The sequence below is a fragment of the Sorangium sp. So ce726 genome, from assembly GCF_051521405.1.
In the GTDB taxonomy this organism is placed as follows: Bacteria; Myxococcota_A; Polyangia; order Polyangiales; family Polyangiaceae; genus Sorangium.
In genome coordinates this window covers 9672733-9730237 of the sequence record NZ_CP150349.1, presented here as the reverse complement: position 1 = coordinate 9730237, position 57505 = coordinate 9672733, and the positions used below count along the sequence as shown (strand labels likewise).

The window sequence follows — 57505 nt, the reverse complement described above, 5'->3', positions numbered from 1 at the left end:
GCCGAGCGGGACGCGCGCCATGCGGGCGACGAGGGCGGTGGCTGGGCAGCCGACGGTGGGGAGCGCGCCGCGCGCTCGCCCGCGCCGCGCGCAGGGCTCGAGGACCTGCTCCGCCGCATCGACCCGGCGTCGGCCGAGCATCGCGGCGCGCTGATCGCCGCCGTCGGCGCGTTGCTCGAGATCTGCGCCGACGCCGACGACTGGCGCGGCCAGATCGCGCTGCTCGAACCGCGGCTCGCCGCGGCCGAGACGGACGCCGAGCGGGTCGCCATCCTCAAGGCCTCCGCGGCGCTCCTCGAGGAGCGAGGCGACGACCTGGAGGGCGCCTTCGAGCTCGCCTTCCGCGCGTTCCTCCTGTCGCCCGGCGCCGAGCCGCCCGATGGCCTCCTGCGGCTCACGGATCTCGCGGGCCGCTGGCACACGATCGCCGACGCGCTGCCGGAGCTCGAGCGCCGCGGCGACGTCCCTGCCGCCACGCTCCGCGACCTCACGGCCCGCGTGGGCCGCTGGCACCGCGACGCGCGCGCCGACGAGCACGCCGCCGAGCGCGCGTTCGAGCGCGCGCTCCTCCACGACCCGGCGAACCGCGCGATCCTGCTCGATCTCGCGGAGCTCCTGCGGCGACGGCGCGGGCCCTCGCTCGTCCCGACGCTGCTCCGGCTCGCTGCGGCGACCGGGCACGACCTCGCCCTCTACCGCGAGGCCGTCGAGGCGGCGCGCGACGCGGGCGACGCGGCGCGGGCCCGCGAGATCGCGGCGGAGCTCCTCGAGATCGCCGTGCAGCGCCTCGGCGACGAGGAGGGGCAGCCCCCGGGGACCGGCGCGTGGCCGGCCTCGCGCGCCGCCCTCTGGGCGATCGACGCGCTCGTCGGCATGCTCGCGGGCGCGGGTGACAGGCCGCAGATCGTCGCGCTGTGCCGGCGCGGCGCCGCGCTCCCGTTCGCTTCGAGCGAGCGGCGCCGGCTGCTGCGCGTCGCCGCCGAGGCGGCGGAGCCCGGCGAGGCGATCGCCCTCTACGGCGGGCTGTTCGCGGACGATCCGACGGACGAGCCGGTCGGCGAGAGCCTCGCCGCGCTGCTCCGGGCGGCCGGTCGGCGCGAGGAGCTCGTGCGCCTGCGCGAGCTGCAGATCGAGGTCTCTGGCGATCTCGAGCGCCGTGTCGCGCTCCGCTACGACGCCGCGGAGCTCCTCGCGGACGCCACGCGCGCGTCCGAGGCGATCGCGCTGCTCCGCCAGAACCTCGCGGAGAGCCCGGGGCACGGCCCGTCGATCGACAGGCTCGCCTCGCTCCTCGAGGCGGGCGGGCTGCACCGCGAGCTCATGCTGCTCCGCGAGGAGCAGGCGGCCGCGCGCGGGTCGGCGGACGCCGGCAGGGCGGGCGCCGAGCTCTGGCTCCAGGCGGCGTCGCTCGCCGAGCACGAGCTCAACGAGCCCGAGCGCGCGATCGCGAGCTACCGCCGCGCCGCGGACATCGGGTCCGTCGAGGCGCTCGACGCCCTCGCCCGGCTGCTCGTGCGCCGCGGCGAGCACGCGGCCGCCGCCGAGGCGCTCGAGCGGCTCTGCGCCGGCGCAGCGCCCGAGGAGCTGCACCAGGCGGTGCTCCGCCTCGCGGACGCGTACCTCGCCGCCGGCGAGCCCGATCGCGCCCGCGCTGCCCTCGAGCGAGCGCTGCCCCGCGCCGCGCAGCCCGCCCCGCTGCGCGAGCGGCTCGCGTACCTCTACCGCGCGTCGGGCGCGTGGAGCGCCCTGGCCGCGCTCATCGCGGGCGACGCCGCGCGCGCCGACGAGGCGCCGGCCCGGCTCTCGCTCCTCCGCGAGGCCGCGGACCTCTACCTCACGCGCGGCGACTCGCCCGCCGCCGCGATCCCGCTGTTCGACGAGGCCATCGCGCTCGCGCCGGACGACCTCTCGCTGCGCCTCGCGCGGAGCCGCGCCCTCTCCGCCGCCGGCAGGGCCGACGACGCGACCGCGGCCCTGCGCGGGATCATCGCCGACTTCGGCACCCGCCGCCCCAAGGAGCGCGCGCTCGTCCATTACGAGCTCGCCCGCGTCGCGCTCGCAACGGGCGATCGCGCCCGCGCGATGGCGGAGTTCGACCTCGCGCTGCGCGTCGACCCTGCGCACCCCGACGCGCTCCACGGCCTCGCCGGCCTCGCCCTCGAGGACGGCCAGCTCGAGCGCGCGCACCGCGCCTACCGCGCGCTGCTGCTCGTCGCGCGCCGGCCACGCGACGAGGGCGAGGGGCTCGTCGGCGTGCGGCGCAGCACGATGCCGCCGACGCGCTCCAGCGTGGGCCTCCCGTCTTCGACCTCGTTCAGCCGGGCCGAGGTCCTGCTCGCGCTCGGCGAGATCGCGCGCCGGCAGGGGGCGCCCGATCGCGAGGCGGAGTATGTCGAGTCCGCCTTCGAGGCGGCGCGCGAGAGCGACGGCGAGCACGAGAAGCTCCTCGTCGCGCTGCGCGCCCGCGGGCGCCACGACCTGCTCGCGCGCGCCCTCGAGGCGCGGCTCGCTGGCCCTGCCCAGGGGTCCGCCGAGGACGCCGCCGCGGCGCTCGGCGAGCTCGCGTCGCTCTACGAAGGCCCGCTCGATCGCCCGGAGCTCGCGCTCTCGGCCCGCCTGCGCGCCCTCGATCTCACGCCGGGCGCCGGCGCCGCGCACGACGCCGCCCTCGAGCTCGCGCGCCGCTCGGGCCAGACGCAGCGGTACCTCGACCTCGTCGAGCGGCTCGTCGCCCGGGCGGCCTCCGAGCCGTACGAGGTCGCGCTCCTGCTCCGCTTCGGCCGCGCCCTCGAGCTCTCGCCGGCCGATCAGGAGCGCGCCGCGGCCGTCTACCGCCGCGCGGAGGCGAAGATCGCGGCCGGCGCGCCGCCCGCGGGCCGCGACGCGGGCGCCGACATCGAGCAGCTGTGGAGCTCGCTCGAGGCCATCTACGCGCGCCTCGGCGACCGCGCCGCGCAGGCGGACGTCCTCCGCAAGCGCATCGGCCTCGCCGACGCGCCGGCCGCCCCCGCGGGCGGCGCGGATCGCGCCTGGCCGCGGTACCGCCTGGCCGCGCTGCTCGCCGCGGACGCCGCGGACGTCGATCACGCGATCTCGCTCCTCGAAGCGGCGCTCGACCTCCACGCCGATCCGGACCGGGCCGAGGCGATCCTGCGCGACGCGCTCCGCACCGATCCGAGGAACCCGCGCGCGATCCGCCTCTTCGAGCGCCTCGCCCGGCAGAGCGGGCGGCCGCGCGCCCTCGTGGACGCGCTGGTGCTCCTCGCCGAGGTCGAGGGCCCCGGGGTCCTCGAGGAGGCCGTCCGCACCGCCCGCGCGCTCGGCGATCGCGAGCTGGCCGAGTCGATCCTGCTGCGCATCGTTGGCTCGGGCGTGCGGTCTTCGTCCGATTCGTCCGATTCGTCCGATCCGTCCGGCTCCGCGTGGGCGCTCGTCGCGCTCGCGGAGCTCCGCGAGGAGGCCGGCGATCTCTCGGCCGCCGCGTCGCTCTGCGAGCGCGCCGCGCGCGCCTCGGCGCCCGAGGAGGAGCGCGCGCTGCTCCTGCACGCCGCGGAGCTCGCCGCCGGCCCGCTCGCCGACCTCGCCCGCGCAGCGCGCCTCTACGAGGAGCTCCGCGCCCGCGAGCCCGCCGAGCGCGAGATCTGGACGCCCCTCGCCGGCGTGTACCGGCGGAGCGGCGACGCCGCGCGCCTCTCCGCGCTGCTCGAGGAGACGGCGCCCCTCGTCGACGATCTCTCCGAGCGCTGCGCGCTGCGCCTCGAGCGCGCGCGCCTCCTCGCGCAGGAGTCGCCGGAGAAGGCGGCGGTCCTGCTCCGCGACATCCTCGACGAGGATCCGACCCAGGTGGAGGCCGCCATCCTCCTCGCCACGATGCTCGAGGAGGCCGGCCGCACCGACGAGCTCGGCGAGCTCTTCGCGCTGCAGCTCGACGCTGCCAAGGATCGCGCGGACGTCGCGTCGATCGCGTCGATCTCGATGCGCCTCGGCGCCCTCCTCGAGCAGCGCGGCGACGATCGCGGCGCGCGCGACGTCTACCTCGGGGCCGCGGACTGGGACGGCGCGAACCGCGACGTGCTCCGCGCGCTCGTGCGCCTCAGCAGGAAGCGCGATAACGCGGACGATCTCATCGACGCGCTCGAGAAGCTCCTGCGCACCGAGCAGGGCGGCGACGCGGCCCAGCTCGCCCTGGAGCTCTCCGAGCTGCACGGCGCGCGCGGCGACGACGCCGCGGCGGAGGCCGCCCTCAAGGCCGGGTACGCCGTCTGCCCCACGAGCGACCGGCTCCGCGAGCAGCTGGCCTCGCGCTACGCGGCCCGCGAGGCCTGGCACGCGCTCGCCGAGCTCCACGTGCTCACGGCGCACGTCGCCGACGGCGACGAAGCGCGCGTCGAGTCGCTCTGCCGCGCCGCCGAGCTCCTCCGCGATCGCGCCGGCGACGCCGCGGCGGCGGCCGAGCTCCTCGAGCGCGCCCTCCGCGTCGCACCCGGGGATCGCGACGTCTTGATCGCGCTCATCGACGCGTGCGGCGCGGTCTCCGACCACGCCCGCGCGGCCCGCGCGCTCACGGCGACGCTCGAGGCGAGCCCGGACGACCCGTGGCTCTACCGCGCGCGGGCCGAGGTCCACGGCGCGCTCGGCCAGGGCGACCGCGCCCTCGCCGATCTCGAGCGCGCCTACGCGCTCGGCGGCGCCGAGTACGCCACCGAGCTCGTCGCCGAGCTCGAGCGGGCGCTCGTGCGCGCGGCGGCGCGGTCCGCCGAGGCCGAGGCCGCGGGCGCGCCCAGCGAGGCCGCGGCGGAGGCCGCGGGCGCCGCCTCGCCGCGCGCGCTCCGGCTGCGCCTCGCCGAGATCCTCGCGCGCTCGGGCGACGTCGAGCGCGCGCGCGCCCACCTCGGCGATCTGCTCCACGCCGACTCCAAGGACCGCGCGGCGCTCAAGGCGCTCGCCGGCCTCGAGGAGTCCGCTGCGCGGTGGGACGCCGCGAGCGCCGTCTACCGCAGGCTCATCGCGCTCGAGGAGGGCGACGCCCTCGTCGCCACGGCGCTCCTCCTGGCCGGCGCCTGCGCGCGCGCGGGTCACCTGGGCGACGCCCGCGGCGGGCTCGAGCGCGCGCTCCGCGCCGCGCCGGGCAATACCGAGATCCGCGACCGCCTTCGCGCGCTCTACGCCGAGATCGGCGCGAACCGCGAGCTCGCCGCCATCACGCTCGAGGACGCCGCCGCGGCGTCCGACGTGGCCGGCCGCTTCACGCTCCTCGTCGCCGCCGGCCGCCTGCTGCTCGACGTCGGCGACGCCGCGCAAGCGGCCGCGGCGCTCCGGGAGGCGCGCTCCCTGCGCCCCGAGGAGAACGAGGTCGCCCTCCTGCTCGTCGACGCGCTGCTCGCCGCAGGCGACTCGAGGGAGGCGCGCGCGGTCACCGCCGAGCTCATCGTGGCTGCCAAGGGGCGTCGCTCGCGGCACCTCGGCGCCGTCTATCACCGCGTCGCGCGGATCGAGGACGCCGAGGGGAATCTGCACGAGTCGCTCACGGCGCTCACGAAGGCGCTCGAGAACGATCCTCAGAACGGCGAGGTCGCCATGGAGCTCGGCGAGAGCGCGCTCGGGCTAGGGGAAGAGGACATCGCCGCGCGCGCTTACCGCGCCGTCACCCTGATGAAGATTTCCCCCGAGCCCGGCGAGGGAGGCACGACGCCCGCCGCGCGGGCGCTCGCCTATTACCACCTCGGGGCGATGGCGCTCGCGGCCGGCGACCGCCGGAAAGCGCGCCTGATGCTCGACAAGTCCGTCTCGGAGGACGGCTCGCTCGAGGCGGCCCGGGCGCTCCTCGACGAGCTGCGCGCCGGCTGAGGGCCTGTCCCGCGCGTCTCCGCGGGTATGCCCAGGTCGCGGCGGCCGCCTCCGCGACCGCCCCAGGCGGCGCGCGCAGGACGTGGAGCGCGCAAAACCACGCGATTCCAGGCGTTTTTTGACTCTCTCCGGCCCGCACCGGCGCCGCGCCGCCGCCCTTCCCAGCGGCTGGTTCTCCCTCTGGCGCACCGCTCCGGCGCGGTCTTTCAGGGGTCCGCGCGATGCCCCGTCTCAGAAATCGCGATTTCTCCCCGCAGTTTTGTCTTTTTTTGTCCTGTGTCGTGTGTAAGGTTCACTGAGGCTGTGCGCGGCGAGGTGTCGCGCGCGAGCTCATGTCCGAGGAGAGTGCCATGGCAAGTAAGAAGACGGCCGGGGGCGGCGCGAAGAAGACGTTGAGCAAGAGCGGCCTGATCCAGGCCATCACCGAAGCTGCCGGTGATGAGCTGAGCCGCAAGCAGGTCAAGAACGTTCTCGAGTCCCTCATCACGATCGGTCATCGCGAGCTGAAGAAGTCGGGCGTGTTCACGCTGCCCGGCTTCGCGAAGTTCCGGGTGGTCAAGCGCCCTGCGACGAAGGCGCGCCAGGGGATCAACCCGTTTACCAAGCAGCCGATGACCTTCGCCGCGAAGCCGGCGAGCAAGTCGGTCCGCGCTCGGCCGATCAAGGCCATCAAGGACGCGCTCCTGTAGGCTTACGGGATCTCCCAGTGGAGCGCAGGGCGGCCACGGCGACGTGGCCGTTCTTGCTCCATGGCCCCGGCGCGCCACCGCCGGGGCGGCGGAAGGGCGCCCAGCGCGCGCAGCGGGGCGGCCCGCGCGGCGCGCCGGCGATGTGCGCCGCCGCTGGGGGGCTGGGCGGCTCGATGCCGCCGCCGCCCCCGCGGCGAGGTCAGCTCACTTCTTGCGGCTGTAGGCTTGCGCCGCGACCGGCCCCGAGCCGGTGCGCGCCTTGACAACCAGCTTGGCCGTCGCCGCGATGGGGAACGGCCATTGGTAGCAGCTCTGCTTGGCTCCGATGGCGGCTGTCGGGCCGGTGTCCGAGTCGACGGCGAGCACCGGTTTCAGGTTGAACGCAGCGAGGCCAGGCTGTCCTCCGGCGTTCAGGTCGAGCTCCAGCTGGATGTCCACCTCGGTGACGGTGGGGAGCGCCTGCGCCAGGAACGTGTAGCAATTGCCCGGCTGGAGCATGAAGGTCTGCCCCGAGGCCGTCTGTCCCTCGGGCACCACGCTGCAGACGGGCGCCCCTTCCGGCTGCATCTTCGGCGCCTCGCCGGCGGCGCGGCCCTGGAACATGGTGGTCATCGCGAGCGACTGGACTCCATCGCAGGGCGCCACCGTGGGCGCCGCGACCGGGGGCAGGCCGGCGTCCGGGGGCGGCACGGACGCTGTCGGCTGTGGGGGCGGCAGCGTCCCCGCGTCCGGGGCGTCGTCCGCGAACTCCGACTCCTTGCTGCTGCCGCCGCAGCCCAGCGCTGCCACCGACAGAGCCAGGAGCACTGCTGAACCCAACGACCTACCCGTCACCGTCATCTGCGGCCTCCTCGCGCACAGCCCTGCCGCACGCCGCGGCCCCTCGTTGGGACAACTGTGCTCGCGGCGCTCATACACCCGCCAGAGGGCGGGGGCTATGTGCGAGGCGTCTTGCGCGGCTGAGCCGGCGGCGCAAGCCCGCAGGCAGGCCGGCGCGGGCGTTCGACCTCTCGCGCCGCCGTGCCGCTCAGCCGCCGGACTCGCCCACGAACTCGCGCAGGATGCACATGCGCGCAATGAGCAGCGCCTCGGGTCGGATCGCCTGATCGAGGTACGCGGCGGAGTTCGCCTCCACCAGCGACTCGCGCAGCATCCCCTGCTCCAGGAACGTGACCGCGCGTCCGAGGTGCAGCCGCGCCCTGTCGGCCGCGAGCCCCATGCCGGCGCTCGCCAGCATTTCTCGTTCCAGGAACCACTGAGCAAACTCTCCGGGACGATCGAGCTTCGCTCGGGAGCCGTGGTCAGTCATGCCGTAGGCTACCTCACTTTTTGACCCGGGCCAGCCGAGGCTGGCCGCAATAACCCGGGAAATCATGGCAGAAACAGCATCAATCCGTCGGATGGGCGCGATGAAAGCGAGGGCGTGCCACGTCCAAAGCGACATCCGGCGGACGGACCTGGAGCTCGGTTGAGCGGGCTTCGGGGGGCGCGCCGGGGCGCTCCCCGTGAGCGACCCGTTGCGTCGCGAGCCCGTCAGTGAGATTGAACGCGGCGTTCTGCCGGAAATTCGAGGAGGTTCTTTTGCTCCGTACGATTGGCGTCCTGCCTGCCCTGGTCCTCACCGCCGCCCTCGCTGCTGGTTGTCAACAGCGGGAGGCGTCCACGCCGCCGAGCTACGCGAACCAGCCCCCGCCCGGCTACTACCAGCAGCCCGGGTACCAGCAGCCTGGAGTTCAGCAGCCTGGGTATCAGCAGCCGGGGTATCAACAGCCCGGGTACCAGCAGCCCGGGTATCAGCAGCCGCAGCCGGGGTACCAGCCTGCCCCGACGCAGCCTGTCCCGACGCAGCCCGCCCCGACGCAGCCTGCCCCGACGACGACGCAGCCCGCCCCGACGGCGCAGCCTGGCGGCTTTCCCTGGCCGTTCCCGCTCCCTGGCCAGCAGACCACCGGCGGGCAGCAGCCGGCCCCGAGCGGAGGGAGCAGCTCCGGCAGCGCGTCGGCGATCGATCCGAACCTCGCCTCCGCCGCGACGATCCCGCTGAACAACCTCGCTGCGACCGAGGCGCCCGGCATGACGAAGGAGGGAGGGCCGATCGCGGGGCAGTTCAGCGCCGGACAGACCCTCGAGCAGCAGATCCAGCTGATGCCCGGCAAGTGCTACACGATCGTCGGCGTCGGCGCGGGGATCACCGAGCTCGACATCAGCCTCGTCGCGCTGACCCCGATCCCGATGGGCTCATCGGTGCTGGCGCAGGACAACTCCAGCGGCTCGAACGCCGCGCTCGGCGGCCGGGGCAACTGCTACCGCTGGTCGCTCCCCGTCGGCATCAACGCCAAGTACATCGTGAAGGCCACCGCCGGTTCGGGCGTCGCCGCCGCGCAGCTCTACGTGAAGTGACGCTGCCAGGACACTGAGGACGCCAGGAGATCGCTCTCCATGGCGTCCTCGGGTACCGGCCACAAAAGCGCCGAGGACGCCAGGAGATCGCTCTCCATGGCGTCCTCGGTCGCAGCGGCGTGGCTCGCCGCAGCGTGGGCTAGAGCCGGATGCCGGGCGCCGGGAAGCCGCGGCAGAGCTCCGCGACCTCGGCGGCGATGCGCGCGATGCGCGCTTCGTCGTTCACGTTCTGCGCCACCTCATCCATCCATGCCGCGAGGCGCTCCATCTCGGCGACGCCCATCCCGCGCGACGTTACCGCCGGCGTGCCGATGCGGAGCCCCGACGGGTCGAACGGCTTGCGCGGATCGAACGGGATCGAGTTGTAGTTCGCCACGATGCCCGCGCGATCGAGCGCCTGAGCGTACGGCTTGCCCGCGATCCCCTTCGGCGTCATGTCGATCAGCAAGAGGTGGTTGTCGGTCCCGCCGGTGATGAGCCGGAAGCCGCGCGACTCCAGCGCGCGCCCGAGCGCCTGCGCGTTCACCACGATCTGCTTCGCGTAGGCCCGGAACCCTTCCTCCGAGGCCTCCTTCGCCGCGACCGCGATGGCCGCGGTCGTGTGGTTGTGCGGACCGCCCTGGAGGCCGGGGAACACCGCCTTGTCGATCGCGCCCGCGTGCTCCTTCTTGCAAAGGATCATCGCGCCGCGCGGGCCCCGGAAGGTCTTGTGCGTCGTCGACGTCACCACGTCGGCGATGCCCACCGGCGACGGGTGCACCCCCGCGGCCACGAGCCCCGCGATGTGCGCGATGTCCGCCGCCAGGATCGCCCCTACCTCGTCAGCGATCGCCCGGAACGCGGCGAAGTCGAGCGTGCGCGGGTACGCCGTCGTCCCGCACCAGATGAGCTTCGGCCGGTGGGTACGCGCCAGGTCCCGGACCTGATCCAGGTCGATGCGGTGATCGCTCTCGCGAACCCCGTACGGGACGCTCTTGAAGTACTTCCCTGTGATGCTCACCGACCAGCCGTGGGTCAGGTGCCCGCCGGCGGGCAGGCCGAGGCCCATGATCGTGTCGTTCGCCTGCGCGAACGCGAGGTAGACGGCCAGGTTGGCCGGGCTGCCGGAGTAGGGCTGCACGTTCACGTGGTCGGCCCCGAACAGCTTGGCCACCCGCGTCCGCGCGAGCTCCTCGACAACGTCGACCTGCTGCTGACCCTCGTAATACCGCTTGTGCGGGTACCCCTCGGAGTACTTGTTCGTCAGCACCGAGCCCGTCGCCTCGAGCACCGCCCGAGACACGTAGTTCTCGCTCGCGATGAGCCGGAGCGTGTCCGCTTCCCGCCGCTCTTCCAGGCGGATCAGCTCGGCGATCTCCGGATCGACCTCGCCGAGAGGCCGCAGTCCCTGCACTTCGCTCGTCGTGCTCATACCTCGAACTCCCCGCGTGTGAGGATGTCGGTGACGCGCCAGAGGAACGAGTTCGCCAGCACCCCGTCGATGATGCGGTGGTCGTACGACAGCGCGAGGAACATGACCGGATGGATCGCGATCGCGTCCTCCTTGTCCTTCGTGACCACAACGACGCGCTTCTTGATCTCCCCCATCCGGAGGATGCCCACGTTCGGCTGCGAGATGATCGCGCCGCCGAACAGGTTCCCCTTGAGGCCGGGGTTCGAGACCGTGAAGGTCGTGTTCGCGAGATCGTCGGCCGTGATCTTGCCGGACTTCGCGCGCCCGGCCAGCTCGTCGATGCTCCTCGCGATGCCGCGCAGCGACAGCTCGTCCGCGTGCTTGATGCTCGGGACGATGAGGCCGCCGGGCGTGTCCACCGCCACGCCGAGGTTGACGTCGCGCAGCACCACGTACGAGTTCTCGAGCACTCGAGCGTTGAACTCCGGGTGCTCGCGCAGCGCGCGGACGGCCGCGGCGCAGATGAAGGACAGGAACGTGAGCGACACGCCCGCCTTCTTGAACTCGTCCTTGTGGAGGTCGCGCAGCTTCGACGTCTCGTGCAGGTCGACCTCGGCGACCGTCACCACGTGCGGCGACGTCACCTTGGAATAGACCATGTGGTCGGCGGTGATGCGGCGGCGCCGGCTGAAGGGCACCACCTTGTCGCCGGGCTTGGGGGCGTAGGGCGGCACCTTGTACGCGCCGTACCCGACGCCGGGCACCGGCGGCACGAACCCGCCGCTCGCCTGGATGAGCTGCGACAGCTCCACGGCCGCGCTCGCCGGCTGGGCCGCCGCGCTCGGCGGAGGCGCCGGCTCGGCCGGCGCGCCGTGCGCCGCGCGCATCACGTCGTCGCGCGTGATCCGGCCGTGATCGCCTGTCCCGTGCACGTCGCGCAGGTCGACGCCCGACTCGCGCGCGAGCTTCTTCGTCGACGGGCTCGTCAGGGGACGGGCGCTCTCGTCGTGCCCGTTGCTGCCGGGCGCCGGCGCGGCGGGCCGCGCTTCGGACGGCGCCGGCGCCGGCGCCGCGCTCGCGCGCTGGGCCGTCGCCTGGGCCTCGCCCTGCGCCGTCTCGTCGATCTGACAGAGCAGACCTTCCTTGGCGACGACGGTACCCTCGGCCACCGCGATCCGCGAGACACGACCCGCGACGGGCGCCGGGATCTCCGTGTCTGCCTTGTCGGTCGCAACCTCGAGCAGCGGCTGCTCGCGCTTGACGAAATCGCCCTCGCGCACGAGCCACCTCGAGACGGTCCCCTCGAGCACGCTCTCACCGAGCTGCGGCATGCGAACATCGACCATCGCTTCTCGCGCCTCCAACGCGCGCCGCCGTGAGCGCCCGTTTCACCTCTCCGGGCAAGGCGGCAGGGTCGTATACGCCGCCCGCCCTTCGAGAGCAACGACACAGTGTTCGTCCGGTGTGTATCCTTTTTGTGTGGGTCGCGCCGGCGCGACGGCGATCGCGTCAGTTGCGTCGGTCTCGGCCACGGCGAGCCGCCTCCACCGAGGCACGCCTCCACCGAGGCACGCCTCCACCTGGGCGCGCCTCCACCGAGGCCAGGGCGGCTGGAATCGTATGTCGACGCACGTAGACGCTGGCGGGCCCCAGCCGGTACAAGGGCCCCGTGCGTGACGCCGCGCCGGATGCGACCGCAGCCCCCGTCCCCCTGGCCCCCTCGAGCGAGAGCGCGCGCGAGCTCCTCGCCGCCGGGCCGCCGCGCGTCGTGGGGGCGCGGGCGATCCGGGCGGCCTCGCTCGGCGTCATCGCGTTCCTGCTGCTGCAGGTGCTGACCTACGGCTACGGCCGCGATCAGGGCATCTACGCCATGGTCGCGCGCGCGGTGCTCGACGGCGGCATGCCTTACCGCGACGCGTTCGACTTCAAGCCGCCCGGCATCTTCCTCATCTACGCGCTCGCCCGCGCCCTCTTCGGCCCCGCGCAGTGGGGCATCCGCGTCCTCGAGGTCCTCGGCCTCGCCGGCATGTGCCTCGCGATGGCGTCGCTCGCCGCTCGCCTCTTCGGCGATCGACGGATCGGGGTCGTCGCGGCGGCGCTCGCCGTGCTGGTGCACGCCCAGCTCGATTTCTGGCACACGGCGCAGCCCGAGTCGTTCGGCGGCATGCTCACCATCGCCGCGCTGCTCGTGGCCACGCCGCGCGGCCGCGACGGCGCGCCCCGCCCGGCGCCGCGCGGCGCCGCGCTTGTCGTGTCGGGCGCGCTCTTCGGCGCCGCCGGCCTCCTCAAGCCGCCCCTCGCCGGGGGCGGCGTCGTGCTCGCCGTCGCGCTGGCCGCGCCCGCCCTCGCGGAGCTCGCGCGGCGCGGCTCGGAGCGGGCCGCCGTCCAGCGCTGGCTCGACGCCGGTCCGACCGCGCTCCAGGGCGAGCCGGCGCGCCCTGCGCCGCCTGCGTCCGGGCCGGTCCGCTCGACGGCGGCCGCGCTCCTCTGGGCGGCGCTCCGGCCCGCCTTGCTCATCGCGCTGGGCGGCGTGCTCCCCGTGCTCGCCTGCGCCGCCTGGTTCGCCCTGAGGGGCGCGCTCGGCGATCTGCGGGAGGTCCTCTTCGTCTTCACGCCGCACTACACAGCGCTCGGGTGGCGCGGCGCGAGCGTGCTCGGCATGGCGTGGTACGGCGTCTGCGAGTGGCTCGTCCACTACTCCGGCCCGCTCGCGTTCGGCCTCGCTTGCCTGGTCGCGCTGCACCCCGAACGCCGCGAGCGGGCGGGCGTGGCGCTGCTCTCGGGCGTGATCGCCATGCACCTCGTCGGCGTCGTGATGCAGGCGAAGTTCTTCCCCTACCATTACGGCGCGACGTGGCCGCTCACCGCGATGCTCGCCGCGCTCGGTCTCTGGAAGGCGTGGCAGCGGTGCACGCGGTCCGGCGTGAAGGCGGCCGCGGCGGCGCTCCTCGCGGCGCTCGTCGCGACCGCCTTCGCCCGCTCCGCGACCAAGGACGTGGCCGACGACTACATCGAGCGCTGCGCCAAGCGGATCGCGGTGCTCGCCACGGGCGCGAGGGACCAGGCGCGCCTCGATCGCCTCGCGTCGGTCGCCGACGTCAACGCCGGGGCGAACCGGGAGGTCGCCGCGTGGCTGCGCGAGCGCGTCGCGCCGGGGCGCCCCGTGTTCGTGTGGGGCTTCGAGCCGGTGATCTACGACCTCGCCGATCGCCCGCCCGCGACGCGCTACCTCTACAACGTCCCGCAGCGCGCGGCGTGGGCCCGGCAGGAGGCGCGCGACGCGCTGATGCGCGACCTCGCCGCGAGCCCGCCGGCCGCGATCGTGGTCGAGCGCCACGACGTCTTCCCCTCGGTGACCGGCGACGTGATCGACTCGCGCGACACGCTGAACGGGTTCCCTGAGCTCGCGGGGCTCATCGACGAGCGCTACGAGCTCGCCGTGAGCATCGAGGATTTCGAGATCCACCTCGAGCGCTGAGCTCCGGAGCCCAGCGCCGGGCGGCGGCGCGGCGCGCTGCCAGCTGCGCCGCGCCTTCAGGGGCAGGTGAGGGTGTTGGGCCTGCGAGGGGTGGGCGCCGCCGCCCCGAAGCGGCGGCCGTCGCGGCGGCCGTCGGCGCAGCGCTGGATCGACTGCGTCTGCGACAGCGCGGAGGTCGCGCCCTCGCTGACCTGAACGCGCCCCGGAGCGCTGGAGATCAGCGTGTTCAAGAGCTGCGTGTTCTCCTCGGCCGCCGGTCCGTAGACCAGCGCGTCGATGAGGCGCGCCGCCGTGGCCGGCGTGGACGTGGGGAACTCCGCGGGCAGCGCCTGGTACAAGGCGACCGCGTCCGGGCCGTTCTGCAGGGTGTTGGTCGGGAAGACGAGGGCGGGTGCCGGTACGACGCCGCTGTTGCCGACGAGCAGGAGGCCGCCCACGTCCGTCGTCGCGTTGAGCTCGATCGCGCGGTAGGAGCCGCCGGTGGCCCCGTTGTAGAGCACGAGCGTGTAACCGGCGAGGTTCACGTACCGCCAGCCCGTGCTGATCTCGATGAACTCGAGCACGTCACTGCTGTCCGCCGTGTCGGCGTCGACCTCGTTGATCTGGAGCCGGATCACCGTCACCGGGAATGACGTCCACCGCGCCCCCGGCCGGCTCACGACGATGTCCCCCGGGATGGCCGGCGTCGCGTCCGAGAGCGCGGGGATCGTGATCTGCGTGTCGGAGTCGACCGTGAAGGGCTGCGCCGCGAAGCCGACGGTCACCCTCGTCGCCCCGGTGAAGCCGGAGCCGGTGAGCACGAGCGCGCCGCCGACGGCGATGACCGGATAGTCGACGGAGGTCACCAAGGCCGGCGCTCCGCACGCAGGGCAGGAGCGGCCGCCGCAGTCGATGCCGCCCTCGTCGCCGTTGTGCACGCCGTCGCTGCACGAGGCGGCCTGGCAGACGTAGTCGATGCAGACCTCGGTCGGGCAGTCCACGTTGACGAGGCACTGCACGCAGACCCCGGCGGGGTTGCACAGCCCGCCTTCGGCCCGGGAGCACAAGGTGCCGGTCTCGACCGGATCGTTGAGCGGCGAGCCATCGCGGCAGGAGTCGACCGTGCACTCGCTGTGGTCGTCGCGCACGTCGTCGTCGTCGTCGACCTCCGTGACCGCGCCGTCGCCGTTGCAGACGCGCTCGCGGCAGTCGCCGGCCATCTGCACCTTCACGATCGTCCCCGAGGCCACGGGCTCGGTCGTGCATCCACCGTCGGTGCACCTGGCGACCGCGCACTCGCCGTCAGGCGCGGGGCAATCGGCGTCGTCGGTGCACGGGACGACGCCGCCCCCGCCGCTGCCGCCGGAGCCGTCGATGCCGCCCGCTCCGCCGCCGCCGGAGCCGTCGATGCCGCCCGCTCCGCCGCCGCCGCCGGCTCCAGCGTCGCCTCCGTTGCCGCCGTTGCCATCGACTCCGCCGGCGCCACCGTCGCTCCCGCCGTTGCCACCCCCGGAGCCACCATCGCCACCCCCGGAGCCACCATCGCCACCCCCGGAGCCACCGCCGCCGTCGCTGCTCCCGCCGCCGTCATTGCCGCCGGAGCCACCGACGCCACCCCCTCCGCCCGTTCCTCCCTGTCCGCCGCTCCCTCCCGTGTCCTCATTGATGAGGCCGCGATCGGGCATCGTGGCCATCTGGCAGCCCGCGGTGGCCACCAGCGAAATGCTCAACGCGAGCGCGGATCCGTAACGATTCGATCTCGAAGTCATTGACCACCTGTGTGCAGATTGGTCGGGGCGCTCGGGCTCTTGATGCTTCCCGCGCTGCCCCGCGCGCAGGAGCGAGCGGGAGGGCGCATCCTAGACGCACGGGACGCTTGAAGAAAGCGCCGCACCGCCGCTCGCCGGTTCGGATCGCGCTGGCTTGGCAGGCGCCGCGCTGCGTCTGCTGCGCAGCAGCTGTCCTCGCGCGCTCCCTCGTCCGGGCAGGCGGGGAGCAGCCTGCTGGCATGCTCGTTGATGGGTCGACTTGTGGGCTCCGCTGCGAGCGGGGGCGAGCATGGAGCCCCGGTCGCGGCGCGGCGACCGAGGAGCAAAGAGCATGCGGATCGCGATCATTTCTACCCCGTTCATCCGGGTGCCTCCCTCCGGGTACGGCGGGACCGAGCTGTTCTGTCACGAGCTGGCCGAGGGGCTGTCGGCGCGTGGACACGAGGTCACGCTCTTCGCGACGGGAGATTCGGTGGTCACCTGCCGTCGCCGGTCCCTCTACGGGAGCCCGAGCTGGCCTCCGGCACCGGAAGACGAGGTCAACCACGTCGCCTGGGCCTTCTCGGAGATCGCGCGCGAGGACGGGTTCGATGTGATCCACGTGAACAGCCCGATCGCTGTCCCGTTCACCCGCTTCGTCCGTGTCCCGACGGTGCACACCCTGCACCACGCGCCCTGCGGCGAGAGCTCGCGCATCTACGCGCGCCACCCGGAGGTCGCGTACGTGGCGATCAGCGCGCGGCAGCGCGCCCTGGAGATCCCGCTCCCGCGATCGTGCGTCATCCATCACGGCGTCACGCCGGCGCGTTATCCGCCGAGCCTGAGCGACGAGGGCTACCTCGCGCACCTGGGCCGTTACGCCGAGGAGAAGGGGACCCACCTCGCGCTCGACATCGCGAGGGTCGCGGGTCTGCCGATCAAGCTCGCGGGCCGCGCTCACCCCAAGGACCAGATCTATTATCTCCAGGAGATCGCCCCGCGCCTTCGGGAGAGCGGGGTATCGGATCTCGGGGAGATGGGCCACGACCGCAAGGTCGCGCTCCTGCGCGGGGCCCGCGCCATCCTCTGCCCGCTCCAGTGGGAGGAGCCGTTCGGGCTCATCGCCATCGAGGCCATGCTGTGCGGCACTCCGGTGCTCGGCTTTCGCCGCGGCTCCTTCCCCGAGATCGTCGATGAGGGCGTCACCGGCTACCTGGCGCCGCCGGGCGACCTGTCGCGCCTCGCGGCGCTCGCGGCGGGCCTGGCCCGCTTCGATCGCGCCGCCTGCGCGCGCCGCGCGCGCGAGCGCTTCAGCAGCGCCGTGATGGTTGGCAAATACGAAGAGCTCTACAGGACCGTGACCGGCCCGCGACGCGCCGAGGGCTCCCGGGCGGCGTGATCGCCGCGCGGGAGGGCGAGGCGCTCAGTTGACCTGGGGTGGGATGGCCACCTGGCACTCGTTGGCTGGCGTCATCCATTTGATGGCGTTCAGCCAGAAGCGCTCGACCTGATAATCGGGATGATCGACCCACTCGCTGTTGTAGGTGATCCACTCGTCGCCCCAGACCAGGACCCGGCCATCGCCGACCTCCAGCGCCTTCAGCACGTCGTGGCCGTCGCCGGTCGCCAGCGTGGCGCCCTCGCCCACCACCGGGTAGCCGTTGTCCACGCCGACAGCCTTGATCCCGTCGAGGACCGGATGCTCTCCGCTCCACGCCGTGATGGGGATCGTGGAGCCGCCTTCCCGCGGGAGGATCGGCTCTTGGTCGTAGCCCACGCCGAGCGGAGCGAGCAGCGTGTTGACGTTCTCGCGCTCGTCAGGATCGCCGTACCCGATCAACGTCATGAGGCCGCCGCCCTTCGAGAGCCAGCCGCGGAGCGCCTCTACCTCGGCGTCCGAGTACGTGCGCCCGATGCCGCTCACGTCCTGGATGACGATGACCTGGTGCTTTGCGAGCTCCTCCGCGGTGAGCTCGGCGCTGTTCAGGTCGACGGCCCCATTGATGCTGCGCTGGTTCAACCAGGCCTCGAAGACGTCGCCGTCGCCCCACTCGCCCGGCTCGCCCAGCGTGGCGATGCGGAGGCAGTCGCAGACGCCGTCGCCGCCGGCGTCGACGTCGTCGATGATGCCATTGCCGTCGTTGTCCAGGCCGTCGCAGGTGTCCTCGTTGCTGGGCGTCCCGCTGCCAGAGCTGCTGTTGCCGCCGCCGGTGCCCACGGCCACGCCGCCGAAGTCGCCACCGCCGCTCTCCGAGCTCCCTGAGCTCCCCGTCTTGCCGCCGCTGTCCCCGGTGGCGCCGGGGCCGTCATCGCTGGCGCACGCGGCCGCTTGCAGGGCCACACCGATGCACGCGATCCGCAGCAGATGCCCGACTGGAACCCAGCCGAAGTACGACGGGCGAGATCTCGAGTTCATGGCTCTCTCCAAGAGGTTAGGCGTTGATGGCGGCGGGCCCTGGCGAGCCGCCGAAAGCACCGGGGTGAAGCTTCCTAGTGTCTTCCGGGACGGGGCTTTTCGCAACGCGAAAGAGCGGTTCTCATGACAGACACTTTGGTCGACAGTGTGTGTGTCATGGCCTCTTGGTGTGACGTCGGATCGTGAAGCCTGGTGAACTCCAAGCCCGACTCGGCCACGGAGAGGGCGGTCACCAACGTCCACGTTCACGTAAACGTTCGGCTGTAGGAGAACGCGGCGCGAAGCGTTGGTTAACGCCTAGGAGGGACCCTGGGAGGGGCCGGGCACCTCAGCGAGGCGTGGCGCGGCCTGAGCGCACCTCAGGGTTGCACGAGCTCGACGCCGCTGAACTCGATGGGAAAGGTGATGACGGTCGTCACCCCGCCTTGCGGCGTGGGGAACTGCATCTTCTCGAACGTATCGGCCACGCAGCGATCGACCTGCTGATTCTTCGCGGTCGACCTCACCACGTCCGCCTTGTTCACCTTGCCGGTCGGACCGATCGTCGCCTTGACGGTCACCTTCCCCGTGAACTTCGGCGAGCTCTTGACGCCGATCTTGTAGCACTCGTCGAACAGCTCGCCGTGCTTCTCCACGACGTCGCGGACCTGCATCTCGGAGATGTTGCCCCCCAGCGTGCCGGTCGCGGTGGCCTGGCCGGGCCTCACGCTGCCGTCCTGTCTCGAGGCGGCCGGCGGCGGCGGGGGCCTCTCGACCGGCGTGGCCGCCGCGGGGGCCTGCGCGTCCGGCGGGGGCGCCGCGCCATCCGGCTCCGGGGGGGCCGAGGTCTTCGGCTCCGGGGACGTCGAGCCGGTCGGCCCCTCCGGCGCGGGCTGCGCCGGCGACTGGGCGGCTGGCGGCGGGGCGCCGCAGCCCGCCGCGAGCGCGAGGATCAGAACCAACCCTGTTCGGCGAGAGCTCATGCCCGAAGGTAAAACCCGAACGCGGGGCCTTGTCCACGGGGATAGCGGCGCGCGCCCGCTCAGCGCAGCCGCAGGACCTCGACCTCCGACGCTCCGCCGCGATCCACGAGCTTCGGCCCGCGGCCGCGCTCGCGCGCCGTCAGGGACGCCCAGAACACCTCCGTCCCTGGCCGCTTCCGGATCGGCACCGGATCGGCATAGAGGAAGCCCGTCCTCCAGCGCTGCGGTGAGATCGCCGTCGGCAGTCCGACCTCGCGGACGACCGGGTCCGCCATCGTCGTGGACAGCGGGGCGCGCTCGACGACCCGGGACCGCACCGCGAGCGTCACGTCGCTCGCCGCCGGGCCCCCCGCGCGCACGAAGATCGTGAGGAGCGAGCAGGCTCCTTCGTGGAACGTCGTCCCGAGCAGCTCCGTGCCGTCGTCGAACCGCGCCCCGATCGGCGCGAGCGCGGCGCTGATCTCCGCGAGGAGCGCCGCCGCGCGCGCGCCGTCGCCCGCGGCCAGCGCCATGTTGTGCGCGATCCGCTTCTGCTCCAGCGTCTCCGGCGGCGCGGCCGGCGGCTCCGCCGGCTGTCCGAAGTGCGCGCGGAGCTCCCACGTGAGGAACGGATCCGGCACGATCTCGCGCTCGGGCTCGGTGCCCGAGACGAGGTACCAGGCGAGGAGCCCCGGCTCTCGCTCGCGGAACGAGAACGCCTCGATGCCGCTGGCGCCGCTTGCCGAGAGCGTGCGCGCCCCGCCGCCTGCGCCGAGCGTCCAGAACGGGCCCACCGCCGTCACGTCGAAGCGCTGCGCGAGGCTCGCCTGATCCCGGTCGAGCATGAAGCGCGTGTCGACGAGGTAGGCGCCGCGCGGCGATGCTTCCTTCGGCGGGGGTCGGTTGGGCGCCACGACGCGCCCGCCGAGCGCCCAGACCTGGGCCCAGGTGGCCTTCATGCTCTCGTGCATCGCGACGGGCGCGTCGGTCGGTGTCCCCGGCAGCCTCGGCGCGAGCCATCGCAGGAACGCCGTCTTCGCCCCGTCGGAGTCGATGAGGTGCCCCCGCTCGTTGAAGCGCCCGCCTGTCTCGCGCGCATAACGCAGCGCCGGGAGCCCGTCGCGCAGGATGGCGGCGAGCGGCACGAGCCACAGCGCGAGCGCCGCGAGCGCAGGCCCCCCTGGCGGTGCGTCGAGCGCCGCCCCGGCCGAGGGCGTCGCGACCCGGGCGGCCCGCCGCGCGGCGGCGGTGCGCTCCAGGAGCGCCGCGCCGGTGTCGACGAGGGCGGCGGCGGCGAGGGCGAAGTAGGCCGCGAAGTAGTGCGGCCAGAAGATGTGGATGTCGGCGCCTTGCCGGAAGACGACGTACTGCACCGCCGCGGTCGCGAGGTAGAGCAGCGGCAGCGCGTCGTGCTCGCGCCGGAGCAGGGCGAGCCGCGCCGCGCAGACGATCGCGGCCAGCTTTCCGGCGGCGATGGCGATCGGCGTGAACGAGAGCTCGAGCCAGTACCGCCGGCTCTCGAGCACCTTGCTGAGCGGCTCGGCGTTCCCCGAGGAGCGGAGCCCGTAGCTCGTCAGGAGGTCGCCGAGCTTGCCGGCATGCTGGAAGAGGGCCAGGTAGAGCGCGGCGGTCAGCGCGGCGATCGAGGCGGTGAGCACCCACCACGCGGCGTAGCGCCGCTCGGGGAGCGGGCCGAAGACGCGCCTCGGGAGCAGGTAGGCCCGGATCGCGCCGAACGCGAGCAGCCCGCCCGTGAGCACGAACGCGGGCCAGTCGGCGTGCATCCCGAGCGCGAGCCCGAGCGCGCTCACCGCGAGGTAGCGGCGCCTGGATGTCTGTACCAGGCGGACGTAGCCGAAGAGCCCGAGCAGCGTCCAGGCCATGACCGGGACCTCGAGCGCGTTGAAGTTCGCGAACGACAGCGTGATCGGCAGGACGACGAACGACGCCGCCGCCGCGGCCCCTGCGGCGGGGCGGTAGATGCTCCGGCCGAGGGCGTAGAGCAGGGGCGGCGTCGCGGCGCTCAGCAGGACGGCGGGCAGGCGGCAGATGACGTCGTGCCGCCCAAGGACCTTCATGAACGCGGCCGTCGTCCAGAAGATCCCCCACGGGTGGTGGCAGTAGTACATCCCGGGCGCCGGCCGGCTCGCTGTGTACTCCCACACGGGTCCGGGGATCTGCCAGCGGAGCATGTTCTCCGCGATGATCCCGACGCTCGCCGACGACGCGTAATGTCCGGCGAGGACGGGTCCGAACATCTCCCACGCCGCCGCGAGCGCGAACCACGCCGTGGCGAGCGCGGTGACGGCGAGCGCCGCGCGGGCCTCGCGGCGGGACGCGGCGGGGAGGCCGCGCAGGTCGGTCGGATGGGGGGCGAGGCGCGGGGGCAGCAACGTGGGCGCAGCCTATCTCGTCGGCGGCGCCGCGCGGGCAGGTGCAGCGCGGAGGCGCGGGCGCCGCGCGCCGCTGCGGCGCGGGTCGATGCGCGCGCCCCGGTCGGGTAGGATGGGGCATGTCGACCGAGGCGCACAGGCAGGTCCATCGGCGGGCGCACCGTGACGGCAAGGAGCGTGATCCGACGTTCTATCCCGTGGAGAAGAAGATGGGGGAGGACTCCCTTCAGACGTGGATCGTGGAGCTCCTCCGTCCTCTCATCGAGCGCTGGTACGAGGCGCTCGGTCGGCCGAGGTTCGTTGGGGCGGACCAGTTCATCTATTATCGGCAGTTCGATCCTTCCAAGGTCGTGGCCCCGGACGTGTACGTGCTTCCTGGCGTGCCGCCGGGCCGGCGCGTGCGGAGCTGGAAGGTGTGGGAGACGGGCATCGCCCCGAGCTTCGCGCTCGAGGTCGTCTCGTCCGACGAGCCTTACAAGGACTACGTGGACGCGCCCGAGCGCTACCGGGAGCTCGGGGTGAAGGAGCTCGTGATCTTCGATCCCGACTGGGAGCGGGGCCGCGATCGGGTGCGGTGGCAGCGCTACCGGAGGCTGAAGACGCGCGGCTTCGTCCGGGTGGAGACGACGAACGTCGACCGGATCCACGCGCGCGTGCTCGGCTGCTGGCTGCGGGTGATCGGCGCCGGCGAGGAGGCGCGCCTCCGGCTGGCCACGGGGCCCGAGGGTGAGGAGCTCTTCCCGACCGCCGCGGAGGCGGAGCGCGCGGCGAAGGAGGCTGAGCGCGCGGCGAAGGAGGCTGAGCGCGCGGCGAAGGAGGCTGCGCTGGAGCGTGTGGCGGCGCTCGAGGCCCAGATCGCGAGCGCCGCGGGGGCGAGGGGCAAGGGACCCGGGGCGCCGTGAGCCACGCGCGTCCCGCGGCCGTTCAGGCCCGGAGCAGCGTCACCCGCCGACCCGATGGCGTCCGGGCCTCCTCGATCCGCGTGCGCGCATCGACGTCGCCCGCTGCGCCGCGGCGGTCGAACAGCACGAGCACGCCCTCGTCGAGGCCGAGCTGGGCGAGGTAGGCGTCGAGCTGCGCGAGCCCCTTCGGCGTGGGGTCGTTCTCTCCCTCGCGCCAGACCTTGAGCTCCAGCGCCGCGCGCTGCACGGCGCGTGACCCGTCCGGCGCGCGGTAGGGCCATCGGACCAGGAGGTCGATCCTCCCCCGGCCGAGGCCGTACTCCCGCTCGATCAGCCCGCCGCCGTTCACCACCCGCTGCAGGAAGGCCATCAGCACGAGCTGCGGCGCGACCTCGTGGTAGCCGAGGTTGCCGGAGAGCGCCTCGCCGTGCTCCCTCCAGAAGGCGGCGAACTCCCGGAGCAGGCGCGCGACGTCGAGCTGGCCGTCGGGCAGCACGAAGCTCCTCGGCTCGGCCAGGATGACGGGCTCCACGTCGCCGGCGAGCACGCGGGCGATGACCTCGCGGTAGATCGGGTTCGCGATGCGCGCGGGGTTGTCCGGCGCGATCAGCCCGAGATCGCGGGCGTACTGGAGATCGTCCTGGTAGGCGTCGCCGACGATCGCGAGCGTGCCCGAGAGGATCGGCTCGAGCACGCGCCGGACGCGCGGCTCGTGCAGACGGGCGACGAGCGAGTCGAGGTGGGTGGCGCGCGCCAGGATGAGGCGTTCCTTGGCCGTCTCGACGTGCGCCGCGGTGATCGGCTCGCTCGCTGGCACCGCGAGCTCCTCCACGATCTCTCGGGCGAGCGCGTTGACGAGCCACGGCTGCCCGGCCGTGAGCGCGATGGCCCGCTCGACCGCTTCCTCGGTGAAGAGCTGGCCGGTGTCGGCCGTGTGCTGGGCATAGAGCTCGCGCACCTCGTCCGGGTCGAAATCGCCGAGCTTGAGCGACTTCAGCTTGATGTTGAACGGGCTGGCCGTGCCGAGGCGGCCCGGGTCGCCGCCGCTTGCCGCCTTGTACTCGCGCACGTCGCGCAGCCCGCAGAGCGCGACCGCGGCGGGAAAGTCGGCGGGGCGATCGGGAAAGCCGGCGCGCAGCTGGCGCAGCACGCTGAGGAGGCTCTGGCCTCGCAGGGCGTCGATCTCGTCGAAGAGCAGCGCCAGCGGTCGCGGGCAGGCGCGGGCCCAGGCACGCAGCGCGATCTCGATGCGGTTGCCCTCCGGGGCGTCGGGGAAGGCAGGCGGATGCAGGGCGGGCGGGAGGGTGAGCTCGGCGCGCGCCCGGATCGAGCTGAGCAGGATGCGCTCGGCCGCGCCGTAGTCGTCGCCTGCCGCCTCACCCGCCTCGCAGGAGAAGTGCAACGCCGCCCAGCGGCCGGAGGCGGTGAGCTGATCGGCGAGCGCGCGGAGCGCCGTGGTCTTCCCCGTTTGCCGTGGCGCGTGGACCACGAAATAGGCGCCTTGCTCCACCAGGCCAGGCGCCTCGGGCAGGCGCCGTTCGGCCGGGATCATGTAGTGCAAATCGGGGCGGCAGGGGCCGGCCGTGTTGAAGCGGCGTGCCATGCGCGCAGCTTGCGTCCCGGAGCCGGGTGGCCGCAAGGGCCGCGCGGCGGCGTTGGCGTCGCGGCGCTGGCGTCGCCGAGGTGGAGCCGGCATATCGCGACCTCTGCGCGCAGGCATCCGAGGCCCTCGGACCGGTTCCAGATCGACCGAACCCCCTCGGGAGGGGGAGCCGGCACATCGCGACCTCTCCCGGCGGGCATTCGAGGCCCCATTGTCGGTTCCAGATCGACCGAACCCCCCTCGGGAGGGGGAGCCGGCACATCGCGACCTCTCCCGGCGGGCATCCGAGGTCTCGGCTCGGTTCCGAGATGGTAGCTTCCCGCCACCTTGGGTACCCCGTCCCCTCCGGCGGAGCCTCTGGCCGCGCCCGCTCCCGCGCGCCGCGCGCTCTCCGGCCCGATCCGCCGACGCGCGAGCTCCGCGGTCCACGCGCTCGCCGGCCTGCTCCGCCGCGGCGCGTGTCGACCGCGCGCTGCGCGCCGCGCGCCGTTCAGCGCGGCGCTCGCCCTCGTCGTCGTCGCCGCGTCCGTCTATGTGATCGCCGTCCCGCTCGCGGTCGTCCGCTATCCGCCGATGACCGATCTCCCGTTCCACGCGGCCGAGACGGCGGCGTTCAGGCACTACCTCGACCCGGCGTGGCACTTCCGTGAGCAGTTCACGCTCCAGCCGCTCGCCGTCCCGTACATGTCCATGTACGCGCTCGGCGCCCTGCTGATGCTCGTCCTCCCTCCCGTGGCCGCGGTGAAGGTCGCGGCGGCGGCGATGCTCGCGCTCCTGCCCGCGGGCCTCGCCGTCCTCTTTCACGGCCTCAAGCGGAGCCCGCTCCTCGGCGTCCTCGGACTGCTCCTCGTCTGGTGCAACCTCACCCACTGGGGCTTCCTCAATCACATGGGCGCCCTCGGCCTCTTCGCGATGGTCGTCGGCCTGACGCTCCTGCTCCTCGATCGCCCCTCGCGCGGCCGGCAGGTCGCGCTCGCGCTCGCGCTCGTCGCGCTGTTCTTCACGCACATCTTCCGCTTCCCGTTCGCGCTCGCCGCCGTGGTCGGCACCGCGATCGTCGTGTTCCCGGCGACGCGGCGGCTCCGCCCCATCGCGCTCCCGCTCGCTCCATCGCTGGCCCTCTTCGCGGCGTGGCTCGCGGTCCGGACCGACACCCTGCACGCGGCGCCCATCACGCCCGCGCTCCACTGGGAGCGGCTCGGCGAGGTCTCGTCGCTCCTCTTCACGAGCTTCACTGACCCCGCCGAGGCGGCGGCGGCCGGAAGGGCAGCGCGCTTCGTGCTCGCCGCGCTGCTCGTTTGCGCCGCCGGCGCCGCCGCACGGCTCGCCAGCGCCAGCGCTGAGGCGGCGCGCTCACCCACAGGCGCCGGCGCCAGCGCCGATGCGGCGCCCTCGCCCGCCCGCACCGACACCGGCGTCGACGCGGCGCTCTCGCCCGCGGCGGACGCGCCGCGGTGGTCGTTCGCGCGCCTCGCCGCTCTCGTCCCGGTCGCCTGCGCGATCGTGTTCCTGGGCCTGTTCCTGAGCCTGCCGCTGCAGATCGGCCTCTGGTGGTACGTCTACCCGCGCGAGATCGTCGCCGCGCTGTTCCTGGCCCTCGGCGCCTTCCCGGACCTGCCGCGATCACCCTGGCTCAAGGTGCCGGCCGTGCTCGCGCTGTCGGCCGCCGCGGTCTCCCTCGGCGCCGTGGTCCGCGACAACTACCGGCGATTCGACCAGAGCACGCGGGACTTCGACGCCATCATCGCCCGCATCCCGCAGGCGCCGAGGCTGCTCTACCTCGTCTTCGATCACGGCGGCTCGACCCGGACAACGACGCCGTTCATCCATCTCCCCGCCTGGGTGCAGGCCACGCGAGGCGGCTGGCTCAGCTTCCACTTCGCCGTCTGGGATGCCTCGCCCGTCGCCTACAGGCCCCGCGAGGAGCCGGGCGCCGTCGTCCCGCCGCCCACGCCGCTCCGGTGGGAGTGGACGCCGGAAAAATTCGACGTGCGCCGCCACGGCGCCTTCTTCGACTGGTTCCTCGTTCGCCGGCGAGCGGGGGCAAACCACCTCTTCGCGAAGGACCCGAGCATCGTCGCCGTCGACCACGTCGGAGACTGGTGGCTCTACCAGCGCAGCGGTGCGCCCTAGCGGGCACGCCGGCTCCGACTTTTTGTTACCATGTCGCCCATGCGCTCCTCGACTGCGTCTCCCCTCGTCGCCGCCGGCCTCGCCTTCCTTGTCCTGTGCGCCTGCGGCTCCGACGATCCGAGCGGCTCTGGCGGTGGGGGAGACGGCGGCGCGGAGGGCGGCGGGACCCCTGGCGGGCCTGTCTGCTCGGAGCCCGTGCCGGTGCCCTGCGAGGACGAGGTCTTCCAGCAGATGAACCTCCAGGACGTCGTGGGGGCCGGGGAGATCGTCAACGAGCAGGACGGCGCCGGCATCCGCTCCCTCGTCGACGCCACCGCGGGCGGCCCCTTCGCTTCGGAGCCCGACGCCTACGTCTATGCTCGGTTCACGGACGCCGGCCTCGAGAAGGTCGAGATCTCCGACGAGGCAGCGCTCCAGTCCATGGACTGGGACATCGCCTTCCGGCGCTACATCGTCCGCATCAACAGCGGCCATTCCGGGCCGTCCTGCGTCACGGCGGCGCGGCTCCCGGGCACCCCGGACTACGATGGGATCACCGAGGCGCCCGGCGAGCTGAGGCTCCGCAGCGACGAGTATTTCACCGAGAGCTGCGAGCTCATCCCCGACGGCTCCGGGCTGGACTCCCCGGCGACGGCGCTCTCTGGCTACTGGACCTACCCCGGGTGCGTGAAGATGACCGGCCTTGTCTACGTGCTCCAGCTCGCCGACGGCCGGAGGCTCAAGCTGACCGTCACGCACTTCTACAACGAGCAGACGCAGGCGGAGTGCCAGGAGACCGGCATGGTCCCGATGGAGGACACCGGCTCCGCCAACTTCCAGGTCCGGTGGGCGTTCCTGCCGTGACGCGGACCGCCGGCGCGGTGCCCGCATGGCGCAGCGGCCTGGCCCGCGCCGCGGCCCCGTGGCGCCGCCTGGGCCGCGCCGCGGCCCCGTGGCGCCGCCTGGGCCGCGCGGCGGCCGTGCTCACTGCCTCGCTCGCGCCGGCGCTCGCGGGCTGCGGCGCCGACGACACGGCCGCGGCGCCGCTCGACGGGCCCGCCGCGGCGCCGCTCGAGCGGCCCGACTCGCGCGGCACGAGCCTCCAGTTCCGGTTCGATCCGGACGACGTCGTCGAGACCTTCGCGTCGGCGTCCGGGAGCTTCCTCGTGCATTTCGCGCGCGAGGGGCGCTGCGCCGTGCCCGCCGAGGACGACGACGCGACGGGCGTCCCCGACTTCGTCGAAGAGGTCGCCGCCGTCTACGACGAGGTCATCGCCCACTACCGAGACGTCCTCGGCTTCCGGCCGCCGAGGAGCGACGAGGACCTGCCCGACAACGGCGGCGACGGCCGCTTCGACGTCTACCTCGTCGACTTCGCCGGCGTCGGCGACGGGGCGTTCCGCGTCGACGCCTGCGCCGAGGACGCCGGGGACCGCTGCGCCGGCTTCATGACCCAGGAGAACGACTACAGCGGCTACGGTTATCCGTCGACGCTGACGGCGAACCGGATCCTCGGGAGCCACGAGTTCTTCCACGCGGTGCAGGCGGGCTACGACCACGGCCAGGACACGCTGGTCACGGAGGGGACCGCGGTCTGGGCGACCGAGTCGTTCGACCCCTCGCTGAAGGACTTCGAGGGCTTCGTCGACGGCTACCTCGCGAACACGGATCGGTCGCTCGACGTGCCCTTCACCGGCCCTGTGGACCCCTTCAGCTACGGGAGCGCGCTCTTCTTCCAGTTCCTCGAGGAGCGCTTCGGAGACGGCACGATCCGCGCGCTCTGGGAGCGCCTCGAGGACGGCGCGAACGGCGAGGCCGATCCGGTGTGGTTCGAGCAGCTCGACCCCTTGCTCTCGTCGCAGGCGCAGACGACGTTCGCCGAGGCGTTCGTGGAGTTCGCCGCCTGGAACCTGCTCACCGGATCCGCCGCGGATCCCGAGCGCTCCTACGCCGCCGGGTCCGGCTACCGCGGGCTCGCCCCGGAGCAGGTCGCCGCGCCCCACGCGGACGGGCTGCGCGTCTTCCATGCGTCGGCGCAGTACTTCAGCGTCTCCCCCGCCGGGCGCGCGACCATGACGGCCGCGCTCGCGGCGCCCGCGGACGATCCGGCGCAGCTCTCCGGCCTCGCGCTGCTGCTCGCGCCGCGGCGCGGCCGCGTGTACGGCGAGGTGGTGCGCGCCGGCGACGTCGCCTCCGGCGCGGCGCTGGTCGACACGGCGGACGCCGATGATCTCGCCGTCATCGTGGTGAACGGCCTGCAAGAAGGCGACTCGCGCAAGCCGACGCTGTGCATCGGCACGCCGGACGAGGTCGCCGCGTGCCGGGCCGCCGCGGAGGGCGCCGGCGGCGGTGGCGGCGGCGCTGGCGGCGAGGCGCCGGCCGAGGGCGCAGCGGGCGGCGTCGACGACGGCGGGTGCGGCTGCCGCGTCGTGGCGCCGGCCGCCGCGGCCGCGAGCTCCGCCGCGTCCTTCGGCTGCGCGCTGGGCGCCTCGCTGCTCGCGCTGGCCGCGCGGCGGCGCAGGCGCTGAGCGGGGGCTCACGCGCCGGGCGACCCGCTCGGCGGCGGTGCGCGGAGCGGCGCTCGGTGAGGCGCGTCACCCGGCGAGCGCTCTCCCGCGCCGGGCCGGCGGGCGCTCGTCGTGCCGCGAGCCGGATGCGCTAGCCTGCAGGAGATGAGCGAGCCCCGTTCCGAGGACGCATGCCCTTTCCTCCGCGAGGACGCCGACGGCATTCTTTGTTTCGCCATCGAGGGCGATATCTCGGACGAGATCGCGCGCTCTCTCTGCGCTGTGTTCAGGCGCGTGTCGGAGAGCGGCCGCGAGGTCTTCGTGCTCTCCGACGCCCGCCGCGTCGGGACCCTGACGGCGGCGGCGCGCAGCGCGCTGGCGGAAGAGCTGCGGGGCGTGCGCTTCAGCGGGGTCGCGATCTTCGGGGCGAGCTTCTCCGTGCGCGTCGTGACCACGCTCGCCTCGAGGAGCGTGCAATTCTTCACGGGCGAGGTCTATCCGCTGGCGTTCTTCGACACGGAGGACGAGGCGCGCGCGTGGCTGCTCGCCCAGCGAGACGCGCTCCGGGCCACGCAGCGGCAGGGCGCATAACGCCTGCCGCCCTCCGACGCGCGCGCCCTCGGCGCAGCGCCGGCGCGCACGACGCGCGTCGCGGGGATGGGCTACCATGCCTCACATGAGCGATCCCCGTCCGGCGGGCGCGCGCTTCGAGCTCCGCGAAGAGCCCGATGGCCTCCTGGTCATCGCGACCGACGGCGATGTCCAGGAGGACAACGCGCGCGCGCTCGTGGACGCCTTCCAGCGCCTGACGGACAGCGGCCGCGACGTCCTGGTGCTCGCCGACGCGCGTCGCTGCGGGGCGGTCACGCCGGCGGCGCGCAAGGTGTACCTGGATGGGCTGCGCTCGGCGCGCCTCGATGGGATCGCGGTCTTCGGAGCGGGCTTCTCCATCCGCGTCATGGCGACGCTCATCATGAAGAGCATCAACCTCCTCACAAAACGGTTCCCTCTGCTCGTGTTCTTCGAGACGGAGGCCGAAGCGCGCGCGTGGCTCGTCGCGCAGCGGGGAGCGCTCCGGGCCAGGCGGCGGATCCAGGCGTGACGTCACCCTCCGCGACGCGCCCGCGGGGGCAGGATGTGCGTCTTCTTCGCATCTTCCATGCTCGACGTTTCATGCGTCGCCGCGGCGCTCCAGCGTCCCCGCTGGCGGGCGCGCGAGCCGTGACGGACGCGCTCGCATGGCGCGCGGACGATCCGACGCACGCGCACGCCCCGAGCAGCGATCCACACGCTCGATCGCTCGCTCCGCCGGTCGTCGCGCCGGTGGCGTCCGTGATCGAGCGAACGTCGTACCGCCGCGCAAACGAGCTACCGTGCAACGCCATGAGCGACCCCCGCATCGACGACGCAAGCGCGGCCCTCCGCGAGGACGCCGAAGGGATCCTGTGCACCGCCATCGAGGGCGATATCTCGGACGACACTGCGCGCGCGATCTCTGCCGCGTGCAGGCGCATGTCGGAGAGCGGCCGCGCGGTCCTCGTGCTCTCCGATGCGCGCCGCACCGGGACCATCTCGGCGTCGGCGCGCAAGGTGATGGCGGAGGAGCTCCGCGGCGTGCGCTTCGACGCGATCGCGCTGTTCGGCGCGAGCTTCGCCGTGCGTGTCGTCTCCACGCTCGCCGCGAAGAGCGTGCAGCTCCTGTCGAGGCAATCCTACCCGGTCGAGTTCTTCGAGACGGAAGGCGAGGCGCGCGCATGGCTGCTCACCCAGCGGGATGCGCTCCGGGCCACGCGGCGGCGGGGCGCATGAGCGATCCCCGACCGGAGGGCGCGCGCCTCGACCTCCGCGAAGAGCCCGACGGCGTCTTGTTCATCACGGTCGTGGGCGATATTTCGGAGCCGATGGCGCGCTCGATCACCGCGGCGTGCCAGCGCCTGAGGGACAGCGGTCGCGACGTCCTGGTGCTCTCCGATGCGCGCGGCAACGGGGCGATCTCACCTCCGGCACGCAAGGCGTTCGCGGAAGGGCTGAGCTCGGCGCGCCTCGATGCGGTCGCGCTCTTCGGAGCGAGCTTCTCCCTCCGCGTCATCGGGACGCTCATCTTCAAGAGCATGAACCTCCTCGCGCAGCGCTCGCACCCCATCGCGTTCTTCGAGACGGAAGGCGAGGCGCGCGCGTGGCTCCTCGCGCAGCGGGACGCGCTCCGGGCCGGGCGGCCGTCCGGAGCGTGACGTCACCCGCGGCGGCGCGCGCGGGCCGCGCCGCGCCGGCGAGCCGCCGCGGCCAGGCTGAGGAGCGCCGCCGGCGCAAGCCCTCGCTGCTCGCCTGAGCCTGCGCCGGCCGAAGCGCACGCGCAGCCGGCGTGCTGGTCGTCGGCGCCCTCGCCACCTCCCGAGAGCGGCGGCGGCTCGTCCCCGAGCACGTCCTTGAGCGCCGCGACAGGGTCGATGATCCCGTGCCCGAAGATGGGATCGTGCCCGCTCTCGTCGGGGACCGCGTAGGGCGCCAGCCGCGCCGTCCGGATCATGACGTCGTAGAGCTCGCCCGCGGTCCGCTCCGGCGCGGCGCTCACCAGCAGCCCTGCGACGCCGGCGGCGACCGGGCACGCCGACGAGGTGCCGCCGAACCGCTCGGTGTAGTCGCTCGCGTCGTCCCCCTCGCTCCCGGCGATGTCGGTGCTCAGCGTCCCCGTGGGCGCGACGAGATCGATGGAGCTGCCGCGGTTCGTGAACGACGTCGCGTCCTCCAGGTGGTTGACGGCGCCCACGGCAAGGACGCCCCGCACGGCCTGGAGCTCGTCGTCGAGGATCTCCCGGTCGTCGTTGCCGGCGGCGAACAGGACGAGCGCCCCCTTCCCGTTGCGCCCGGCGTCGAACAGGCGGTTGATCGCGGCCTCGACCACCCTGGGGACGGGCATCGGCTCGGCGTACCCCCAGCTGTTCGACACGACGGCGGCGTTCACCTGCAGGGCGAACTCGAAGGCGTCGACCGAGGCGGAGATCGGCCGCGGCTCGTCGTCGATCAGCCGCACGCACCGCAGCCTGCAGGCGGGGCAGCCGCCTGCGATGCCCACGCCGTTGTTGGTGTCGGCGGCGATCAGGCCCGCGCAGGCCGTCCCGTGGTTCACGCTCTGCTCGCCCGGCTGGTAGGTGGGGTCGTCGTCGTCGTCGATGACGTCCAGGCCTGGATCCATCTTTGCGGCGAGGTCGGGGTGATCGAGGTCGCAGCCGGTGTCGATGACGACGATGGACGTGGCCGCGTCTCCCTGCGTGCGCCCCCAGGCCTCTTGCATCCGGAGGTCGTCGAAGTACCACTGGTCGGGCAGGCGCGGGTCGTCCGGCGCGAACGGCGCGCCGTGCGCCTTGAGGCGCACGTGGAGGTCCGGGATCGCCTCGCGCACGAAGGCCGGCCGCGCCGCGCCCTGGAGGCGCTGGGCGAGGTCGAGGCCGTCGCCGCCGCCGGTGTCCCTGACGAGCCACAGCCCGATCGAGGGCATCAGCGGCCTCACCACCTCCACGCCTGCGGCGCCGAGCACGTCGAACGCGTCCAGCGCGCCAGGCTCGACCTCCACGATCGCGGTCGCGCCGACGCTCGCCTGGACCGTCCGGCCGCCTGGATAGCGGAGCCGCACCGGCGCGAGCGCGCGCGGCGTCGAGGACGCGCCCAGCGCGGTCGGGCCGAGCCGCTCGACCGCGACGTGGCGCCCGCCGTCCATGAACCACGCGTCGCTCGCCTCCCCGCGCACGACCGCGCGCGGGCTGGCGAGGCCGTCGCGCGCCATGGCGGCAAGGAGGAGCGCCGCCGAGGAGAGCACGATCGAGGGCTTGTGTCGCATCGCTCTCCTGGATCTACCGGACCGCGCGCGGTCCTACCAGGGCCGCCCTGGAGCGGCGCTCGGGCGAGAAAGATGCAGACCGTCAACCGGTGCTCGGACAAGGAGGATACAGATCGCCAAGACGCCAGAAGACGCCAAAAAGAGAGATGTTTCCGGGGTCTCTTGGCGTCCTTGCCGCCGCGGCAGTTTCTCGTTTCAAGCGCCAGGGACTCTATCCCTGATTCAGGTCCGCAGCGCGTACGGGGGCGCTCCGGTCGTCGCGAACGTGCCGCCGTCTTCTCCAGAACAGCGGCCGCCTGATAGGCATGATGTTATGCGGACGAGGCTTCATCGATTGATGTTCGGTACGGTGCTCGGTGTTTCGCTCGGATGCGGCGGGGGCAACGTCGAGCCCGCTGGAGATAGCGGCGGCGCATCGCTCGGCGAGTTCGAGTGTCGGGTCGGGTCGGATTGCAACAACAACACGTGCAACTGGCTCAGCGATGCCGTCTGTTATGAGGTACGAGGTGCCTGGTGTGGATCCGACGAGGACTGCGCCGGCATCGACGGCCAGAGCGGCGGCGGGGGAGCGGGAGGCGGGGGAGCGGGAGGCGGCGGCGCAGGCGCGCCGATCATCTGCGAGTCGCCGCATTTCACGTGCCCCATGGCCATCCAGCTGCAGCTGCGGAACACCTGCGTCCGCGGCTGCGAGACGGACGCCGACTGCCCTTCGACGCTGGCGTGCGCGCCGGATCATCGGTGTCGGGCGAGGTCGTGCGCCGCCGGAGCGGACTGTCCGAAGAACCACGTGTGCGATACGACCGGCGCGTGCGCCCGCACGGCGTGCTCGAGTGACGCCGATTGCGAGGGCTTCTGCGTGCTCGGGAGATGCGAGGAGAAGCCGGGGATGTGTTTCCTGTACTGACCCGCTTCGATGGCGTCCCAGCGAGGCTCCCGCAACGTCGTCCCTGATTCCGCGCCGCGCGACGACCCGCCTCCCCCGGGGGCCGGGCGCCTCGGCAAGACCTCCCGCGCAGGACGACCCTGGGCGGCGCCGCTACCCCTTCTCCCCGCCTCGGATGACCATCGTCACGAGCAGATCCATCATCCGCGAGAGGTCTTCCCGGACCGCCCCGTCGGGGAGCGCCGCGAGCCGCGTCGCGACGCGCTCCAGGAACTGCTGCCTCGCCCTCTCGAAGCCCGGCACCTCTTGGTCGTGCAGCGCGCAGGTCACCAACTCGTGGTCGAGCAGCCGCCAGAAGAACTTGCCGTCGACGGTCGCGGCGCCGAGCCTCCCCGTGAAGCCGACCACCGCCCGCGCCCCCGCGCCGAGGAGCCTCTCGAACAGCGGGCCGTTCGCGGTCTCGCCACAGCAGAAATAGAGCACGCGATTGCGCGCCCAGAGCTCGAGCTCCTGCGCCGGGCTCTCGTGCGACAGCAGGATGCCGTCGGGCGACTCGTCGTCGACAACGCAGCTCGTCTTGCCGTGGGACGACACCACGATCGCCCGGAATGGATTGCCGGACGCCTCTGCGCGCGCGATCTGGCGGAGTATCCGCCTCCGCTCCGCGCTGGCGCGTCCGAACGGTACGATGGAGAACTGCTCTCCCATACGCCCGTAGAGCTGCGTGCGGCCGGCCGCGAACCACGCGCTGTCCGGATCGAAGGATGTGTCAATCGAGAGTACAGGTCGAGCCGTCATCCTACCTCCTACCTCCGTCGAAGATCCCCGGTGAGCGTCGGGCATCGCTCGCGCGCCGCGCTGCGCCTGCTGCGCCGAGCAGCTGGCGTACGGCATCGGGCCCTGCCCATCGGCTTCTTCGCACCATGCTCTCTTCCCGCGGCCATTCCGGACCACTGCCACGAGACTCGCAGCAGGCTAGAATAACAACCGTAGGGGAAATTCCTACTAGAAAAATCGCATTCGCTCCGACGAATTTCTCGGGTTTCGGCGACTTGTAGGGTGGCGCTGGCGCCTGCATGCGGCTCAGGTTTTTACGTCCGGCTCTGGTTCGCGCGTGTTGCGTGAGGGTATCTTTTCTAACAGCCGTCGCTTCGTTAGCGTGGGCCTTGCGTGTGCGGGCGCCATGTCCGGGCGCTCACGGCGCTCACGGCGCTCGGGGCCATCGGGGAGAGGGGGCGGGAGGGGCATGGTTCAGGGAAGGGGCGCTGCGGCGTCGGTCTGGCCCAGGACGAGCCTGCGGGGCTCCCCCTGCTGCAGCGCGCGCATCCTCGCGTGCATCTGCTGTCCGAGCGCCTCGCGCGCGCCGTCGTCAAGGAGCTTCCTGACCTTGGGGAACAGGTGCTCTTCCTCCTCCTTGTGGTGGTGCTCGAGCTGCTCGGCGAGCACATGGAGCTTGGCCCCGAATGTCTCGTCCGCGGCGTCGAGGGCCACGAGATCGGCCAGCACGCGCTTGATGGACAGGTGCTCCTCCAGCGACTCGAGGAGGATATCCTCGGTGCGGCGAGCCCGGACCGCCGGGTAGAAGTCCTGCTCTTCGATCGTGATGTGGGTGGCGAGGAGGTCGGCGGCAGCGGAGAACTGCGCTGCGGTGACGGAAGAGGCCTCCTTCAGCTCGGAGAATCGCTGCTCGAGCTCGCGGTGATGGCGTACGAGGAGATCGATGGCATCCATGAGATCTCTATGGAGCGGATGCCGCCGACGAGCAAGCGGGAGAGGTACGCAAAGCTTGCCAGATCGAGACTCACAGATTCAGCTGCCTCCTGGCGTGGGATTCGCAGCGCGGCGGTGACATGGTGCGTCTGCGGGGGTCGAGCGAAGAGGGATGATGATCATGGCGGTGTGTCGCGCCGCCGCCCGCAAGGTGCCTGTTTGCCCCAGGGAGCTCCCTTGCAGGCGGCAGGCCTCTCCTGACGCCGTGGATCATGGGCGCGATCTCGACTCATCGGGCGCGGCCGAGCGGAGAGCGCGAGAGCCGCCCCTCACGCGAGGTCGAACAGCAGCACCTCGCCCGCGCCCTTCCCGACGAGGTGGAGCGACTGACCTGCTCCTCCCGCGCCGGGTGCTCCGATCGCCGCCGCATCGCCGGCCTCGAGGAGCGTCCCGTTCAGCTCGACGCTCCCGCGCGCGACGTGGACCCAGGCGTTTCGACCGGCCGGGAGCTCGTAGCGCGCCTCTTCGCCTTGCCCGAAGAGCCCCGCGAACAGGCTCACGTCCTGGTGGACCGTGACCGAGCCCTCACGCCCGTCCTGCGAGGCGACGAGCCGCAGCTTGCCCTGGCGCTCTTCCGTCGAGAACGCCTTTTGCTCGTAGCTCGGCGAATACCCGCGCCGATCCGGCACGATCCAGATCTGAAGCAGGTGCGTCGCGCCTGCCTTCGACGTGTTGTGCTCGCTGTGGAACACGCCCGTCCCCGCCGACATGCGCTGGACCTCGCCTGGGCGGATGATCGACCCGTTCCCCATGCTGTCCTTGTGCGCGAGCTCCCCCTCCAGGACATAGGTGACGATCTCCATGTTCTGGTGCGGGTGCATCCCGAACCCCCGCGACGGGGCGACGCGGTCGTCGTTGATGACCCGCAGCGCACGGAAGCCCATGTGCTCCGGGTCCTGGTAGTCGGCGAACGAGAACGTGTGGAACGACTGCAGCCACCCGTGGTCGGCATAGCCGCGCTCGCCAGAGCGCCGGATCACCATCGAAGAAGTGTTGTTGGTCATGGCTTCAGCATGCGTCCGTCGATCCATCTTGTGAATCGGCATTGTTATCATGGGAACCATCTACGGTGTAGATGGATGCCCCTGGGGCACCGTCGCGTCAGACGACCTCGAGGTTGGTCGTCTCGGCGTCCAGCCAGGGCCCGCCCTTCGGGTGGATCACGAACGCGTCGAAGATCGCGGCCGTCGCGCGCACGCCGGCCGGCCTGAGCTGGTCCTGGGGGACGATCGCAAGGTTCGGCGCGCTCACCATCGGCGCGGTCGCCTCGCCGGCGAACGCCTCCGACGCCGCGCGCATCACGGCCGCGAGCCGATCGGCGGTGGGCTCCGGCAGGAAGAGCGTGTCGACCGTCGCCACCCGGTCGATCCCACGAGCGGTCGCGATCTCCGACAGGAACACCGAGGCGGCGCCGACGGTCTGGCCTGCCTCCTCGACGAGCAGCAGCCGGCGCGGCCGCGGATCGCGCAGGCCGTGCTCGAGCTGGGCCGCGTCGGGCGACGACCACAGCACGCGCTCGTCGCCGCACGCCGCCATCACGGCGAGCGCGTCCTCCAGGGCCCCTGCCGGCGCGGCCACGGCCCGCGGCGGCGCGGCGCCCGCCCGGGGGAGGAAGCCGTGGTTCCGGCACGCGGTGAGCTGCTTCAGCTCGAGGCCCACCGCCGCCACCGCCTTGAAGAGCACGCGCTGCGCGGGCGCGGACCGCGCCTCGACGAACACCGCGATCGGCAGGCCGGTCGCCCGGAGGCCGGCGAGGAGCTCTGTGTACAGCCGGCTCGCCAGCCCTTGCCCCTGGAACTTCGGCCGCACGCTCACGAACGAGAGGACATATCCCTCCGACGTGACGCCCCGGAAGCGGAAGCGGCGCGGGGCGACGCCGATGAAGCCGGCCGGCTCGCCGCCCTCGCGCGCGAGCACGGCCTGCGGCGCCGGTCCGGGGAAGCCGAACTGCCACCTCAGGTAGTCGGCCGTGTAATGAAGGACCGGCAGCGGCCACGCCTCGCGCAGGACGAAGCTGGCCTCGTCCGCCGCCGCGACCGGATCGACGCGCTCGAGCTGCATGGACGCGAAGCCTCTCAGAACCCCGCAGAAAACGGAACCGCGCACTACGGCGGTGCGCCGCTCTCTCTAGAGACTGGCCATCTCCGGAGATCGCCGCACGATATCGGGCCAGCCGGTCGGATCGTTGCCGTGCTGGGCCAGGAACGCGTAGACCCACCGCTCCAGGCCGAACGCGATGCACACGCTGTGCATCGGGCCTGCGCCCTCGACATTGCAGCTGAACGCGCGGCCGAAGAAGTCGGTGTGGTAGTTGAGCGAGCCGGCCGCCACGCGCTCGCCCTCCGGGAGCATCAGAGAGATCTCGTACTTCGTCTCGCTGCTGATCTGGAAGTACGTCTTGGCGGCCGCGTCCGGCGCGATGAAGAACGGGTCGCTCGCCGTCCGGATCTCGCCGGCGAGCCGGTGCTCGTCGAGGTAACGCGCCACGAGCTCGTTCCCCTGCTCGCGCAGCGCGAGGACCTCCTCCCGCGACCCGAGGAAGACGATCTCCCGCATCGTGAACTCCCAGAGCCTCCGCAGGTCGACCATCTTGCTCGACTCGTAGCGGAAGCAGCGGCCCGCGAGGGCGTAGCGCGCGCCGCCCGCCGGCAGCACCCGGTCCCGGTTCGCCGCGTACACGTGGTAACAGACCGCCGGCGAGAGGCACACCTCCGGCTGCGCCATGTCGCTCAACGCGCGCTCGTCGAGGGTGTCCCGGTCCTGGTGCCGCGCCCGGAAATCCTCGATGAGGGGCATGTCCTCCGGCAGGTGGCAGGTGAACGTGACGATGTGCGGGAACGAGCGGAAGTAGTCGCACTTCGCCAGCGTCGCGGCCGGGATCAACGTCGGCACCAGGATCGGGCTCGGCGAGAACGGCGCGCCCAGCGCCTCCAGCGAGCGATCGAAGTACCGATAGAGGCGCAGCGGGATGCCCTCGAGGGCGACCTGGCCCTGGCCCATCTGCGTGATCCCGCCGGGGAGCGCGCCGCCGCGGAACTCCACCCGATCACACGCCGGGCTGCGGTACACGAGCTTCCGCTTGAGCTGGCGCAGGCTGCGCTGCATGGTGCGCGCGAGGCCCTCGGCCGCCTTCGCGAGGACGCCGGCGTGCTCCTCGGGGGCCTCGAACTCCAGCGCGGCGCCCTCGCGGACGAAGCGGATGTTCGCGATCTCCTTCGAGAGGAAGGCGATCTGCTTCGGGATCTCCTCCTGCGCCATCTCGCTCGCAGGCGTCGCGAGCTCGACCGTGACGAGCCTCCTCACGGGGCGAGCTCCTGGATGAGATCGCTCAGCGCGCGCGGCGTGCGGGCGACGGTGAACCTGTCGTCGGGGAGGGCCACGTTGAACCGATCCTCCAGCTCGGTGAGCAGCTGGAGCGCGCGAATCGAGGAGAACCCCGCGTCGTAGATGTCGTCGTCGGGCTTGATCTCAGCGGGCAAGCTGCCGACCGTGACGATGACCTCGATGACCTTCTCCACCTCGATCGCCATGTAAAGAGCTCCAGGGTCAAGATGCGCTGTCGGAGACCGAGCGCCTCCCCGCGTCGTCCGCGCTGTGCTTCTTCGCGTCGGCGCGATTCGCCTCGGTCCGCAGTGATGCCACCCGGCGGGCCGGATTGCCAGCGACGACGGTGTACGGGGGGACATCGGCCATCACGATGGCGCCCGCCGCCACGACGCTGCCCTCGCCCACCGTGACGCCCGGGAAGATCATGGACTGGGCCCCGAGCCAGACGTTGTCCTCGATGACCACCGGCCGCACCTCGGCGTCCGAGGGAGGCTGGCCGCGCTTCCGGGCCTCCGGCTCGCTCGGATGGCCGCTCGAGTCGAGAAGGAAGACGCCCGCCGCGATCCGGCAGTGCTTGCCGATGGTGATCGACTTGCCGACGATGATCCGGCAGTTGTGCCCGATCCCGGTGTTGTCGCCGATCCGCAGCGTGGGCCGGTCGCAGAACCGCGCGGCGAAGAAGATGTTGCTCTTGCCGTCGAGCACCACGTTGTCGCCAAGGATGATGTCGCCCCGCCCCTGGATGTAGTGGATGAAGTTCCCCGTCCGGACACCCTTGCCGTACTGCGCGCAGTGCGACTTGAAGTGCGGCTCGCAGACGAGCACACGAGCGCCGAAGTAGTACGCCTCGCGCGCCGCCTCGAACGCCATGCGCATCGGGACAACGACCGGCCGCGGCGCGGGCAGGGTGAAGCTGCGGACCTGCTGGCGCACGTGGCGAACGGCGCGGGCGACGTCGTGATCGGAGGAGGCGAGGAAACGAACCAGGTTCTTCATAGAGGGTCGCTCGGCGCGGACTGGTCAGTCTGCGATGTTCGGCGGGACGCGCCCGGCTAGAAGGACGAAAGGAACGCCAGGGGGTCGGAGACTATACCCCGAAACTCGTCGCGCCGAACATTCTCTCAGCCGACCTATCTCGCTTCGGCGTGTTCGGCGTCTTCCACGTCTTCGGCCGCATTGGCCTCTTTGGCGCTCTGGCAAACCATGAGCCAACGGCCATTACCCACAGCGTATTTGCAAATGTCTTTGCAAATACCGTGACAATTCTTCGATGGCGAGCCGCGTTAAGACGCGTCATGTCGGTTCGCGCCCGGCGCTGGAGGGGGCAGCGTCCGAGGTCGCAGCGTCGGTGGGGCTCTTTGCCTCCATATGGGGCAAAACGCCCCGGAGCAGGGCCAGGCCGAGCGCGGCCTCGACGAGGGTGAGCGCCACGGCCCACGTCGTCGTCGACGCGGCGATGGCGGCCAGGCGCGCGTCGCGTGTCGCGCCGGCGGCGAAGCCCTCGAAGAGCGCGGCGGCGAGCACGTCGCGCGTGCCGAAGCCCTGCGGGGTGATGGGGAGCGTCACCGCCACCATCAGGATCGGGATGTACGTGAGGGCGGCTCCAAGGGGGATGCGCACGTCGAAGAACCAGAAGGGGAGCCAGGTGCCGGCGAACAGGACGAGGAGGTGCGGGATGCGCGCGGCGAGGGCGACGAGGTGGCCGCGCACGCCCGCTTCGAAGAGCGGGGCGAGGAGCTTCGTGCGGGCGAGCCGGGCGGGGCGGAGCGCGAGGATCACAAGGTAGAGCGCGCCCGCCGCGAGGAGCAGGGCGGACCCGGCGAGCGACCCGCCGTTCGCGGGCACGGCGACGGCGCCGAGGAGGAGCAGGCAGCCGAGCCACGACGCGTACACGACGAGCGTCGCGCCGGCGACGCGCGCGAGCGGCACGGCGTGCACGCGCGCGAGGAAGACCGTGATGAAGGCTTGACCGACGTGGTGGTTGAGCAGCGACGGGAGGTAGGAGGCGCCGCGGAGCACGAGGAAATCGCGGAAGGCGACAGGCGCGATCAGGCGGCGGTAGACGAGGACGGTCGCGAACGTGTCGGCGCCGAGGAGCGCGAGGACGAAGAGGGCGGCGAAGGCGACGAAGAGCGGGGCGTCGACGCGCGACAGGGCGGCGCGGAAGGCGTCGAAGTCGAGCCGGCCGAGGACGAACGCGACGAGCGCGGCCGCCAGCGCGAAGGGTAGGGCGCGACGCGCGCGTCCCGCGAGGCGCGGCGCGGGACGCTCCGGCAGGTCGCCGTCGCGCGGGCGCGGTGACGGAGCGTCGGCGAAGGTTCCAGTGTGGGTCGAGGAGCGCAACGGCGGGACCGTAGCAGAATCCACGTGCCGGTGGCCGAGCCGAAGCCGAGGGAGCGAAGCCCGGGGACAGGCCTGCCCGCGGGCGGCGAGGGCGGGCGCGCGGCGCAGGGGCGCAGGGGCGAGGGCACGGCGCGCGGCGCAGGGGCGAGGGCATGGCGCGCGGCGCAGGGGCGAGGGCACGGCATGCGGCGACCGCACGGCGCGCGGCGACCGCGCCCCACATGGGGCATAGTCGTCCACCATGTCCAAGTACGATCACGATCTGTTCGTCATCGGCGCCGGCTCCGGCGGCGTGCGCGCAGCCCGCATGTCCGCTTCCTACGGCGCCCGGGTCGCCATCGCCGAGTCGCGCCACCTCGGCGGCACCTGCGTCAACCTGGGATGCATCCCGAAGAAGCTCCTCGTCTATGCCTCGCACTACGCCGAGGACTTCGAGGACGCCGCCGGCTACGGCTGGACGGTGCCCGGCCACGGCGCCAGCGGGACCGGGCACGCCGGGCCGTCGTTCGACTGGTCGACGCTCCTCCGCAACAAGAACAAGGAGATCGAGCGCCTGAACGGCGTCTACGAGCGGCTCCTGAAGAACTCGGGCGCCGACATCCGCCGGGGGCACGCCCGGGTCGTCGATCCCCACGCCGTCGAGATCGACGGCGCCAGGATCACCGCCGAGCGGATCCTCGTCGCGACCGGCAGCTACCCCTGGATCCCTGATTTCCCCGGGCGCGAGCTCGCCGTCACCTCCGACGACCTGTTCCACTTCCAGACGATGCCGCGGCGGGCGGTCATCGTCGGGGGAGGCTACATCGCGGTCGAGCTCGCCGGCATCCTGCACGGCCTCGGGGCCAAGGTGTCGCTGGTTCACCGCGGCATGCACCTCCTGCGCGGCTTCGACGACGACATCCGGGCGTTCCTTGCCGCCGAGCTCCAGAAGAAGGGGCTGGACCTCCGCCTGGGCGCGAGCGTCGAGAACCTCGCGCGGCAGGGCGACGCGCTCGTCGCGACGCTCGCCGACGGCACCGAGCTCGCGGCCGACTGCGTGCTGTACGCGACGGGGCGCCTGCCGAAGACCAAGGGGCTCGGCCTCGAGGAGGTCGGGGTGAAGCTCGACGAGGAGGGCGCGGTCGTGGTGGACGACGCGTTCCAGACGTCGGTCCCGTCCATCTATGCGCTTGGCGACGTGATCTCGCGCGTGCAGCTCACCCCTGTGGCCATCGCCGAGGCGATGGCGCTGGTGAAGACGCTCTTCCGCGGCGAGCGCGCGCGCGTGGACTACGCCGGCATCCCGACCGCTGTCTTCAGCCAGCCGAACGTCGGCACCGTCGGCCTGTCCGAGGCGCAGGCGCGAGAGCGCCACGACGTCGCCATCTACCTCTCGACCTTCCGCGCGCTCAAGCACACCCTCTCCGGGCGCGAGGAGAAGACGATGATGAAGATCGTCGTCGACCGCGCGACCGACCGGGTGCTCGGCGTCCACATGGTCGGGCCCGACGCCGGCGAGATCATCCAGGGGTTCGCCGTCGCGCTGAAGTGCGGCGCGACCAAGGCGCAGTTCGACGCGACGATCGGCATCCACCCGACCGCGGCCGAGGAGTTCGTGACCATGCGCGAGCCGCTGCGGAACCTCGATCGCAGCCCCCCGATGGGGATCGCGCCGAGCTCCGCCTAGAGCGACAAACGGGTTGAAACTGCCTGAAAAGCGCAGAATTTCGAACCGCCAAGTCGCCAAGGACGCCAAGAACGGAGAATTATCTTGGCGTCCTTGGTGTCTTGGCGGTTCATTTCTCGCTCGATCAACGTGATCGGTGTCCTAGCCTGCGATCGCTCGGGGCGGCCCCGTCCGCTTCCGTCCGCTCCCGTTCGCTGATCCGAGGTCGCCCGCTCGCGTTCGCGCTCGGCGCGCTCCTCTGGTATGGACCGCGCGATGTCGTCCCACGCCTCGAGCCACTTGAAGCCCGTCGGCCTGCTCGCCCGCACCAGCGACCGATCGTTCTACGCCTTCAATGCCGTGCTCTCCGCGGCCGCGCTGGCGTTCCTCGCTTACATCCTCATCATCCGGCGGGGCGCGGGCGGCGCGGATCTCCGCTTCATGCCCCCGCTGAACGCCGCCTTGAACGCGACGGCCGCCACGCTTCTCGTCGCGGGCTGGTTCGCGATCAAGCGCCGCGCGATGGTCGTGCACAAGTACCTGATGGTCTCGGCGTTCGCCGCCTCGTCGCTGTTCCTCGTCGGCTACCTCGCCTATCACTTCGTCCACGGCGACACGAAGTACCAGGGCACCGGGCCGCTCCGCGCCATCTACTTCGCCGTCCTCATCTCGCACATCGTGCTCTCGGCGGGCATCGTGCCGCTCGCGCTGACGTCGTTCTACTTCGCCTATAAGGCGAACTTCGCGAAGCACGCCAAGGTCGCTCGGGTGACGCTGCCCCTCTGGCTCTACGTCTCCGTCACGGGGGTGCTCATTTATTTCATGCTGCGCGGAAGCACGCCCGCAGTTCCGTGAGCGCCGCTCTAGAAGTCCTTGATGCTGCCGCGCCGCGCCTGGAACCCTCCGAAGACGTACCGGTACGCCGAGAGCACCGCGTACGACAGCTCCTCGTACTGGTAGATCTCCTCCATCAGCGGGATCGGGTCCTGATAGAGCGTGTCGCTCGCCACGATCCTGGGCCACGGCAGGCGGTCCGGGTCGGCGCCAGGGACGCCGGCCTCCTTCATGACCTTGAGGAACTCGTGGGCGAGGAGGCCCTGGCCGATGACGCTCGGGTGAACGCCGTCGAGGCTGACGATGCCGCCGGCCTTGCGGCGCCCGGCGCGATCGACGTGGTAGAAGCGGGTGTCCATCGGCGGCGCGACGTTGGCCGCGAAGTATGCGGGGAACTCGTATGACGGCTCGCCGCCGGTGCGCCGGTACGCGAGCCGGTCCAGGCCGCCGGAGACGTCGACGAGGTGATACCGGGGCGTGCGGTGGCGGGCGTTCTTCTCCTCGATGAGCCGGACGAGCTGCGCGTTGCAGGCGTCGACCGTCTCGTCGATGCGCCGCGCGTCCGCGGCGGTGAGGTGCGGCGCGCCCGCCTCGATCAGGCGGGTGCCTCGAGCGAGCGGGGGATAGGTGTAATAGGGGTAGTAGCGCGGGAGGCCGGGCAGCGGGTCGCCGACGCCCGTGGCGATCGGCACGATCGTCACGTGAGGCACGTTGGCCACGAACACCCGCCAGCCTGGGTTTTCGTTGCGCCGCATCAGGGTGTCGACCCGGTCGAGCAGCTCGCCGTACTCGGCGACGAAATCGTCGGGCATCCAGAGGTTCCACTGCGCCCGGGTCCGCTCGTCGAAGCTGAGCGAGACCGGCCGCCGCTCGGCCCTGTCCTCGGTCGCCGCGACGCTGAGGAGGATCGCCGAGCCGACCGCGTTGTTGGGGCCGAGCCAGAGGAGGAGGTTCTCGACGCCCTCGCCGCGCGCGTGGTGGCCGAGCCAGTCGAGCTGGGTGTACCCGTCGAGGCGCTCGTCCCGCGACGGGTTGAGGACGCGGAGCGCGGTCCGGTAGAACGCCGCGTTGGGCCCCTGGAGGAAGCCGTCCTTGGCGCCGGGCGCCGCCGCGATCCGCTCCCTGCAGAGCCTCGGGGTCACGAGCCACGCGTCGGCCACGTCGAAGCCGTACACCGAGACGTTGTGGAACCAGGGCACGCTCCCGCCGCGGTAGCGGCCGGCCCCCTCGCCGCGCTCGTAGTACTCCTCGGCCACGTCGAGCACCCGGTTGATCTCCAGGAGCACGGCGGCCCACTCGAGCCTGTCGATCGTGGTGCCGAAGGCGAGCTGGAGGCGGCGGAGCACCACCTCGAGATCGAGCAGCAGCCCGTGGGCCGGGTAGTCGGGCACGCGGTACGCCGGGCTCGACAGCGCGTCGCCGACGTCGACGCCGAGCGCATGCGCGATCCACGTGGAGTAGGCGAGCTGGGTGCGCGCCGCGCCGAGCGACATGAAGCCTTGAGAGATGCTGTCCCCGATGGTGAAGAGCCTCATGTCGCCGTCCTCACGCGTTCCACGCCGAAGCCCCATGCTATCCGAACGCGCGGCGCCGCGCGGCAGGTTCGCCGCGCGGCGACGGCGCGACGCTGGCGCTCAGCGCGGCGCCGCGCGTCTGTGCAGGACGGCGCTCGCGATGCGCACGGCGAAGAGCAGCGCGAGCAGCGCCGCGTAGATCATCGGCTCTGTCGTGTCCTTCTTCACGCGGAGGAAGAAGTGCACGACCCCGAGGACGGCGGCGGCGTAGGCGAGGCGGTGCAGGCGCTTCCAGCGCGCGGCGCCGAGGCGCTTCAGCATGCGCGCGGTCGAGGTCGCCGCGAGCGGGACGAGCACGAGGAGCGCGACGAAGCCGGCGAGGAGGAAGGGGCGCTCCGTGATGTCCTCGGCGATCGCGCGCACGTCGAGGCCCTGATCGACGATCGCATAGGTCAGGAAGTGGGCGCACGCGTAGAAGAACGCGAGCAGCCCGAGCGCCTTGCGGATACGCAGCGGAAAGGTCCAGCCCGACACGAGCTTGAGCGGCGTCGCCGCCAGCGAGGCGACGAGCAGCACGAGCGCGAGCAGGCCGAGCTGGTTCAGCGCCGCGGCGACGGGGTCCGGGCCGAGCGCTCCGGCCCCGGCGCGCAGGCCGAGCACGGCCAGCGGGATCAGCCCGCCGGCGACGACCGCGGGCGGGAGCCATGCCAGCTTCCGGCCAGCCGGCACGCCTCCGGCGGTGGCAGCGCGCGGCGGCGACATCGTCCTCGCTGGAGCGCGCATCATCAGAAGCTCTCCCGCAGGTCCATCCCGCTGTAGAGGCCGGCGACCTCCTCCGCATAGCCGTTGAATGGCAGCGTGGGACGGCGACGCAGCTCACCGATCCTCCGTTCCGTCGCCTGGCTCCAGCGCGGGTGATCGACCGCGGGGTTCACGTTCGCATAGAATCCATACTCGTCCGGCGCGGCGCGGCTCCAGCTCGTCGCCGGCTGCCGCTCGGTGAGCTTGATGCTGACGATCGATTTGCACCCCTTGAACCCGTATTTCCACGGCACCACCAGGCGAATGGGCGCTCCGTTCTGGCCGAGCAGCGATTTGCCGTAGAGGCCCACGGCCAGCATCGTGAGAGGGTGCATGGCCTCGTCGATCCGGAGCCCCTCGACGTAAGGCCACTCGAGCACGTCGCTCTGCTGGCCGGGCAGCTGCTCTCGATCGAGCAGCGTGGTGAACTGGACGTACCGGGCGCGAGAGGTCGGCTCGAGGCGCCTGAGCAGCGCGCCCAGCGGGAACCCGAGCCAGGGGATCACCATCGACCACGCTTCGACGCAGCGCATTCGATAGACGCGCTCCTCCAGGGGAAACCACTGGAGCAGGGTGTCGAGGTCGATGACCTCGGGCTTCTTCACTTCTCCCTCGCACGCGATGGCCCAGGGGCGGAGCCTGAGCCGGCCGGCGTTCTTGGCCGGCTCGGACTTGCTCAGGCCGAGCTCGTAGAAATTGTTGTACGAAACGATGTCCTCGTAGGAGGTCCGCGCTTCGTCGGTAACGAACGGGCCTCTCGAGCTCGTCCCGGAGGACGGCGCGCCGGCGGCCGGCGGCCCCGGCAGCGCTGCCGCGCTGCCGAGCGGCGTGGCCGCGCTGCCGGGGGTGCCGGCCGCCGAGAGGCGCGCCGCGCCGCCGGTGAGCCAGACGAGGCCGCCGCCGATGGCCGACGCGGTGCCGGCGAAGAGCGCCGCGTTCTTGAGGAGCTCGCGCCGCCGCAGGTAGAGCGCTGGAGGGGTGATCTCGCCGGCGGGCGGTTCCTTGGGCAGCTTGCTCATGCCCCCATTCTACGATCGGGCGGGGCTTCGGTTGCGGTCGGCCGCGATCACGCGGCCCTTGACAGGAGGCGGAGCGCCGTGTGCGGCGCGTGGTGGAGCGAGGGCAGGGCGAGCATCTGGGCGATGCGCGTGGAGCGCCGCTCCACCCCGCGGGCGAGCGCCGCCCGCTCGCTCCCGCTGCGCGCGGCGAGGAGCGCCAGGACGTCGTCCCAGACCCGCTCGCGCCACCGCGAGAGCATCTCCATGGACACCCAGACCGCGACCTCCGGGGCGGTGTCCAGGAAGAACGCGCTGAGGGGGCAGCCGTGCCGCGCGGTGAGGCGCGCGAGCGCCTCGATGACCGAGGCGCGGAGCAGCGTATTGATCTGATCGTGATCGTGCTTGAGCCGCGCGAGCATCGCGGGGTCGGCGCCGTGCCCGAACTCGACGATCGTCGCGTGGATGCCGAAGATCAGGTCGTAGTTGATGTGGGCGCTGAAGCCGAGCAGCGCGTTCTGCACGGGGGGCGTGAACCGTGACGCCGTGCTCGCGTACGCGATGTGCCAGGCGCCGCAGTCCTGCGCCGCGCCCCGATCGCACCAGCCGAGCGTCTCGAGGTAACGCTCGCAGAACCGGCCCGCGAGGCGCGAGATCCACGCCGGCTCGAGGAACATGCCATCGCGTCGCTCGACCTGCGCCGCGACGGCGCGCGTGACGATACCGTAGACGTCGGTGAAGGCCGCTCGCCGATCACCCGCGGCGAGGAGCCGGTCCGTCACGGTGTCGAGAACAACGGCAGCATCGTGGACGCTCGTCGGATGCAGATTAAGGCCGTCGATGCAGCACCTCATGAAGTTCCCCTCCTACTTCTTCGCTCGTGCAAGAGACCTGTCTGATGTTCGAACTCCCGCATCCGACCAGCCTCGCAGACCCCGGCGCGCGCCGAAGGCGCGCAGCACGAACGGCGCAGCAGGGCGCCCTCAGGCGATCTGCCCGGCTCCGGTCGGTCTGGTTTGCGGTCCCGGTGCGCGTCGTTCCCATGTGGAAAGCGGATCTCCTGATCCGCCGGGAGAAAGGTCGCCGCGGCCGTTGCCTCTGGCTTCTCCTCCTGCCGGCCCTCCCCTCGAACCGGCTTCCGCAGAAGAGCGATACTCGATGCGATCCTCGACGCGCTCGCCGCGGGATGCCCCCCCTCGCTGCGGCGCTCTAAGTTCGACCTAGTCTACGACATGGTGTGGGCTGACCACAATTGTCTTATGACGTCTGATCCCGTTCAGGACAATTTCGAGGTTATTCCAACTCGTGACCTCGAACAAGTGCCTGTTGACCCTGACACGTTTCATTGCGGCGCGGGAGAGCGCCACGGCATCTTCGCGGTTGCGCTGCTACTGGAGCGACGGCTCGTCACACTCGGAAAGCCCCCACTGGCATAGGCGCGAGTCGCGGCGAGATGTTCTCGAAACATGCCGAGTGCTTATCCCACGTTGACTGTACGGTTGGAGCTCGCGGCGCGAAGATGGTTTAGGAAGTCCCTGAGTCAGTGATCAGGAAACTCCTGGTCTGTTTTCCACAGGTGGCCTGCAAAATCTTGTGCTTTTGGTGAAAAATTGTACGAAAACGGGGGATGACGGCGGCCTCGTGCCACACCTGCGGCGGCCGTCGGGATCGTGCTGGCGCACCCGCGGCACCAGGGGTCGCCTGTCATGCCGCGGGGCCGTGCCTGGGTGAGCCTCGTGCCGAGGCGCTGCAGCCTGCGCCTGCACGCACCGGGGGCCGGCCGTACGGGCGGTGATGGGCCGAAGGGCCGGCCTGACCCCATGGGCCACAGGCGCACCTTTGGCGCGGCGCGTCCTTGCGGCGAGCCGGTGTCAATCAGGGGCGCGCCCGCCTTGGCGGCGAGGTGACGGCGACGGAGCGCCGCCGTTCATGGCGTGCGAGAGGAGCGCGTTCGCTGTCGAGGAGAGAGGAGGGAGGGGCGGCGCCGCCGGCCTCGGGCGAGGCCGGCGGTGCGGCGCCTCAGCCGGTGCCGCCCTTGGCCTGCACGTCGCGGTGGACCAGCGTCGCGCGCAGGTAGTCGCGGTTCATCTGCGCGATCATGTCGAGGGGGATCTCCTTCGGGCAGACCGCCTCGCACTCGCCGACGTTCGTGCAGTGGCCGAAGCCCTCGACGCGCATCTGGGCGACCATGTTGAGGCTGCGCTGATCGCGCTCCGGCTGGCCCTGCGGCAGGAGGTTCAGGTGCGAGACCTTCGCCGCGGTGAACAGCGATGCGGACGCGTTCGGACAAGATGCGACACAGGCGCCGCAGCCGATGCACGCCGCCGCGTCCATGGCGCGCTCGGCGATCACCTTCGGCACCGGGATCGCGTTCGCGTCCGGCGCGCTGCCCGTCGGCACCGAGACGAAGCCGCCCGACGCGATGATCCGGTCGAACGCGCTGCGGTCCACGGCGAGGTCGCTTACCACCGGGAACGCCTGGGCTCGCCACGGCTCGAGCCACAGCACGTCGCCGTCCTTGTAGTGACGCATGTGCAGCTGACACACGGTCGTCCCACGGAGGGGGCCGTGTGCTTGGCCGTTGATCATGAAGCCGCACATGCCGCAGATGCCCTCGCGACAGTCGTGATCGAACGCGATTGGCTCCTCACCCTTGAGGATGAGCCGCTGATTGAGCACGTCGAGCATCTCGAGGAAGGACATGTGCTCGTTGACGTCGGGCACCTCGTACGTGACGAACCGGCCCGCTTCGTACTTGCCCTTCTGCCGCCAGACATGGAGGGTGAGGCGCATTATTTGTAACTCCGCTGCGTGGGGTGAACCTCGTTGAACTGGAGCGGCTCCTTGTGGAGCTCCTGGGCCTGACCTTCGCCTCGCCATGCCCAGGCGGCGACATAGGAGAAGCTCTCGTCATCGCGCTTCGCCTCGCCCTCGGGCGTCTGGTGCTCCTCGCGGAAGTGCCCGCCGCACGACTCCTCCCTGTCGAGCGCGTCACGACACATGAGCTCCGCCAGCTCGAAGAAGTCGGCGACGCGCGCCGCCTTCTCGAGCTCCTGGTTCAGGCCGGTGCCGGTCCCCGAGACGCGGACGTCGCGGTGGAACTGCTCGCGGAGCTCCGGGATCCGCGTGAGCGCGCCCTTGAGCCCGGCCGCGTTGCGCGCCATCCCGCACGCCTCCCACATGATCTTGCCGACCTCGCGATGGAACGAGTCGGCCGTGCGCGAGCCGTTCGCGCTGAGCAGCTTGTTCAGCCGCGCGCTCGCGTCGCGCTCGGCGTCCCTCACGGCGGGGTGGAGGTCGTCGACCCGCTCGAGCTTCGTCGACGCGAGGTAATCGCCGATGGTGTAGGGGATGATGAAGTATCCATCCGCCAGGCCCTGCATCAGCGCGCTCGCCCCGAGCCGGTTCGCGCCGTGGTCGGAGAAGTTCGCCTCGCCGAGCACGTACAGGCCGGGGATCGTGCTCATCAGGTTGTAGTCGACCCAGAGCCCGCCCATCGTGTAGTGGATGGCCGGATAGATGCGCATCGGGACGCTGTACGGGTCGTCGCCGGTGATGCGCTCGTACATGTCGAAGAGGTTGCCATAGCGCTCGGCGATGGCCGGCTTGCCGAGGCGCCGGATGGCGTCCGAGAAGTCGAGGTACACGCCGAGCCGCGTGTGCCCCACGCCGCGGCCCTCGTCACATACCGCCTTGGCCGCGCGCGACGCGACGTCGCGCGGCACGAGGTTGCCGAAGCTCGGATAGCGGCGCTCGAGGTAATAGTCGCGCTCGCCATCGGGGATGAGCTCCGGCGCGCGCGTGTCGCCCGGGTTCGTGGGCACCCAGATGCGGCCGTCGTTGCGGAGCGACTCGCTCATGAGCGTCAGCTTCGACTGGTAGTCTCCTGAGACCGGGATGCACGTGGGGTGGATCTGCGTGAAGCAGGGGTTGCCGAAGAGCGCGCCGCGCTTGTGGGCCCGCCAGATGGCCGTGGTGTTCGACCCCTTCGCGTTCGTCGAGAGGAAGAAGACGTTGCCGTAGCCGCCCGACGCGAGGACGACCGCGTCGCCGAGGTGCGTCTCGAGCGCGCCGGTGATCAGGTTGCGGGTGATGAGGCCGCGCGCCTTGCCGTCGATGACGATGAGGTCGAGCATCTCGGTGCGCGGGTACATCTTCACCTTGCCGAGGCCGATCTGCCGCTCGAGGGCCTGGTAGGCGCCGAGGAGGAGCTGCTGCCCCGTCTGGCCTCGCGCGTAGAACGTGCGCGACACCTGCGCCCCGCCGAAGGAGCGGTTCGCGAGCACGCCGCCGTACTCGCGCGCGAACGGCACGCCCTGCGCGGCGCACTGGTCGATGATGTTCACGCTGATCTGCGCGAGCCGGTAGACGTTGGCCTCGCGCGCGCGGTAGTCGCCGCCCTTCACGGTGTCGTAGAAGAGGCGGTAGATGCTGTCGCCGTCGTTCTGGTAGTTCTTCGCGGCGTTGATGCCGCCCTGCGCGGCGATGCTGTGGGCGCGGCGCGGAGAGTCCTGGAAACAGAAGCTCTTCACGTTGTAGCCGAGCTCGGCCAGCGTCGCGCTCGCCGCGCCCCCGGCGAGGCCGGTGCCGACGACGAGGACCGTGTACTTCCGCTTGTTCGCCGGGTTGACGAGCTTCAGGTTGAAGCGGTGCTGGTCCCACTTCTTCTCGATGGGACCTTCGGGGATCTTCGCATTGAGCTGCATGATGACGGACGCTCCGGGCTCAGCGGACGATGCCGAACAGGACGGCGAGCGGGATGGACGAGAAGCCGGCGAAGAGCAGGATCGACGACGCGGCGGCGAGCTTCTTGAGCACCGGCGAGTAGCGCGGGTGGTTGAAGCCCACCGACTGGAACATGCTCCACGCGCCGTGGTAGAGGTGCAGCGCGAGCAGGCCCATCGCCACGACGTAGGCAATCGCCGCGGGTCCCGGGCTGAAGCCCTTCACGACGTTGTCGTAGGCGTCGAGCGGCACGAAGTCGGGGTGCACGGTGCCCGTCGTCAGGTGGAGCAGGTGATAGACGATGAAGGCGCCGAGGACGCCGCCGCTCAGCAACATCGTGCGCGCGGCGACGTTCGGGCGCCGCTGCCCCTTCACCTGGTAGGGGACCGGCCGGGCAGCGCGGCTGTGCTGCGCGAGCGTCACGCCCGTGTAGACGTGGACGATGAGGGAGGCGAGGAGGACGATCCGCGTCCCCCACAGCAGGGAGGGCGTCCCGTGGAGGAAGGCGGCATAGTCGTTGAACTTCTGCCGGCCGAGGAAGACCTGGAGGTTGCCGGCCATGTGGCCGATCACGAAGCCGAAGAAGATGACGCCGCTCAGCGCCATCGCGATCTTCTTGCCGACGAGATCCCGGTAGAAGGTCGCGGCGCGCTGGGCCCTGGCGGGGAGAGTCGATGGTGCAGCGGTGGGGCTCATCGCTCCCCTCCTTTAGTGGGGCGCGAACGCGTTCGCCAGAGGGAATCTTGAGCTCGATCGCCGAAGAATTTGCGGGCGCTCGCCGCAGATCTCGGCTCGGACGAGCGCGCCGCGCGCGCCCACGCCGCGCGCGAGCGTCAGGCGGCGCAGGGGCCGAGCGAGCGCCGTACCTTGTGACCGTAAAAGGCGAGCGCGAGCTCAATTGCGAAGATGCCGATGGCCTGCTCCTCCTGGCTGGTGAACGCCGGCAGGCGCTCGTCGCGGAGCACCACGAGGCCGCCAAACGAGCTCTCGCCCAGGCGGAGCGGCGCGACGATGGCGGCGCCGAAGCGATCGCCCTCTGCGGTACAGAGCAGATCGGGCGCGTCGTCCGCGGAGAGGCGGACGGGCGCGAGCGCGCCCTCGATGCGCCCGGCGAGCCGGGCGATGAACGCCGCGGGCACCTCGGCGCCGGAGGCCGCCTGGTAGAGCGCGGCCCCTTGATCGAGCGCGAGGGAGAGCGCGGCGCCGGTCGTATAGACGACCTTCGCCGCGAGATCCACGGCGCGCTCGGGGAAGTCGTCCCGCGAGAGGGACGCGACCAGGGCGGCGCTCGCCTGGTGGACGGCCGCCACGGCGTCGAGGTGGGTGCGCAGCATCGCCGCCTCGAGCAGCCGCTTCAGGTCCTCGATGTCGTAGGGCTTCTCCAGCATGTCGTACGCGCCGCGCTCGATGCACTCCACGGCGTCTTGGGCGCTCGAGCACGGGGAGCCGACGATGATCTCCAGGTCGGGGCTGAGCGCCTTGAGCGCGGCGATGGTCCCGGCGCCCTCCATGCCGAGCGCCCCCACATCGGCGACCACGAGGTCGAAGCGGCGCGCCTTGACGAGCTCGATCGCGGCGAGCCCGCTCTCGGCACAGGTGACGTCGAAGCCGCCCTGGCTGAGCTCGAGCGCGAGCCTGTCGAGGACCCTCTTCTCGGCGTCTACCACCAGCACATGGGGTCGGGCCTGGCTCACTGATGCCTCCTCCTCTGGTCTACAACGGGTGCGCCGCGCCGCCTCGCCATCCGGCGCTGCCGTGATCGCGTGGCGACCGCGGCGGTCGTGGTGGAAGTCGCTCCGCCCGGCGGAGCCCTCTCCGCCCTCTACCACCCGTCCGAAGTCCGCCTACGGTCCAATAGAACCGGTATTCCAGCGAAACGGAAGTCGAAGCGGCGTTACCGCTGTCCTCCTTTAACAGGGCACGGCGCTGCGCGCCCGGCGCAGATGTGATCCGGTATGCCGACTCCTGTGGAGCGTGAGCGCTTCTCGCAGCGCTTCTCGCAGCGTGAGGCGCGCGATAGAGGCCTATTTCGCGGAAGGCGCCGTGGTGGTCGCGCGGCGCATGGCGGAGAGGATGTGGTCAATGATCTCGGGGACTCCCTGGCTCCGGTTGCACTGCGCGAACAGGAACGGCCCGTCGCCCCGCATCCTCCGGGCGTCCCGCTCCATGACGCCGAGGTCGGCGCCGACGTGCGGAGCGAGATCGGTCTTGTTGATCACGAGCAGATCCGACTGCGTGATGCCCGGTCCGCCCTTGCGCGGCACCTTGTCGCCGCCGGCGACGTCGATCACGTAGATCGTGTAGTCGACGAGCTCCCGGCTGTACTGGGCGGCGAGGTTGTCGCCGCCGCTCTCGACGATGAGGAGCGCGGGCGCGACGTGATCCATGAGGTCGTCGAGCGCGACGAGGTTGTGGCTGATGTCCTCGCGGATCGCCGCGTGCGGGCAGCCCCCGGTCTCCACCGCGCGGATGCGCTCCGGCGGCAGCGCGTTGTTGCGGTGCAGGAACTCGGCGTCCTCCTGGGTGAAGATGTCGTTCGTGACGACGCCGAGCGGCATCCTGTCGCGCAGCGCGCGGCAGAGCGCGAGCACGAGCGCCGTCTTGCCGCTGCCGACGGGCCCCCCGATCCCCACCGTGAACGCGCGCGCCGAGAAATCGCGGTCCTTCGGTGCATCCCGCTCGCTGAAGAGCCCCGGATGCGCCCAGTGCTCGTGCGTGTGCCCGTGCTCGTGCGTGTGCCCGTGCTCGTCTCCGTGCGCATGCGCGTGCCTGTGACCACCCCCGTGAACGTGGTCGTGGTCGTGAACGTGGTCGTGGTCGTGAACGTGGTCGTGGCCGTTGTGCCCGTGCCCGTGATCGCCGGGGTCGTGCATGCTGTCACCTCACGATTGAAAGAGACGCGAGTAGAGCCGATCCTGCGTGGCCCCGAAGAGATCGAGGAGCGGCGCCGGCTGCGCGAGCTCGTCGATGCCGTGATCTTCACACTCATGGAGCACCGCGTTGAGGAGCGGCGCGCTCTCGAGTTGCAGTCGCTGTGCCTCCAGGGGCCCGATGAGCCCGAGGCGCACCGCCGCCGAGACGACGCCGCGGAGCGAGGCGTGCAGGTAGACGGCCTGCGCGTCCTCGCGCGGGACGCCGAGCGCAGCGAGGGTCGCGCCGAACGCGGGCGCGTGGTGGCCCAGCGCCTCCCGCGCCCGCACGGCGGCGTCGAGGCGGCGGATCTCGGCGGAGGGGAAGACGCGCGCGCTCGTCGCGAGGAACGCGCGGCCCTGCGTCCGGCTCGCCCGGTTCGCGACGTGGTTCACGAGGAAGGCGTCGCAGGCGTCATCGACGGCCGCGATGTCGAGCGGGCGCTCGTGCGCAGCCCGCACGAGCGGCAGCGCGCCGAGGCCCACCTGCCAGAGCGCGCTCGCGACGAACGACGAGAGCGCGCTCCCAGGCCCGACCTCGCCGAGCTGCACCGCCGCCTCCAGGCCCGCGGAGTGCGCGAACCCTCCGACCGGGAACGCGGAGTCGGAGAGCTGGAGGAGGAGCCACCTGTTCATGCGCGCGGATGGAATCAGACAGAATCAGACAGAAGCAGAGGGGAGCGGACGGACGTAGACGGGATCAGACGGGAGCAGACAGAATCAGACGGAGAGAAAGGTGAACCCGCGGGCGCGGAGCGGCCGAGGGCGAGCGCCCCGCCTCAGAAGAGGCAGTACCTCTGCGCGAGGGGCAGGATCTTCGCGGGGTCGCAGCGGAGGAGCTCGCCGCCGGCCCGCACCTCGTACGTCTCGGGATCGACCGTGATCGGCAGGAGCGTGCTGTTGAGGCGCATGTCGGCCTTGCCGATCCGGCGGCACCGGCGGACCGCCGAGAGGCGCTTCTTCAGGTCGAGCCGGCGGATGCTCCCCTCGTCCATGGCGCGGCTCGACACGAAGGCGATGCTCGTCTCGCCGACGGCCGCGCCGAGCGAGCCGAACATCGGGCGCATGTAGTACGGCTGAGGCGTCGGGATGGACGCGTTCGGATCGCCCATCTGCGCCCAGGCGATGAGGCCGCCCTTGATCACGAGCTCCGGACGCACGCCGAACATCTGGGGCCGCCACAGCACGAGATCCGCGAGCTTGCCCGGCTCGACCGACCCGATCTCGTGGGACATGCCGTGCGCGATGGCCGGGTTGATCGTGTACTTGGCCACGTAGCGGCGGATCCGGAAGTTGTCGTTGTCGCCCTGCTCCTCGGGCAGCCGGCCGCGCTGATCCCGCATCTTGTGCGCGGTCTGCCAGGTCCGCGTGATCACCTCGCCGACGCGGCCCATCGCCTGGCTGTCGCTCGAGATGATGCTGATCGCGCCGAGGTCGTGGAGGATGTCCTCGGCCGCGATGGTCTCGCCGCGGATGCGGCTCTCGGCGAACGCCACGTCCTCCGGGATGTTCCGGTCGAGGTGGTGGCAGACCATGAGCATGTCGAGGTGCTCGTCGAGCGTGTTGACGGTGTACGGGCGCGTCGGGTTCGTCGAGCTCGGGATGACGTTCGGCTCGCCGCAGATGCGCAGGATGTCGGGCGCATGCCCGCCGCCCGCGCCCTCGGAGTGGTAGGAGTGGATCGTCCTGCCCTTGAACGCCGCGATGGAGTCGTCGACGTAGCCCGACTCGTTCAGCGTGTCGGTGTGGAGCGTGACCTGGATGTCCTCGTGCTCGGCGAAGCTGAGGCAGCAGTCGATGGCGGGCGGGGTCGTCCCCCAGTCCTCGTGCAGCTTCAGCCCGACGGCGCCGGCGCGCACCTGCTCGAGCAGCCCCTCGGGCGACGAGGTGTTCCCCTTGCCCGTGAGGCCGATGTTGAGCGGCAGGACGTCCGTCGCCTGCAGCATCAGCGAGATGTGGCGGGCGCCCGGGGTGCACGTGGTCGCGTTCGTGCCCGTCGCCGGGCCCGTGCCGCCGCCGACGAACGTGGTGACGCCCGACGCGAGCGCCTCGTATCCCTGCTGCGGGCAGATGAAATGGATGTGCGTGTCGACGCCCCCGGCCGTGACGATGTGGCCCTCGCCGGCGATGACCTCCGTCGTCACGCCGACGATCATGCCCGGCGTGACGCCCGCCATCACCTTCGGGTTGCCGGCCTTGCCGATCGCCGCGATGCGGCCGCGCTTGATGCCGATGTCGGCCTTGTAGACGCCGGTCCAGTCGACGATGAGCGCGTTCGTGATGACGCAGTCGAGCGCCTCGTCGTTCGAGGCGCCGGGCATCTGCCCCATGCGATCGCGCAGCACCTTGCCGCCGCCGAACTTGCACTCGTCGCCGTAGGACGTGTGATCCCGCTCGACCTCGGCGATGAGGCCCGTGTCGCCGAGCCGCACGCGATCGCCCACCGTCGGCCCGTAGATATCGACATAGTGTCGTCGCTGCATCCTGTGGCTCATGCCTGCTGCTCCTCCCGCGCGGCGTGCGCCGCCCCGTGCGGGCCGACCTGCACCAGCGTGATCGTCTTCTCGTCGCCCGGCTCGAAGCGGACCGCGGTGCCCGCGGGGATGTCGAGCCGCATCCCCGCCGCCGCCGCCCGATCGAACTCGAGCGCGCGGTTCGTCTCCGAGAACGGGTAGTGGCTGCCCACCTGGATCGGCCGGTCGCCCAGGTTCTTCACGGGGAGGGAGAGCCGCCGCCGGCCGGGGGAGAGCTCGATCTCGCCGGGCTTCACGAGCACCTCGCCGGGCGTCGGCTCGGCCGTCACCTCCCCCTGGCCTGCCTGCTGGAAGAGCGACACGTCGGGCACGGGGAGGAAGCTGCCGTAGAGCGCGAGCGCCAGATCGCCGTGCTCGAGCGCGATCGGGTGGTGGACGGTGACGAGCTTCGTCCCGTCGGGGAAGGTCCCCTCCACCTGGACCTCGGCGATCATCTCGGGGACGCCGGCCATCACCTGCGCGCGCCCGAGCAGGCGGCGGCCGACGTCCATGAGCTCGGCGACGCTGCGGCCGTCGCGGATCAGCTCGAGGATCTGCGTCGCGATGAGCGCGACGGCCTCCGGGTAGTTGAGCCTGACCCCGCGCGCGAGGCGCTTCTGGGCGAGGACGCCCGCGCCGTGCAGCACGAGCTTGTCGAGATCACGAGGCGCAAGGTGCATGTTCGCCCTCTCTCCGGCGCAGCGACGCCGCGGCTTTGCCGGCGCGGCGCGACGCTACCACTTTCGTGCGAACGGATCATCACCGAGCTCACCCGCGAGGAAGCCGAGCGCGCTCCGGAGGAAGCCGGCGACTCGCTCGACGCTCGTGCCCGCGACGCGCACGACGGCGCCGCCGCCCCGGAGCGGGCTCGCCGACGCGACGAGCTCGGCGCGCCGCTCGGGCGGCGGCCGCGGCGCGAGCAGCGCGTCCGCCGCGCTCGCCGCGCGCGGGCCGAGCGCGACGAGCGTCGCGAGCGCGTCGAAGCGCCCCATGCGCTCGGGCA

48 protein-coding genes (2 of these 48 running past the window's edge) are annotated in these 57505 nt (G+C 71.9%); 16 read left to right on the top strand and 32 right to left on the bottom strand.

The annotated features are described in order from the left end of the window. Together WME79_RS36160 and WME79_RS36155 are read left to right on the top strand one after the other, a co-directional pair. Positions 1–5847: the 3' end of a hypothetical protein gene (locus tag WME79_RS36160; protein WP_437524415.1), read on the top strand. Its footprint begins 6288 nt before the window's first position; 5847 of the gene's 12135 nt are visible here — the last part of the coding sequence; its start codon lies beyond the left edge, outside the window; its stop codon occupies positions 5845–5847. Positions 5848–6197: 350 nt separating this feature from the next. After that, entirely contained in the window at positions 6198–6536 is a 339-nt protein-coding gene (locus WME79_RS36155; protein ID WP_012239209.1) for an HU family DNA-binding protein, read from the top strand. A gap of 204 nt (positions 6537–6740) precedes the next feature. Here WME79_RS36155 and WME79_RS36150 read toward each other — a convergent pair whose 3' ends face one another. Further along, positions 6741–7325, bottom strand: coding sequence for a hypothetical protein (locus WME79_RS36150; protein ID WP_437524412.1), 585 nt, complete (start codon positions 7323–7325; stop codon positions 6741–6743). A gap of 238 nt (positions 7326–7563) precedes the next feature. Next, complete coding sequence (locus tag WME79_RS36145; RefSeq protein ID WP_231864381.1) at positions 7564–7773, bottom strand: hypothetical protein; 210 nt, start codon at positions 7771–7773, stop codon at positions 7564–7566. A 344-nt stretch (positions 7774–8117) separates the two neighbouring features. Between WME79_RS36145 and WME79_RS36140 the strand changes: the two genes are divergently transcribed. After that, positions 8118–8936 (top strand): hypothetical protein, encoded by an 819-nt coding sequence (locus WME79_RS36140; protein WP_437524409.1) that lies wholly within the window; start codon positions 8118–8120, stop codon positions 8934–8936. A 139-nt stretch (positions 8937–9075) separates the two neighbouring features. Here the strand turns inward: WME79_RS36140 and glyA are convergent, their stop codons facing one another. Both glyA and WME79_RS36130 read right to left on the bottom strand, forming a co-directional pair. Further along, entirely contained in the window at positions 9076–10347 is a 1272-nt protein-coding gene (glyA, locus tag WME79_RS36135; RefSeq protein ID WP_437524407.1) for a serine hydroxymethyltransferase, read from the bottom strand. Beyond that, positions 10344–11660 (bottom strand): dihydrolipoamide acetyltransferase family protein, encoded by a 1317-nt coding sequence (locus WME79_RS36130; protein ID WP_437524405.1) that lies wholly within the window; start codon positions 11658–11660, stop codon positions 10344–10346. The genes glyA and WME79_RS36130 overlap by 4 nt, the downstream gene beginning before the upstream one ends. 338 nt (positions 11661–11998) lie before the next feature. Between WME79_RS36130 and WME79_RS36125 the strand changes: the two genes are divergently transcribed. Continuing rightward, on the top strand, positions 11999–13807 hold the full coding sequence (locus tag WME79_RS36125) for a glycosyltransferase family 39 protein (protein ID WP_437524402.1): 1809 nt from the start codon (positions 11999–12001) through the stop codon (positions 13805–13807). Positions 13808–13863: 56 nt separating this feature from the next. On the opposite strand, the gene WME79_RS36120 is transcribed toward WME79_RS36125, so the two are convergent. Continuing rightward, positions 13864–15516, bottom strand: a complete 1653-nt coding sequence (locus WME79_RS36120; RefSeq protein ID WP_437524399.1) for a hypothetical protein — start codon at positions 15514–15516, stop codon at positions 13864–13866. A gap of 370 nt (positions 15517–15886) precedes the next feature. On the opposite strand from WME79_RS36120, the gene WME79_RS36115 reads away from it, so the two are divergent. Beyond that, on the top strand, positions 15887–16933 hold the full coding sequence (locus WME79_RS36115; RefSeq protein WP_437524397.1) for a glycosyltransferase family 4 protein: 1047 nt from the start codon (positions 15887–15889) through the stop codon (positions 16931–16933). A 24-nt stretch (positions 16934–16957) separates the two neighbouring features. Here WME79_RS36115 and WME79_RS36110 read toward each other — a convergent pair whose 3' ends face one another. The 3 genes from WME79_RS36110 to WME79_RS36100 form a co-directional block, all read right to left on the bottom strand. Beyond that, complete coding sequence (locus tag WME79_RS36110) at positions 16958–17950, bottom strand: hypothetical protein (RefSeq protein ID WP_437524394.1); 993 nt, start codon at positions 17948–17950, stop codon at positions 16958–16960. A 359-nt stretch (positions 17951–18309) separates the two neighbouring features. Continuing rightward, complete coding sequence (locus tag WME79_RS36105) at positions 18310–18912, bottom strand: TonB family protein (protein ID WP_437524391.1); 603 nt, start codon at positions 18910–18912, stop codon at positions 18310–18312. Between the two features lie 59 nt (positions 18913–18971). After that, on the bottom strand, positions 18972–21284 hold the full coding sequence (locus WME79_RS36100; RefSeq protein ID WP_437524388.1) for an ArnT family glycosyltransferase: 2313 nt from the start codon (positions 21282–21284) through the stop codon (positions 18972–18974). Positions 21285–21403: 119 nt separating this feature from the next. On the opposite strand from WME79_RS36100, the gene WME79_RS36095 reads away from it, so the two are divergent. Further along, the gene (locus WME79_RS36095) at positions 21404–22186 is read left to right on the top strand and encodes a Uma2 family endonuclease (RefSeq protein WP_437524385.1); all 783 of its coding nucleotides are present in this window, start codon (positions 21404–21406) and stop codon (positions 22184–22186) included. 22 nt (positions 22187–22208) lie between these two features. Here the strand turns inward: WME79_RS36095 and WME79_RS36090 are convergent, their stop codons facing one another. Then, on the bottom strand, positions 22209–23789 hold the full coding sequence (locus tag WME79_RS36090) for an ATP-binding protein (protein WP_437524382.1): 1581 nt from the start codon (positions 23787–23789) through the stop codon (positions 22209–22211). A 327-nt stretch (positions 23790–24116) separates the two neighbouring features. Here WME79_RS36090 and WME79_RS36085 point away from each other — a divergent pair, with 327 nt between their 5' ends. The 7 genes from WME79_RS36085 to WME79_RS36055 all read left to right on the top strand — a co-directional run bounded on the left by WME79_RS36085 (position 24117) and on the right by WME79_RS36055 (position 30639). Then, positions 24117–25922, top strand: a complete 1806-nt coding sequence (locus WME79_RS36085; RefSeq protein ID WP_437524379.1) for a hypothetical protein — start codon at positions 24117–24119, stop codon at positions 25920–25922. Between the two features lie 39 nt (positions 25923–25961). Then, positions 25962–26765: an HmuY family protein gene (locus WME79_RS36080; RefSeq protein ID WP_437524376.1), complete on the top strand. Its 804-nt coding sequence runs from the start codon at positions 25962–25964 to the stop codon at positions 26763–26765. After that, a complete protein-coding gene (locus WME79_RS36075; RefSeq protein ID WP_437524373.1) occupies positions 26762–28429 on the top strand; it encodes an MXAN_6640 family putative metalloprotease in 1668 nt (555 codons plus the stop codon). The genes WME79_RS36080 and WME79_RS36075 overlap by 4 nt, the downstream gene beginning before the upstream one ends. A 144-nt stretch (positions 28430–28573) precedes the next feature. Then, positions 28574–28999, top strand: coding sequence for an STAS/SEC14 domain-containing protein (locus WME79_RS36070; RefSeq protein ID WP_437524371.1), 426 nt, complete (start codon positions 28574–28576; stop codon positions 28997–28999). An 85-nt stretch (positions 29000–29084) separates the two neighbouring features. After that, the gene (locus WME79_RS36065; RefSeq protein WP_437524369.1) at positions 29085–29510 is read left to right on the top strand and encodes an STAS/SEC14 domain-containing protein; all 426 of its coding nucleotides are present in this window, start codon (positions 29085–29087) and stop codon (positions 29508–29510) included. A gap of 281 nt (positions 29511–29791) precedes the next feature. After that, positions 29792–30217: an STAS/SEC14 domain-containing protein gene (locus WME79_RS36060; RefSeq protein ID WP_437524366.1), complete on the top strand. Its 426-nt coding sequence runs from the start codon at positions 29792–29794 to the stop codon at positions 30215–30217. After that, on the top strand, positions 30214–30639 hold the full coding sequence (locus WME79_RS36055) for an STAS/SEC14 domain-containing protein (RefSeq protein ID WP_437524363.1): 426 nt from the start codon (positions 30214–30216) through the stop codon (positions 30637–30639). Before WME79_RS36060 ends, WME79_RS36055 begins: the two co-directional genes overlap by 4 nt. 2 nt (positions 30640–30641) lie before the next feature. Here WME79_RS36055 and WME79_RS36050 read toward each other — a convergent pair whose 3' ends face one another. Next, positions 30642–32243: a S8 family peptidase gene (locus tag WME79_RS36050; RefSeq protein ID WP_437524360.1), complete on the bottom strand. Its 1602-nt coding sequence runs from the start codon at positions 32241–32243 to the stop codon at positions 30642–30644. Between the two features lie 337 nt (positions 32244–32580). Between WME79_RS36050 and WME79_RS36045 the strand changes: the two genes are divergently transcribed. Then, entirely contained in the window at positions 32581–33147 is a 567-nt protein-coding gene (locus tag WME79_RS36045) for a hypothetical protein (RefSeq protein ID WP_437524357.1), read from the top strand. Between the two features lie 132 nt (positions 33148–33279). On the opposite strand, the gene WME79_RS36040 is transcribed toward WME79_RS36045, so the two are convergent. The 8 genes from WME79_RS36040 to WME79_RS36005 form a co-directional block, all read right to left on the bottom strand. Beyond that, positions 33280–33924 (bottom strand): hypothetical protein, encoded by a 645-nt coding sequence (locus tag WME79_RS36040; RefSeq protein WP_437524355.1) that lies wholly within the window; start codon positions 33922–33924, stop codon positions 33280–33282. Between the two features lie 453 nt (positions 33925–34377). Further along, positions 34378–34857 (bottom strand): hemerythrin domain-containing protein, encoded by a 480-nt coding sequence (locus WME79_RS36035; RefSeq protein ID WP_437524352.1) that lies wholly within the window; start codon positions 34855–34857, stop codon positions 34378–34380. A 308-nt stretch (positions 34858–35165) separates the two neighbouring features. Beyond that, positions 35166–35879, bottom strand: coding sequence for a pirin family protein (locus WME79_RS36030; RefSeq protein ID WP_437540008.1), 714 nt, complete (start codon positions 35877–35879; stop codon positions 35166–35168). Positions 35880–35997: 118 nt separating this feature from the next. Further along, positions 35998–36957 (bottom strand): GNAT family N-acetyltransferase, encoded by a 960-nt coding sequence (locus WME79_RS36025; RefSeq protein ID WP_437524350.1) that lies wholly within the window; start codon positions 36955–36957, stop codon positions 35998–36000. 66 nt (positions 36958–37023) lie between these two features. Beyond that, a complete protein-coding gene (locus WME79_RS36020) occupies positions 37024–38199 on the bottom strand; it encodes a hypothetical protein (RefSeq protein ID WP_437524347.1) in 1176 nt (391 codons plus the stop codon). Continuing rightward, complete coding sequence (locus tag WME79_RS36015; protein WP_437524344.1) at positions 38196–38426, bottom strand: acyl carrier protein; 231 nt, start codon at positions 38424–38426, stop codon at positions 38196–38198. Before WME79_RS36015 ends, WME79_RS36020 begins: the two co-directional genes overlap by 4 nt. Before the next feature lie 16 nt (positions 38427–38442). Continuing rightward, positions 38443–39219: an acyltransferase gene (locus WME79_RS36010; RefSeq protein WP_437524341.1), complete on the bottom strand. Its 777-nt coding sequence runs from the start codon at positions 39217–39219 to the stop codon at positions 38443–38445. Between the two features lie 297 nt (positions 39220–39516). Then, complete coding sequence (locus WME79_RS36005; RefSeq protein ID WP_437524338.1) at positions 39517–40566, bottom strand: lysylphosphatidylglycerol synthase domain-containing protein; 1050 nt, start codon at positions 40564–40566, stop codon at positions 39517–39519. Positions 40567–40807: 241 nt separating this feature from the next. On the opposite strand from WME79_RS36005, the gene gor reads away from it, so the two are divergent. Continuing rightward, positions 40808–42232 (top strand): glutathione-disulfide reductase, encoded by a 1425-nt coding sequence (gor, locus tag WME79_RS36000; RefSeq protein WP_437524336.1) that lies wholly within the window; start codon positions 40808–40810, stop codon positions 42230–42232. A 243-nt stretch (positions 42233–42475) separates the two neighbouring features. Next, positions 42476–43066 (top strand): DUF420 domain-containing protein, encoded by a 591-nt coding sequence (locus WME79_RS35995; RefSeq protein WP_437524333.1) that lies wholly within the window; start codon positions 42476–42478, stop codon positions 43064–43066. An 8-nt stretch (positions 43067–43074) separates the two neighbouring features. Here the strand turns inward: WME79_RS35995 and WME79_RS35990 are convergent, their stop codons facing one another. From WME79_RS35990 to WME79_RS35925, 14 genes are all read right to left on the bottom strand, one after another. Further along, complete coding sequence (locus WME79_RS35990; RefSeq protein ID WP_437524330.1) at positions 43075–44580, bottom strand: hypothetical protein; 1506 nt, start codon at positions 44578–44580, stop codon at positions 43075–43077. 99 nt (positions 44581–44679) lie between these two features. Continuing rightward, the gene (locus WME79_RS35985; RefSeq protein WP_437540006.1) at positions 44680–45342 is read right to left on the bottom strand and encodes a sulfite oxidase heme-binding subunit YedZ; all 663 of its coding nucleotides are present in this window, start codon (positions 45340–45342) and stop codon (positions 44680–44682) included. Positions 45343–45344: 2 nt separating this feature from the next. Further along, entirely contained in the window at positions 45345–46379 is a 1035-nt protein-coding gene (msrP, locus tag WME79_RS35980) for a protein-methionine-sulfoxide reductase catalytic subunit MsrP (RefSeq protein ID WP_437524327.1), read from the bottom strand. Between the two features lie 47 nt (positions 46380–46426). Continuing rightward, positions 46427–47209, bottom strand: coding sequence for a DUF5995 family protein (locus WME79_RS35975; protein ID WP_437524324.1), 783 nt, complete (start codon positions 47207–47209; stop codon positions 46427–46429). Positions 47210–47879: 670 nt separating this feature from the next. Next, positions 47880–48005, bottom strand: coding sequence for an extracellular matrix/biofilm biosynthesis regulator RemA family protein (locus WME79_RS35970; RefSeq protein WP_437524321.1), 126 nt, complete (start codon positions 48003–48005; stop codon positions 47880–47882). 369 nt (positions 48006–48374) lie between these two features. Continuing rightward, the gene (locus tag WME79_RS35965) at positions 48375–49148 is read right to left on the bottom strand and encodes a succinate dehydrogenase/fumarate reductase iron-sulfur subunit (protein ID WP_437524319.1); all 774 of its coding nucleotides are present in this window, start codon (positions 49146–49148) and stop codon (positions 48375–48377) included. Then, positions 49148–51061, bottom strand: coding sequence for a fumarate reductase/succinate dehydrogenase flavoprotein subunit (locus WME79_RS35960; protein ID WP_437524316.1), 1914 nt, complete (start codon positions 51059–51061; stop codon positions 49148–49150). The genes WME79_RS35965 and WME79_RS35960 overlap by 1 nt, the downstream gene beginning before the upstream one ends. 19 nt (positions 51062–51080) lie before the next feature. Continuing rightward, complete coding sequence (locus WME79_RS35955) at positions 51081–51776, bottom strand: succinate dehydrogenase cytochrome b subunit (protein WP_437524314.1); 696 nt, start codon at positions 51774–51776, stop codon at positions 51081–51083. Between the two features lie 137 nt (positions 51777–51913). Then, positions 51914–52774 carry a response regulator gene (locus WME79_RS35950; RefSeq protein WP_437524311.1) on the bottom strand — a complete coding sequence of 287 codons (861 nt, stop codon included), beginning with the start codon at positions 52772–52774 and terminating at the stop codon, positions 51914–51916. Between the two features lie 330 nt (positions 52775–53104). Next, positions 53105–53953 carry an urease accessory protein UreG gene (gene ureG / locus WME79_RS35945; protein WP_437524308.1) on the bottom strand — a complete coding sequence of 283 codons (849 nt, stop codon included), beginning with the start codon at positions 53951–53953 and terminating at the stop codon, positions 53105–53107. A 9-nt stretch (positions 53954–53962) separates the two neighbouring features. Further along, a complete protein-coding gene (locus WME79_RS35940) occupies positions 53963–54625 on the bottom strand; it encodes an urease accessory protein UreF (RefSeq protein WP_437524305.1) in 663 nt (220 codons plus the stop codon). Between the two features lie 143 nt (positions 54626–54768). After that, positions 54769–56484 (bottom strand): urease subunit alpha, encoded by a 1716-nt coding sequence (gene ureC, locus WME79_RS35935; RefSeq protein WP_437524302.1) that lies wholly within the window; start codon positions 56482–56484, stop codon positions 54769–54771. Beyond that, on the bottom strand, positions 56481–57182 hold the full coding sequence (ureA, locus tag WME79_RS35930) for an urease subunit gamma (RefSeq protein WP_437524299.1): 702 nt from the start codon (positions 57180–57182) through the stop codon (positions 56481–56483). Before ureA ends, ureC begins: the two co-directional genes overlap by 4 nt. A gap of 54 nt (positions 57183–57236) precedes the next feature. Further along, positions 57237–57505 carry the end of an urease accessory protein UreD gene (locus WME79_RS35925; RefSeq protein WP_437524296.1) on the bottom strand. It continues 595 nt past the right edge of the window, so 269 of the gene's 864 nt are visible here — the last part of the coding sequence; its start codon lies off the right edge, out of view — the gene reads right to left on this strand; its stop codon occupies positions 57237–57239.

Bases quoted from the DNA above. Each gene is read 5' to 3' on its own strand.
- WME79_RS36155 (WP_012239209.1), top strand. From the start codon at position 6,198: ATGGCAAGTAAGAAGACGGCCGGGGGCGGCGCGAAGAAGACGTTGAGC.
- WME79_RS36145 (WP_231864381.1), bottom strand. From the start codon at position 7,773: ATGCTGGCGAGCGCCGGCATGGGGCTCGCGGCCGACAGGGCGCGGCTG.
- glyA (WP_437524407.1), bottom strand. From the start codon at position 10,347: ATGAGCACGACGAGCGAAGTGCAGGGACTGCGGCCTCTCGGCGAGGTC.
- WME79_RS36130 (WP_437524405.1), bottom strand. From the start codon at position 11,660: ATGCCGCAGCTCGGTGAGAGCGTGCTCGAGGGGACCGTCTCGAGGTGG.
- WME79_RS36115 (WP_437524397.1), top strand. From the start codon at position 15,887: ATGCGGATCGCGATCATTTCTACCCCGTTCATCCGGGTGCCTCCCTCC.
- WME79_RS36110 (WP_437524394.1), bottom strand. From the start codon at position 17,950: ATGAACTCGAGATCTCGCCCGTCGTACTTCGGCTGGGTTCCAGTCGGG.
- WME79_RS36105 (WP_437524391.1), bottom strand. From the start codon at position 18,912: ATGAGCTCTCGCCGAACAGGGTTGGTTCTGATCCTCGCGCTCGCGGCG.
- WME79_RS36095 (WP_437524385.1), top strand. From the start codon at position 21,404: ATGTCGACCGAGGCGCACAGGCAGGTCCATCGGCGGGCGCACCGTGAC.
- WME79_RS36090 (WP_437524382.1), bottom strand. From the start codon at position 23,789: ATGGCACGCCGCTTCAACACGGCCGGCCCCTGCCGCCCCGATTTGCAC.
- WME79_RS36080 (WP_437524376.1), top strand. From the start codon at position 25,962: ATGCGCTCCTCGACTGCGTCTCCCCTCGTCGCCGCCGGCCTCGCCTTC.
- WME79_RS36070 (WP_437524371.1), top strand. From the start codon at position 28,574: ATGAGCGAGCCCCGTTCCGAGGACGCATGCCCTTTCCTCCGCGAGGAC.
- WME79_RS36065 (WP_437524369.1), top strand. From the start codon at position 29,085: ATGAGCGATCCCCGTCCGGCGGGCGCGCGCTTCGAGCTCCGCGAAGAG.
- WME79_RS36060 (WP_437524366.1), top strand. From the start codon at position 29,792: ATGAGCGACCCCCGCATCGACGACGCAAGCGCGGCCCTCCGCGAGGAC.
- WME79_RS36055 (WP_437524363.1), top strand. From the start codon at position 30,214: ATGAGCGATCCCCGACCGGAGGGCGCGCGCCTCGACCTCCGCGAAGAG.
- WME79_RS36050 (WP_437524360.1), bottom strand. From the start codon at position 32,243: ATGCGACACAAGCCCTCGATCGTGCTCTCCTCGGCGGCGCTCCTCCTT.
- WME79_RS36045 (WP_437524357.1), top strand. From the start codon at position 32,581: ATGTTCGGTACGGTGCTCGGTGTTTCGCTCGGATGCGGCGGGGGCAAC.
- WME79_RS36040 (WP_437524355.1), bottom strand. From the start codon at position 33,924: ATGACGGCTCGACCTGTACTCTCGATTGACACATCCTTCGATCCGGAC.
- WME79_RS36035 (WP_437524352.1), bottom strand. From the start codon at position 34,857: ATGGATGCCATCGATCTCCTCGTACGCCATCACCGCGAGCTCGAGCAG.
- WME79_RS36030 (WP_437540008.1), bottom strand. From the start codon at position 35,879: ATGGTGATCCGGCGCTCTGGCGAGCGCGGCTATGCCGACCACGGGTGG.
- WME79_RS36025 (WP_437524350.1), bottom strand. From the start codon at position 36,957: ATGCAGCTCGAGCGCGTCGATCCGGTCGCGGCGGCGGACGAGGCCAGC.
- WME79_RS36015 (WP_437524344.1), bottom strand. From the start codon at position 38,426: ATGGCGATCGAGGTGGAGAAGGTCATCGAGGTCATCGTCACGGTCGGC.
- WME79_RS36010 (WP_437524341.1), bottom strand. From the start codon at position 39,219: ATGAAGAACCTGGTTCGTTTCCTCGCCTCCTCCGATCACGACGTCGCC.
- gor (WP_437524336.1), top strand. From the start codon at position 40,808: ATGTCCAAGTACGATCACGATCTGTTCGTCATCGGCGCCGGCTCCGGC.
- WME79_RS35995 (WP_437524333.1), top strand. From the start codon at position 42,476: ATGGACCGCGCGATGTCGTCCCACGCCTCGAGCCACTTGAAGCCCGTC.
- WME79_RS35990 (WP_437524330.1), bottom strand. From the start codon at position 44,580: ATGAGGCTCTTCACCATCGGGGACAGCATCTCTCAAGGCTTCATGTCG.
- WME79_RS35985 (WP_437540006.1), bottom strand. From the start codon at position 45,342: ATGCGCGCTCCAGCGAGGACGATGTCGCCGCCGCGCGCTGCCACCGCC.
- msrP (WP_437524327.1), bottom strand. From the start codon at position 46,379: ATGAGCAAGCTGCCCAAGGAACCGCCCGCCGGCGAGATCACCCCTCCA.
- WME79_RS35975 (WP_437524324.1), bottom strand. From the start codon at position 47,209: ATGAGGTGCTGCATCGACGGCCTTAATCTGCATCCGACGAGCGTCCAC.
- WME79_RS35965 (WP_437524319.1), bottom strand. From the start codon at position 49,148: ATGCGCCTCACCCTCCATGTCTGGCGGCAGAAGGGCAAGTACGAAGCG.
- WME79_RS35960 (WP_437524316.1), bottom strand. From the start codon at position 51,061: ATGCAGCTCAATGCGAAGATCCCCGAAGGTCCCATCGAGAAGAAGTGG.
- WME79_RS35955 (WP_437524314.1), bottom strand. From the start codon at position 51,776: ATGAGCCCCACCGCTGCACCATCGACTCTCCCCGCCAGGGCCCAGCGC.
- ureG (WP_437524308.1), bottom strand. From the start codon at position 53,953: ATGCACGACCCCGGCGATCACGGGCACGGGCACAACGGCCACGACCAC.
- WME79_RS35940 (WP_437524305.1), bottom strand. From the start codon at position 54,625: ATGAACAGGTGGCTCCTCCTCCAGCTCTCCGACTCCGCGTTCCCGGTC.
- ureC (WP_437524302.1), bottom strand. From the start codon at position 56,484: ATGAGCCACAGGATGCAGCGACGACACTATGTCGATATCTACGGGCCG.
- ureA (WP_437524299.1), bottom strand. From the start codon at position 57,182: ATGCACCTTGCGCCTCGTGATCTCGACAAGCTCGTGCTGCACGGCGCG.